Genomic DNA, 57,671 nt, shown 5'->3' on the forward strand with positions numbered 1-57,671 from the left:
TTGGGATCTAATTATGAATTTGTATTACATGTTTTAAATCCTAATGGGGGTTCTCAAATCGGTCACATAGTCAATGGAGACTTAAGTGGAAGATCTTTAAATGGCCCTTTAACTGACTATGCAAAAAAATTAATCAACGAAAAGGTATATTTAAAAAAGGATTATGTTGTAGATTATGTTGGAGAAGGACCCAGAGGTAAAAAATTCCGTTCATCAACTTTATTTATAAAAGATCGTGAAGGTCAATTACAAGGTCTTTTATGTATAAATTTTGATGCGGATGTCTATAGGAAAGTCGCAAAGGATATATTAAAATTGGCCAATCTAAGTTCAGCTATAGATCTTATCGAACAAGAAACTGACCAGGAACAACCTATTGAAAAACTTACCGATAATATTCGTAATATCATTTATTCAGTAATAGATAAAGATATATTAGAATCCGGTGCTCAGTTATCACCTGAACAAAAGAGACTTGCTATTTTCAAATTAAAGGAATATGGGGTATTTGAAGTTAAAGGTACAATAAATGAAGTTGCTGAAATAATGGGAATGTCGGAATCAAGTGTTTATCGTTATCATCAAATGATATCTCGCAACGACAAGTAGCCCCAATCGAATCAGAACAATAAATCGAGCAATACAACCTTGGATCAATCCGAGGCCGTAGAGCGAAACAAAAGACGACTATTATTCTATTTATGGGATAATAGTCGTCTTTTTCACTGTATACACAAGCCTGTACCACTGGCTTCTCACTTCGGTAGCTTTACTATTCTCTTCACGTTAAGAGCGAAGATTGCCAAAACTCTAGTATCAAGTTTCAAAACAATAAGCGTAAAATGATTATGGAGATAATACCGCCCAGTACGGTTCCCAATAAACTTCTTGTTTTTATCGCAATTAAAAAAGTCGGTATGGCTGCAAAAAATTCAATGTTGTTGGTAAGAGATGTAAGCTTTCCGTCATGGATAAATATCTCTTGACCTATCAGAGCAGCTATTACAGAAATGGGGACATAATTTAACCAACGCATTGCCCATTCTGGTAATTCAAACCGACTAAGCACCATAAGAGGAACGACCCTTGGAATGAACGTGACAAAAGCTGAGCCTAGAATAATCAAAAAAATGTCCCATCTTACTTCCATTTTTCTACCACCATTCCTATTGTTGAAGCAATAATTGTAGCCACAATAACGCCCATACTGCTGGACAAAAAGAAAGAACTTCCCACAGCAATGACCACTGCAATAATTGCGACAACGATATCAAGTTTGATTCTATTTCGCCCTACCATAGAGAGTACGAGAATTCCAATAAACATAGCTGGCAAGGCAAATGCTAGTCCGAATTTCTCAGGATTCGAAATCCATTGCGCCAAAAATGCTCCTGCTAGATTCGCTGCAAGCCAATTTACATAAGCGGTTATGTTGAGGCCATGCATCCATTTCTCACTGATTCGCTTTTTCTTGGCCGCCTCGGTAATCGCGACACCGAATGTCTCATCGGTGAGTAGAGAACCTACTAGCATGTTGCGAAGTGGAGTAAGATGCCGGAAATAAGGTGCTAGTGCGGCACTAAGTAAAATATGACGAAGATTTACAAAGAAAATCGTAATAATAATGGCAGTAATCGAACTACTTGCTGCTATCATACCCGCAGCAATAAACTGAGCTGAGCCAGCATAGAGAATCATAGACATCAGAGCGATCTCAGCGATGCTAAGTCCCGCAGTCTTTTGGATCACACCTGCAGCTAATCCGATACTTAAATAACCCAGCAGCGTGGGGACACAATCTTTTACTCCTTGGATAAAGCTATCTTCAGCTCTCGGAGACGAATTCATTTGGACGTTCGACAGACTCATTTCATTCCCTCTTTATTTTCAAGTATTAGAAGCTAACTTACTAACTACTACGAAAAAGTGAAAGAAAATACGGTTCAATTTATTTGAACCGTTTTCCAGTAACAACATGAAATAGATTAGGAGCGTTTTTCCAAAGCGCTTCTGCTTTCTCTGGGCCCACTTCTTTCACTAATTCTGAGAACATAATGTCATGCCTGATGTATTCCATCGCGATTAACACAAGTGCCGGGTCTTCCGTTTTTACCGCCCATGCAGGTGTATTTTGCGCGAAATTTGCAATTAATACTTCTTCATTATCCCGTGCAACAATCGTTAAGCGGCCGTTCATACGTTCCTCAGCTACTTCTGGAGCCATGTAGTTGTGATGAGTCGTTGCCCCAAGCTGAATCTCAGGTGCTCCAAAAAGAATAGAAAAGACGTGGGTATCATCCTTTATCCGCTCATCTATAGCACCTTTTATCGAAGCGACTTGTGGTTCCCAAATCGACAACCATATTTCTTTTTTAGCTTTATCGATTATGTCAATCATTTCGGCCACAACGCGCTCATCACTGCTGATGCGTCGAATGACATCTACTTCTTGTTCACTTTCTAACGCAGATAAATTCTTTTCAAGATAATCCATAGAATTGTCAAAGTCATTACGCAATCGACGGATTAATTCTTTTGCTGGTAATGGCGCATAGGTTACAGGATCAGTAGGTACTGTATACACCGCACCTTTATCCATTAATTTTGCCAGTACTTCATATATCGTTGAACGAGGTACACCTGACCTTTTGCTTATTTCATATCCGGTTATAGGAGAATTTTTCAATAGCCCTATGTACGCTTTACATTCATATTGTGAAAAGCCCCACTTCTGAAGCTCTTTAAAAAGTTCTTCCATGGCATCTCCTTTAGTAGTTAGTGTGTTACTTACTATAAAATAAAATGGATTACCTGTCAAAGCAATCCTGGTTCCGTTTCGAAAAATGATCGTCAGACCACTGTTTTGTTCCTGATTCTTCAACTTTTGGATGAGGTATAATTGCCCAGAAAAGGAGGATCAGCCCTTTTTAATCCAGTCCAAGTACTATATAGTTGCATGAATTTTACTGATAAGGAAAGTTATATTCCGTTATCATTGTGTGAACTCTGGCTCGTTCATCCACACTACAATATATCTCCCCTCCTACCTAAGACCTACTGCCCAAACCTTGTCGGACATATGGAATATGTAAAAAAGCATAACAAGGAATAACAAGGGATCGGTGCAGTTACTAGGCTGATGTCCAGTATCAAACCATATGGAATTAACATACATCCTCTTATTCCATCCGGATTTCAACATGATATATTTCTAGTGAATAATAATATCGAACTATGTTCATATATTCACAAATAATCCGTATGACCCATTAAATAAACGTGAAACTGCTGTATATTTAACGGTGTAAACATGTATCGTTATGCAAGAGTATGCATGTTTGCAGGTATTACTAGGCAAAGCTAGGGAAATCTAGTGACGCAAAACTAAAGGGGCTAAGGAAGAAATTCTATGCCAGCCAGTTGCCGATTAATAGACCCCCATCTCTATTAGTCGTATGGTTGTTTTTGTATGATCCATGGCGAGATGCCCCACCCTAGCTGCCTATTAATAAAATCTATTGATAGGAAGTGAATAACGGATGAAGACTGGGAAAAAGCAGAGTGCACGGAGATTGTTCGCAATGACGGTAGTGACCATCATGATGTTCGTGTCTTCGTTGGCACCGGCTTATGCAGGGTCGGCTGTTTCCGCAGCACAGGAACCTGTGGTCAAAAACGCGACAAAGGAAATAAGGAATGTTATGTACTATGGCGATTGGTCGATTTGGGGAGGACAAGGGAACTTTTATCCTAAGGATATACCGGCCGATCAATTAACCCACCTGAACTATGCGTTTCTCGATTTTGATGCCCAAGGCAACCTTGTCTTTACGGATAAGGATGCGGCAGTAGAAGCGCCTGTCGGCCAGGAAGGCGTACAATGGCAAGCGGCCAATGCGGGCATCCTTATCGCCCTGCAGCAATTGCGCGCAGAAAACCCGAATCTGAAGATCGGCATTTCTCTTGGCGGATGGTCGAAATCAGGCGACTTCGCTGTCGTTGCAGCCGATGCTTCCAAACGGGCGAATCTGATCCAAAATGTCATGACATTCATCAAGTACACGAACATGGACTTCGTGGATGTCGATTGGGAGTTCCCGGCTGAAGTTCGACAGCCTGATCTGGTCGATAACAAGAACGATGAAGGCACGAAATACGCCACGCCGGAGGATAAAAACAATTATATTTTGCTCCTGCAAGATCTCAAAAACGCATTGAATAAGCAAGGAGCCCAGCTTGGGAAAGCATATGAACTGTCTGTTGCGCTTCCGGCGCCGAAGAGCAAGATCGATATCGGCATTGATGTGCCAAGACTATTCAACATTGTAGACTTCGCCAACATTATGAACTATGACATGCGCGGCGCATGGGATGAAGTAAGCGGCCACCATACTGGCTTGTATACGAATCCGAACGACCCGCTCACGGGCAACAACCTGTCGGTCGACGAAAGCGTAAAATATTTGATTGAGCAAGGTGCCGAGCCGAACAAGATTGTGATTGGGGCGGCGTACTATACTCGCGGCTGGGATAAAGTGTCGCAAGGAACCGATCCGAATCATCCGGGACTATTCGGCGAAGCTGCACTATCCGCCAAAGACGCGGATCAGTCTCCATCCCGCGGCGCCGTTGGCGAAGCAGCGCTCACCATTGGGGACGCCGGACGCCGAACGGGGATTTGGTCTTATCGCAACCTCGACAAGCTGAAGGCCACTTACCCGAATCTCAAGGAATATTGGGATGATGCAGCCAAAGCTCCCTATCTGTATGATGGGACAACTGGCGTATTCTACACCTATGACAATGAAAGATCCATTCAAGAGAAAACGAAATATGTGCTTGAGAATGGTCTGGGCGGCGTCATTGCTTGGATGGCTTCCAACGATGCACCTACTGCGAATCCTTCCAAGCGTGACAAATTAACAAAGACAACGAAAGAAGGCCTCTTCGGAAGCCAGCCGTTGACAACACATGAAATTAAATATACCAAGCTGGACGTTACGGCAGATGTGAAACCGTATACAGAAGCTTGGGGCAACAATAAAGGGGTAGAAATCACCCTTTTCAATAATGAGTCCTTGACCGAATCGAATTCTGTGTTGAGAGCCGTGGAAAGAAGCGCAAAAACGGTTAAGCTGCCGAAGCTTTACATCCAAGCCGATGGGCCGCTGACTTCCGGCGATTATTTGGCAGGTACCGTAACCAATGAGAACGGTTACACGGTCGTCGATTTGAAATCGGTCTATGATGCAAAAACGATTGAAACTGGCAGATCCTATACATTCAAACTGAAGGGAGATGCCAAGATTACAAGCATGGAGCTGGTTCAGCGGGTATCGGATAACAGCCCGGAGATGAACAGACAGCTCATTCTGGGTGATGAAGCTCCAAGCAAGAATCAACCGCCTGTATTGCATGGCATAGCAGACCTGACGCTGAAAGTCGGCGACAACTTTGACAAGCTGGCCGGTGTAACGGCTACCGACGCTGAAGACGGAGATCTGACATCACGTATTAACGTAACGGGAGAAGTCAATACGAATGCAGCCGGCAAGTATGAGCTGATTTACTCCGTTACGGACTCGCAAGGACTAACGGTCGAGAAAAAACGTACCATTACCGTTATCGAAGCTCCAAGCAAGAATCAACCGCCTGTATTGCATGGCATTGCGAATCTGACGCTTACAGTCGGCGACAGCTTTGACAAGTTGGCTGGCGTAACGGCTACGGACGCAGAAGACGGAGATCTCACATTCCACATTGCCGTGACGGGAGAAGTCGATACGAATGCAGCCGGCAAGTATGAGCTAGTGTACTCCGTTACGGATTCGCAAGGATTAACGGGCGAGAAAAAACGTACCATTACCGTTATCGAAGCGACAGCTCCGGGGTATGACTTTGGGGTTGGCCAAGGAATCGAGTGGCCGAAGCAAGTCAATTCCCCATTCATCGATATGGTTGCATGGGTTACCAAGCCGGGCTATTCCAACAACGGCGCTCCTAACCTTGCCAGAATTTCCGAGGATACCGGCGTGAAATTCTTCAATCTCGGCTTTGTTCAGCCCGTTGGGCATCAAGTAGCGGACGGCAGAGTGCAATGGGGCTGGGGAGGACATTCCTTACTAAGCGAAAAGAATCCGCAAGACACCCAATATCAAGGAATTAAGCAGTCCATCCGGGAAATTCGCGAGTTGGGCGGAGATGTCGCGATCTCGCTAGGCGGTGCGAACGGAGCTGCATTCTGGGAAGTTACTCAAGACACCGATACGCTCTTTAATACGTATATGGAGCTGGTTCAAGGCTATGGACTGACCCGATTTGACCTTGACATTGAGGGCGGCGCTCAGAACAAAGACATGAATATCGCCAACGCAAAGGCGATTAAGAAGCTGCAGGATGCAACGGGCGTAGATATCGTATTAACACTCCCTGTACTGCCAAGCGGTCTGACTTCTGTTCAACTGGATGTGTTGGAAGCTTACTTGTCTGCTGGCGTGGATGTCCACGTCGTGAACATCATGACGATGAACTACGGCAATGGTACGCTCCAGCCTGGCGAAAACTATGGCTCCGCTTCGCTGAGAGCCGTTGATTCAACGAAAAATCAAGTGAAGCAATACTACAAGCAATTCGCCAACATCGATCTAACCGATCAAGAGGCTTACGGAATCATTGGTACGACACCATCTATCGGGTTCGAAAGCAACCTTCATCCGATCTTTACGACAGAGTGGTCGCAGTTGGTTGTGGATCATGCGATCGAGAAAGGGCTGGCGATGACCTCCTTCTGGTCGATGAACCGGGATGCGATGTTGGAAAACAACAGCGGCGTAACGGCGCAATATCAATTTACCGATATTTTTAAGACATTCGGAAATGGAAGCATTCCGCCGGTAATTTCAAAACCTGTGATTCATGGTGCAGCAGATAAAACGATCTTCGTGGGCGAGCAATTTGATCCGAGAGACGGAGTTACCGCTACGGACAAACAGGATGGCGACCTGACCGATCGCATCGTGATCGAAGGAGCGGTTGACTCCTCTACCCCAGGAGCCTATAAGCTGGTATACACCGTAGAGAACAGCCAAGGACAGCAAGCAGTTGCTGAACGTACGATCACTGTGGCAGAAAAGATCAATCACAAGCCAGTGATTCATGGCGCTACGGATAAAACAATTCTCGTGGGCGATCACTTCGATCCGAAAGAAGGAGTTACCGCTGCGGATGAAGAGGACGGCGACCTGACCGATCGCATCGCGATCGAAGGAACGGTTGACTCCTCTACTCCGGGAACCTACAAACTGGTGTACACTGTAGAAGACAATCAAGGCCTGCAAGCCTTGGCAGAGAGGAATATTACCGTTACCGACGGGCTTGCGGATACGTATGATCCGAACAAGATCTACTATGAGGGTGATACGGTTATCTACAAAGGAGAGAAATACACAGCAAATTGGTGGGTACGAGGCGAAGCGCCGGATAACTCCATAGCATGGCATAAAGAAGTGAATCCAAACGAAGACGGCAGTGTAGATTACGTGCCGGGCAATGTATATGTGAAAGGCGATTTGGTTCGCTATGAGGGCAAGCTCTACCTAGCCGAGTGGTGGACGAAGAGCATTCCGGGCAGCGATGAATCCTGGAAGCTTGTAGAATAATAGCAAGACGCAACGGGACTGACCCTTCACGGGTTAGTCCCTTTTGATAATCAAGTCAAATCTTACATATTCCGGCTAAGGGCCAACGTCCTTCCGATTACACGAAAATATGAAAAAAACAGCTAGATCAATTAGATCTAACTGGTCATATGAATTCCTACCCCTATTATTTTAAAAGTACCAACTTCCACTTTTGAGCAGCGCTCCCATTATCCGTCCAGATTTGCACGTTCGTACCGTCGTTCGTGCCTGATGCGGATACATCCAGAGCCTTATTGCTGTTACTATTAATTAGTTTATACGAGCCATCTGTATTACGCATTAAGCTCCATTTCTGTGCACCTGAACCGTTGTCATCCCAAATCTGTACGTTTGTACCGTCTGCTGTCCCCGAACTTGTCACATCCAGTGCTTTGGCACTAACCGCGTTAATCAGTTTATATGTGCCGTCTTGGTTTCGATACACGGTCCAACGTTGAGCTGCTGATCCGTTATCTGAATAAATCTGAACATTTGTGCCATTCGCTGCCCCTGCTCCTTGAACATCCAATGCTTTTCCACTGTTTACATTAATTAATTTATAGGGTCTTCCCACAAGCACATCGTTGCTAGTCAAGTTTGGATCCTTTGAATATTGCTGCCATAACTGATCGACAGTCTGGCCAGTTAACTTCACCCATAATTGTTCACTATAAGTCCGATTACGAAGATTGGAGTCCATCTCATTGACGATCGACGGACGGATCCGATTTTCCAGCCATACGAAAAAGCGAGCTGTAACTTGGTAACTATCCGTATATTTATGATTAGGGCTATAATTAGGCAGAACCCATCCTGCCGGCCCATTATTTACGCCATATTTGTAACGGGCATAGTCCGCGATCCCTTCGGTTAACCATCCCGGGCTCCCCCCAGGATAGGCTTGAACGATATGCATTAACTCATGGGTCACCGTATCAATATCTTCCGGATTCTTTCGCAGCCAATTAGAGCTGAATCTAACATTGCCCCCTCCTGCTTCCGCAACACCAGAGTATGTCGGATCAATTGTAAAATGTACTTTGCGAACTGCCTGACCATTGAAACGTGCAACCATCTGAGGATATACGATAAAGAAGGTATCAATCATTCGTTGTTTCACTGTCGAATCAAAAGAAGGATCCTCGTTATTCACTTCTAATGTGTAGGTTCCGTCTGTGTAGGAAGCAGTCTCGGCAGAGACCACCATTACTTCAGAACTGAATAGTACCAGCATCATCAAAATCATTGACAATTTTCGAATCAAATCCTATTCCTCCTTGTTTGAACCTTACTAGCTCTGTTTTGGCCACATAACACCAGGGGCATGCGATATCGCTGATAATTTCCACCTTCGAAACGTTCCTCCTTCCCACCCTATAATCCACAGCTGTTCCGTTACTTTCGCGATAATGGTTCCTCCAAAAGCCGTCGCCCACCAGGGAATATTATGCAGATTATTCTTTTTTATGTAGTCTACTACTGATTTTGTGATCTCTTCATGGGTTACTTTAGGATCGATCTTGGCTCCACTCAGGAGTGTAGACCGTAGACCCCACATCGTATCCGTTCAAACCCCTTCGAAAGTAGTAAATCTAGATCACTTTTTATGATTTTCGTTAATTATTATCAAGCAAAATATATCTGTTGACAGCTATTACAAGAGAGCGTATGATTCTATCATGAATTAAAAAATAAATTTATTCATAATAAAATAAGGCGGTGTAATGGATGACAAGAGGACCGAAAGGCTTTTCTGATGAAGAAAAAGTTGAGCTAAGAACAAGGCTTTGTACGGAATGTGAGCGGAGTTGGGCATTGCATGGATACAAGAAAACAAGTATTGGTGAATTAACAGCAAAAATAGGAATATCAACAGGAGCATTTTATTTATTGTATTCGGCTAAAGAGGATTTGTTTTGCGACACCTTAGAGCGCGTGCAAAATAGGTTAAAAAGCAAATTGCTAGAAATTATTAATAGTAAAAGGGGCAAAGCTGGTTTTATTAGTTCCATGAAATGGCATTTCGAAGAATTTGATAAATTACCATTTCTATATGATCTGGGAACTCCAGATTTCTTGGCCTTTTTAAACAAATTACCTAAAGACCGTATCGAAAAACTACACTTTGATAGCGAAACTTTTTTCTACGATACCATTGATCTTGCAGGACTCAGACTGAAAATTGAAAAAGAAAAAGCATATGCTGTAATAGGTTCGATGCTATTTATGGTGACATTGAAAGATAAACTTGCTTATGACCGTTTTGAAGTATTTGAATTTCTATTAAATAGTACGATAGATCAAATTTTTGAATAAAGAGAGAAATATAGCACCAGTATTCATTATTTTAAATATTGCTGTCGGCATTTCTAACTGGGGTGCTTCTTATTTCATATGTTAGGAGTGAAAGATATGATGATTGATAAAGTGTTTAGCAGCATAAATAGCGCGTGTAAAAAGGCTGGGGAACGGGCAGGAATTTCTATCAGCTTTCCCAAACCCAGCAAACGGTCATTCCTAATAAGTTCACTTACAAATGGGATAACGGGGATTGTTTTTATGCTAGTTGGAATTTTCTTATCATATAAATGGATGCTAGCGCTAGGTGTATTAGGCATTGCAGGCAGTGTAGTAACAGGTATACAAGCAAGGAGATAAAACTGGTGTTTCTAAAAATATATGAAGATTACATAATGGAAATAAGGAGACTTGTAATGAAAAAAATAAATAGGCTGGTTGCTTTTGTAACTATCGTAATTTCAATTTTCAGTTACTTTTTCTACTCTCCCATGTCAGCATTTGCAAGTACTGAAATAACTCCATCAGGTGTGGATATTTCAAAAATCGAAACAATAGTTGATGATATTATGGAAGGTAAAATAGGGGTTACCGTACCGGGAGCGGCAGTTTCTATAGTTAAAGAGGGAAAGCTAATTTTCAGCAAAGGGTATGGGGTAGCAAACATAGAGAAGAATATTCCTGTTGATCCCACATCTACTGTATTTGAAATTGGATCGGTCAGCAAAATTTTTACATGGACAGCAGTAATGCAACTAGTTGAACAAGGAAAGATCGATCTACATACAGATATACGAGAATATATCGGGTATGATCGCCTTAATTTGGTTTATGATAAACCAATTACGATATTAGATTTAATGAACCATACCGCAGGGTTTGAAGAAAATGCAAGCGAAATGCTTACTTTTGATAAAGAAAAAGTTATTCCTCTTGAAAAATGGGTGAGTGCAAAACATCAGCCCAAACAAATATATGAACCGGGAACGGTTATCGCATATTCTAACTTCGGTACAGACATTGCCGGATATATAGTGGAAATTAAGTCTGGGGAACTCTTTGAAGAATATGTAAAAAACCATATCTTTGATCCTTTGCATATGCAAAGAAGTACTGCCTATGCAAATTATTATCACCTGCCTGGGTTTGCAGAAAATAAAAGCAAGGGTTATGGCAGTGCGTCAGAAGGATTCGAGCTGCTACCAGAAAACTTTTTAAATGAAGCACCTGCCGGCGCGATTACCTCAACCGCAGAAGACATGGCAAAGTTTATGATCGCACAAATGGATTATGAGGGTGCTTTAGATAACTCATTATTTAACTCGCCTCAAACGCTTAAAGAAATGCATGCCGATTCCCTTTCTGTTTCTGCCGGTATGCCTTCTAATGCCCATGGGTTTTGGCAGCGTCAGGAAAACGGAGCTCGCTTGCTGGAACATGGAGGGAATACAACCAATTTTTCTGCATTTTTAAGTCTCCTCCCGGAAGAGAATTTCGGTGTTAGTGTGCTTACCAACGTAGCTGGAGAATCGGGTGGTGTGCGGACTGAAATTGTAGATAAGCTTTCTGCCCAATTTTCTCATCAAGCAAAGGTTACTGTGCCAAATCTCCATACCCAAGATCTCAGTGGAACTTATTATTCGGGCCGAATGATTCATAGCAACTTCCTGTCAAGTTTATATTTGCTTTCTGGTGATAGTATTGTGGTAAAGGACATGGGGAACGGGGAAATTGAAGTACGGCCTTCCATCGATCCAAATCGAGAAACACTTCACTTTGCAGAGGTCGCCCCCTTGGTTTTTGAACGAATGGATTCCAATCCATCTATATTGGAACGAAGCGGTGGGTCTCTTGCATTTTTATCCTTTGAGTTAGATGAAAACGGTCAGGTTGAAAAAGTTCGCACAGGAAATATTAGGGACTATCTAAAAATGCCGTTATACAAAAACATCCAAATTAATCAGATTGCTTTTGTTTTTTGTATAATAATTTTTATTACAGGCTCCATCGCTGCACTCGTATCCGTCATTTTATTGAGAAAACGCAAAAAGCAGGGAATCTCTCTTCATATACCGGCATATAAACAAACAAATCTATTACCGGTTATCGGTCTATTATGTATGGTTAACATGATAGTAACTATAACGAGGTTTATGTCGGCTATGTCCTCTCCAATTGGAGATTTTAGGATACACCTAATAATCAATGCTGTTTTTTCTATTGGCATGGTAATTGCAGCTATCCCTATTTTACGATCATTTAGGGATAAGCAAGTTAGCAGAAAAAGAAAAATATGGAATGCTATATTGGTAGCAACTATCTGTATGTTCATTTTATTGATGATTCAGTACCGCTTTCTGTTGTTTTGGACTATATAAATAGTCGCCAAAAGAAACGGTTCGAAAGAATCAGAAAGGATAATTGCGTAAAGACTTTTCCTATAATCATAGGGTACTTCGTACCCGAAACGAACGCGAACATTTTCAAGAAGCCAACTATTGTAGCTGGCTTCTTTTTTCATCATATCCTCACCTCGAGTACATCTCTTTTAATCCTTGATTTCCAAGCCTCGTGCTACCTTCCAATTATGAGGGAGAACTTACAAGCTACAAGTTTCTGTTCCTGTGAGTTCATTACACAGCTCAACTACCGGGTACATCAAGGGAAAGAGAATTTCCTTGATTATCGATTTCTAAATAAACATCCACACTGTTCACCCCTTTCCTGGTCTTATGAACGTAGATTGAATCTTTTCGCTTGCCTGTACCTTATCTATGTCATCATTTCTTTTTTCTGTTTTTAATAATATATCTCTTGATCACGTATTCAAAACCAACGCATATTTGACCAAGAACCAAAAGAAGAACGGAGATATAAAAAGCGGTGTCCAATCCCGAAATAGATACATACGGAAAAATGTTAAAAACAAAGTAAATAACTAACGTATCTCCAATCACATTGACAATGTGACTAATCACTCGAGTAGGCTTTTTTTTCAAGAGGGCCAATAATAACGCATAAATGAACGGATGTATAAATGATTCTACTAGCAGAAACAAGAGAATTATGTACATCGAAACTGTGAACGCGGCATAATGATTTGGGAATGTGAGTGTGTGGTTTAATGCTCCGATTCCGGTTAACAATAGTGCGAATAATCCAGCCAACAACGAAACGATTGTGAGTAATAAAAGCGCCAACACTGGTATGAGCCACAACTTTACTTTAAATGGCGGCTTGGGTTCATTATCCTCACGATTGACTATATAATTCATAAGATGTAAAAAACCAATAAAAATAATGATCACAAACAGTAAATAGGTCATACCATCTCCCCCTCCAATTAACATAAGTAAAAGGACACAATAGAGCTTTTTATTTGCTCTACTGTGCCCTGCCCATCTGAATTCTTCTGATGTAAAATGTTTTGGGTGGACTTTATCATTACTCTGCTTGATGTAGCAAGAGGTTTTGATAAAATGCTGAGTCTGGATCGCCGTTTTCGCCTTTTTCGGTAAACTGCTCATACGTTCCTTGAAATCTTATACTCCCTTTATGCAATAAATGAATTTTACAATGTATATTTCGAAATTCATGTAAAGTGTGAGTAGAAAGAATGACTGTAGAACTTGTACCAAGAGTAAGCCTTTCTATTCTTTTTAAAATTTGCAATCTTGCTTCGGGATCAACTCCGGAAGTCGGTTCATCGAATACATACAGCTTCCTTTGCATAAGCGTTACCGCCAAAATACTTAAGTATCGGCGCTCTCCTATAGATAACTGACCAAATTGGGTGTCCCAAACTCTTTCCATTAACTCAATTTCCGAAGTTTCCATGTATTTATCGGTATAAGGAGTATTCGAAACTTCTATACTATTATTGTGATCCGTGTACAAAAAAAACCGAAACAAATCCTTCCCTTTCAAAGTCGAAGGAAACGATAACCCCTGTAACTGATAAATAATTTCAGAATGGTTAGGTACACCGTTGATTTCTCCGGGTCTTGGGATAACATTTGTAATCAAATCAAAAAGCGTCGTCTTGCCGGAACCGTTTTTTCCTATAATGACGTTTACTATACCCGGTTTAAAATCTACATTTAAATTCTCCAAATTACTCTTATTACAATTCTTATGCCTATAATTTAAATTCTCAATTGTAATCATATACCTGCCCCAATTCATGTTCGATTTGTCGGGGATACGATTCTTGTATATCTCATCCCCAAAAGTCCGATAGCCGTATATAAAATCAAGCCGAATACGATATGAGCCGCGCCAAAATTCATATATTCCCTACCCGTTATGAATTCTGCTATTAATAGATTCAAAGCTCTAACCAGTTCTAATGGATTAATATATAGCAGCAGGATTCCCCACGACAATGAATGCGACAAATTATTAGCGGTTACTAACAAAAATACAAGTAGGAGCATATTCAATACAGTAACTAGTGATTCTTGCTTCATCGGGAAAATCATAAGTATCAAAAAGAAGAACATTACCGGTATTGCCCCGCATAAGCCCGCTACAACGGAACTAAACATAAACAATATAATATCTATAGGGTTATGTAGACTACATAAGCTGGTCACTAGAGAAAAGATGAGGATCGAAAGAAGCAGAAAGGATAATTGCGTAAAGACTTTTCCTATAATCATAGGGTACTTCGTGCCCGAAACGAATGCGAACATTTTCAAGAAGCCATCTTCTCTCATACGGATCAAACTTGTCGTAACCTCAATAGACATGACGAATGTAATATAGGCTAAGAACATGCTGGCTTGGTATTGAAAAAAAGATGCTTCTGGACTATTCATGATCCAATTGTAATGATATACGAAGAAAAGAATTAAGGGTAAAAGCAAGTACCACAAAAAACTCACTTTCTGATTCAACGTTATTTTTGCATACAATCGAATATACTCTCGAACAACTGACAATGTAACGTTCACTCCCCATTAGCCGAATGGAATCACTTGTTTTGCAAACTCATTATTTTGCTTCTTCTCTTATCAACGATCATGGTCTTTTTTCTGAAAAAGTAAAATATCAATCAAATAGATAATAAGAACAAAACCAATCTTAGAAAAAATAGAAAAATGAACGGACGTCATCCATTCATCAATCAGATGAACAGCAACAAAATCGAGGAGTATTCGGAAAATAGCGTCATGATACTGCTTAAATTGCTGACCAGTAGAGAGGAAATACCTTGTCTTCATAAAAATAAATAATACTTTGGCAACCGCATCAGCAACGAACGATAAACCGATAAACAGAAATACCGATGCCCACGATTCGTATTGAATCCCTAATACCTCGAAAATACCAATATGGAAGAATAGGAAAAAGGCAGCCACACCAAGCAGAATAATGAGCAATAGTATACTTACTATCACATTAGGAATTATCTTTCTCATGATCTCTTTATTCCTTTTCGTTTTTACATTCACCATCATTTATTTGTAAACGGCCGAGAAGTCGAAAATAACGCCCCGGTTATTTAATTCAAGATCTGCTTCTTGTCTTATTGCTTTTATTCTACTTGCACTTATTTTTCTCTCCCACTAATTGGAGCCGGTTCAGTATGTCCGAGGTATCAATATAGGTCAATATAGGTCAATATAGTGTTATCTGCTGTTACACTACTTAGATTCTGCATTAAATTCCCCAATCATGTTTACATCTTGGAGCCCTAGTCTCCTTATGCGTTCATCAATAAGATTCTGTCCTTCAGTTGATTTAAAAAATTCGCTTACTTCATTTCTTGTAAACATAGTTTTATTAGATAAAGACTTTCTAGTCCTCTCTGTTTTAAAACCGATTAACGTTATTGCAAGTCCTAAGCTAATTAATGAAATTGCGTCACTCCATGCATTAACAGTCTTAACGGGAATGTCAATTTTTAAATTTGGCAAAACTATTATTGCGATTACTGCACATCCTAGAGAAGTTGAGCGTAGAACTGTTAAATTATTGACCTTGATACCTCTCTTTTCTTTTATTCCTTCTAAAACGTATTCAATTACGTCCAATAGTATTAAAAAGAAAGCTGCAATGGATACATATAATAACCACTTCCCAGTTGCATTAATTATTGGTGTTAGCCTTAATACTGATAAAATAATAAAACCAATGCCAACTACTTTCGTGAACGTGGTAGTCAAGAGGTTCCCTCCTTACATTTTATTTGGGCTTTGGGGAATTGTAGATAAAGTTCTTGTACTACCGATCCAGAGAACCTTAAGGCGCTTCAGCGCCGGTCGCGATGCGGTTAGTCGGTGCAGGTTGTTCACTGAAGCCCCTATTATGCTTCCTGGAACAACTTTTGCAACGCTTGGCTCAATCCGGTATTCGGCAGATTCCAATAATTTTTCTCTTATATGTTCTTTATCTTCATTTTGCAGGGTCTTCACCTCTTAGTAATGATTTCGCCTAACGTTCTCGTATGTACGACACGACCCGGCCTTTAGATAACTCTTATCTTAGGTCGGGTCGGTGTTGTTTTAATATTCTGTTTTTTAGCATCTGGCAACCAAGGGGCTAAAAGCCCTGCAGCGTAGATGCATTGTTATACGACGGGGTACTTCTTTGAACCACAAATCTTTGCACTTTTATTTTAGGTTCTTTCACTTCATTCGTTCAGGAATATGCTCCAACAAATCACCAGGTTGACAATTTAGTGCTGAGCAAATTTTATCAATTACTTCTAATGAAACATATTCATTCGTATTTAACTTGGCCATTGTTGCAGAAGAAATCCCTGTCATTTTCAATAAATCTTGCTTCTTTATTTCCCTATCTATCAGCAATTTTTGTAATGGTTTATAACTGATCATCGTGAACTCCTCACAAAGTAGTTAAATATTTCTTTAATTATATTGAACAATCTTTACTTAATCAAAATTATATTTGTGTTCTCTTGACTATATTCTTCAATATGTTAAACTTTTACTCATGAAAACAAACTTTACTTTGTAATCTTAAATGATACTAGGAGGACTTATTCTTGCAAAATTCATTGGAGATAAATATTGATCCACTAGTTCGTGCTCGATTAAAATCATTGCACAGCAACCTTACAAATACAGATACTGATTTTTTACGATTTTCAAATGAAGCCATACAACACTATAAAGCAATCCGAGAAGCCCTGCCTGACAACCTCCAACATACCTTTTTCCTCTATGAAAATGCCCAAAGCTCTAAACAAACATTACTCGAAAGTAAAATTTATCTACATGGTTTCAAAGATGCCATATATCTCTTTGAAGAACTACATAGTTCTAGATTTTAAAAGCTTTTAAACGAAGTGGGTTAATAGAACAGCGATTTTATGAGGAGAGGCAGGTATATATAAGCTAACTAGCATCAAGAAGTCCTTATGTCGAGCTCAAATAATTATGCCTCCTTGCTAGTTCCCATTTCATAAATAAATTTATATCACTTATAGCATCTAATATTGTACCTTTATGTTCTATATTATTTTTTAGTTCTTTCAAAATGATTGGTTTTACTAGTCTTTTATCCAACTGTTTTTTAGTTCTTGCTATATGTGCTAACCCCAATATAGAATTCGCTCTTACATGTGGATTATCATGTTGCGCTAATTTAAGACATATATCTTGAGCAAACTTCCAATTGTGATGATACATTCCAACTGAAAGTGCTAAATACATTAGTTCTTCTACTTCTTGACGAGTTAGAATATCTTTTATTTCCTGATCTGTATATTCTTCGATATGCTTATAGATTCGCTTCATAGTACTTGCTCCTAGATATAATCTTATCATTCCTAGCTGATTTTACAAACATCGCTCATACCCATGGCGCCCCGCCACCTTCAGGTCACAAAGTGACCAGCCGCGATCCGTTTAAATGACATGGGTGTGTCCAGATGGAAATTTTTTAAACAACGCTGATGTACCTCACCGAAAATGCATCGATATCCTACCGGATCAAGAACCGATTACTCGATGTGTGAATGATGCTATGTGAGATAGACGCCTTCTTGAAAATCAATCACCAAGGTTCTGTAATCCATGTTTCTTTCCGAGCTATTAATAATTCATTGTCCTGAAGATTCGAGAAAAATATTGACTCGTCGATAGCCTCATAATATTTCATAATGTCTTTATTTATTATTGCAGCATCAAACATCCATATATTTTCCAAGTCGTTCTGTACAAATGCTTCCCAAGGACGGCCATCCGTTGCTTCATTAGTAAAATACACACCAGATTGATTAGAGAAATGTGAGAATGCATTCATTAACTTCCAAATCACTGATCTATGTTCTTCTCTTAATACGTAATCTGAATGACATTGTACAATCTCCTCTGTCCAAAGGAGAAGGCTAACTTCAAGCCAAGACTGCTGCAATTCTTTGAATACTTTTGAAGTCCATCCCATAACAAAAGGACGAATGTGTATAAGTTGTCCAGCGATCATAAGTTCTTTTGTTACTTCTCCTCCGCTCACATACTTAGAGCCATCCTCATCTATCACCCATTCTAGTCCATTAAAAGAAGAAATCACTTCAGCGTCTTGAATTCCGCAGTCATTTAATGTGCTTATAAAGTCAAGCATAATCTCTTTTATATTGCTTTGATCGCACTTTATATAGGTTTGAACTTGAGAATATTCAGGCATCTTATCCCTCACTTCATCATTTCGTTTATTTCACCTAACGTTCTTGTATCTACGAACCTAGGAAACAAAAGGCGCGTATGCATCGGGTCCGACGGACTTAGCCAGTCCAGGGTTGCGAGCTGAGTCCGCTTCGCTCCTTGCCACATCTGGCGAACCAATGGCGTAGTTATGATGTTATAGGATGTCAGCGCCTTCTTTGAGTTACTTACACTTTCTTATTCTTGATCACCAAACTCAAATTTTTAATTACTAGCAAACTTCTCCAACTCATAAAAATCTTCTTCTGTTATTATGGATTCTCTTTCCCCTATTCGTTCTATTAAAATGTAGTTCCTCCCAAATTTCTGCGTACATCGATAGTTCATCCAGTTATAAACAAGATCCCTCAAATGTTTTATAACTTCATTAATTGTAGGCATTTTATTAGGTGGAGGTGTATTGCTTGTACCATGTCTTGAAAGTAATCCTGATGCTGTTTTTGAATTAATGAATTGGGCGAGATTATAAATCTGAGAGAAAGAATCAACTAGCTCCTGAGGATACTCCGTATCGTTTCTAAATACTACTTTCCCATTATTAGTTTTAACCTGAAGATCAGCTTTTACATTTTCATATATCTTATAGGTATTAACCAATAAATTTAAATTGTTCTCATAAGCTAAGGTAAATAACAGTATATTTTCCCTTGCAAGTGGTTCATCAATCAGAATTTGAATGAAATCTAAATTCATATTTGGTTCCATCTTTGCGTCTCTTGGAATGTATCCTTCAATTCCGTTTGTATCAAATGGATTAGATAGTTCATCTAAAAGCAACTCCAAACCTATTTCTGGAGAAGATTCAACTCGAAATTTTCTGTCTCCTGTGACGTAATACAACTGAGAATCGGGATATATGTACTCTGAATTTGTTATTAATTGCAAACCACTAAAATATCTTAACAAAGTTTTAAGTCTAATAGCTGCCCTAGCTTTTTCTGAATGACCTAAACTAGTGACATGTTTAGATGAAAATCGAACTTTGAAATCAGCCATATCTACGTCACCGTGATAAAAAATAAAGTGCGGATACAAATTATAATGCGAGAGCCCTGCATTCCCTTGCACATGTAATTCCCAATGATTGTCGTTTGTGTTCATAAAAATCATCCTTTAGTGATTTTATTGTTTGTTTGTTTTTTATTTGCAGATAAATTTATTATAGCGCTGATTTCCTATAACGTTCTTGGATCTACGACCTGAGTAACTTAAGGTGCGATTACGCCGGGGCCAATTGGCTTAGCCTCGCAGGATTGTTGGCCGATTCATCTTCTCTTCACTTCTCGCGAACCAAGGACGTAGTCCACACGTAGATACGGTGTTATCTAGGGATGCCATCTTCGAGATTCTTTCAATTGTGAATAACTACGTCTTTTTGGTTTCAACATTTTTTCAATCCTTTGATACATCTTTTCTGATATGGTACTATATATGTAATAAAGACCAAGTGCGCTAACACTTGGTCCATACAATTGGCTTGGATGGGTAATCCCTTCTTAGTCATTCATGAATGGAAACCCACCTTTGGCGTCCAACCTTGGGGTGGGTTTTTACTTTCTCTTGTTGTTATGATTAATGTATGTTAAAAGAGCAAGAATGAATGTTCCAAAGAGGAGCATGATCGTTATTGCGTCTTTTACTTCCATGGCTTCACCTCCTTTCGAAGGGAAACCATGCCCACCCAAGATTCAATTGTAGTTATATTTTACCTTTTATCACATCCGCGTACAAGTGTTCTTATAGTTTTGAACTTACAGTTTGAACATGGTTTTAATGCAATTCGCATACCTTCCAAATAACGTTCCCGCATTTCACGACACGAGCCAGCCTTAGATAGCTCTCATCTTAGGCTGGCTCGTCTGTTGTCTAACCTTCATCCATTATTATACATCTGGCTACCAAAGGGCGAAAGCCCCCAGCGTGAATACTTTGTTATAGGATCTCTACGGCATCATAAAATCACTTCAAATTAACGCTCTTCTGAATGTAATATCTGATCGTTTACAAACGCTTTAATGAAGAATAGTTCGTCTCCAATAGGCTTCCTTTTATTTTCTTTTTCAAAACTCTCTAATGATTCCTCTAATGAAGTTGAATTTGTGGCTTTACTGGCCGATCTTAGCTGTTTCCAGAACGAATCCATTTCTTCAATATCGCAAATCGATTCATGACCAACTATGAAATGACTCGCATCGAATTTCTGAATATCTTCTATCATTGGCTCTAAATGAGACTTTTTATAGTGAAATAAAGAGTTTTTGGTTGTACTATAAATACTATCTCCAAGGAAAATTGCTTTTTCATCGGGAACATAAACGACTGTTGAATCATCAGTATGAGTGCTTCTGATTCTCTCAATAACACAAATCTTATTTCCTAAGTCAAGAACAAGAGACCCATCAAAAACAATATCTGAAGAATTTAATTTGAACACATCCCTATTAGGCACTTCACTCTTGATAATTTCCACACACAGTGAATCCATCTTTTTAGCATCTACATATTCTTGAAGAGAGTGATCGTCAAAAGAATAGCTTCGCCACGTATTCAATAATTGATCGGTAAGGCTATTCACAATGATCGTTGCATTATACTCATTCATCCCCAAAAAATGATCCCAGTGTGCATGTGTGATCACCAGATACTTAACCGGAGGTACGTTTACCTTTTCGATTTCACTCAAAAAATCCCTAGCATGTTGAACAGAATTTCCAGCGTCGATGACTAGACTATATTTGTCTCCACAAACCAACCCTAATGTCGGTCTTTCTTTCTCGTTTTGGTTAGATAAATAATAAATGGAATCACTCAATTTATTTAACATACAATATCCCCTCTTTTAAGAACTTTCGTTTCTCACGAGTCTCTTCATCACAATTTTTCATTGGTACCAACTCCCCACCCATTTAGTTATATTTTACAATTATAGCATCTCACAAATGATATAGAAGGTAGTAAACAATTATAACTAAACAGTACGTAAGGATTGTGCTGGCATATAAGGTTGCGAAAAAAATATATTGAGTGAATTTAAATGTGGCTTCAGCAACGGCGTTGTCGTAAGGATAACCTTTCATGCTTAAAGAACAAACGATTTGGAACGTAATCAACGTTTCGTCGATCAACTTGTTCTTAAACTTAATAAACATACTGACAACTTTCTTTGCGAATCTTAAACCCTCTATTGGATTTTCTTCAAAAAACTTAGATAGGGTTTACTGGGACTGAACCTTTTGAACGAATGAAAGCCTCCGGCTGGAATTATTGAACTTCTACCGAACGGGTGAAGTCATGCATTTTGGACAGAAGAGCAGCACGATGGCCATGCAAGGCTGGCTGGATACCGCCTATCATCGTGACATTATTTTAGGTTCTGCCTATAACGAGATCGGTTCTCGCTTGTTGATGGAACAGCTGTTGTGAATCTAGGCGGTTCATACCAGTCCTCCATTCTAACCGTATCTCTTTGTCTATCCTTATCAAGGGATAACCAATGTGCCAGTAGGATTCTACGGGAATGAAGTGCCGAATCCATTGGATCAGTTCAATGTCGAGCATTCAAGCTATATTATTTCTGCGTCAGTCCCTGGCAAGCTGGATTGGCATGAAGCAAGTATCACGTAAGAGAAGGAAAATAACGTTCCTTTTATGAAGAAGTCTCGAGCGGACGTACCCTGTCCCTTTATCCAAGTCCATATTGCAGGGTTATCATACATATCGCGTCAATCTGGCATACCGTACCGATAGCTCATCCGAGACGCAGCATCTATCCTGATTCTTCAAGACTGGCAAGGGCCATCAGTTAGTAAGCATATCAGGAGCTGCGAAAGAGATTCTGATTAATGAAGGCGAAGAGGCCTCCATTCGGATTACAGGACGATATGACGATAATGTCACGGAACCCCTAACAAATCAAGTGCGTTATGTCAGCAGTGATGCAGCAGGGCTAAAGCTCGTGTCCCCTGCTACCTTCAAGGGAATAAAGGCGGGCAATTATTACTCGTGCTGCCTTCTCGGATGAAAAGGTGCATTTCTCCATAAGTCACAAAGGATTCGTCTTCTTCATTATCGAACTCGAACCAAACCCCTGCGTCCTCGATCTCCTTCACCAGCACGGACTTTAAAGGCATCTGCAGATACATATCTGATAATCATCAGAGTCTACATGATCAAGTAGGAAAGTAAATCGCAAATAATAAAGAGCTCCCAAAGGGAGCTCTTCAGCCTGTTGAGAAACCTCACTATTTTATAGAACTATCAAAATTCGTGAAGTTCTTATCAAAAAGTCGGTTCTCAGAGCGTTTTAAATCGATTTTTATTTTATGAGATGAGAGCCACCACATAAAAATCAAAGTGTCGAAAAGTCCAAGGGACTTTCTCGACACTCTGAAGAGCTCCCAAAGGGAGCTCTTCATGTTCCTAGAGATCCTTTCGGAGTCCAAGAACGACAGATATACAAAAATAACTCGCGTGGGTTCTCCAAACAATAAAAAGGACTGCCAGCAGCAGCCCTTTTAGATACGCGCCTTAATCTTCTACTAAATGCAACCTGGGATTCCTGCTTGTGCAGTAGTCCATTCCTTTGTTGTATTAACTGTTGTTGTCGTTACCTTAATAAGTCCTATATTTCCAACTGATAACCACGAATCTACTTTAACTTTAGCCTTCAGTTCAACTTTTTTGCCGTCATCAATAACTTGAGCTCCAACATCTCTACTAGCTATTGTGAAAGTTGTTAATAAATTATCATCGTTATCTATTACTTGAACGGTCGCATTATTGACAGAAGTAAATTTGTTCCACGAGTAATTGGAACTTGCTTCATAAGATAATTCAAACGATCCACCAAGATTAGTTGTATAATATAACATTTTCATGCCAGTACAAAACTCAGCTCGAGGAGCTATTGCATTAGGGTTTTCTGTTGATGTAACTTCTCTAGGAAGTTGTTTTAATTGATTAAGAGCTTGTTCCAATTCCCCGACAGTAACAGTAACAGAATCATCTGAAAAAGCAACAGCATCAGCTTTTTTCAGAGCTCTAGGATCTAATCCTAGATATTCAATAACTTGGTTTACATTCTCTTCAGTTACAATTGTGTCCGTTGATAGTGCTCCACTTGCGCTCGCCTGTCCACCAAAAATTAGAGCGATAGAAAGACATAGAGCGATACATAAACTAATAGATTTTCTTACCATCGGACTATCCTCCTCCTTTTTTTTCCACTTTAACATACTATGTACATATTTACCAGTATATTTTTCGGTTAATTGAAATAAATTGTAATTAGACTTTTGGAAATGACTATATTCCTTTCACTTCAAATGCGCCTCCAACACGATTCCATTTCAGCGATTTGTGTTAACTCATCCAACAAGTATATAATCAAAAATGAAAAGGAGGTGCTGTATCTAATGGAATTTATAGAAATAGGACTAAAACTATTTGTTTTTATAATAGGTATTTCACTATTCTTTGCTCTGGTAGGTTTTCTAGTTAAAAAATATCTAAGTAACTTCTTTGATAAAATATTTTCTTCAATTAAAAATATTTTCAAAAAAAAGGACTGACCATATTGTACGAATTCAGACGGTTGTAAAGTCTGTGCACAAAATCCCGGATTTTGTGAAATAGTCTAGCCTCTCGAACGCCGTATTCGGGCAAATTCAGCCTTGAGCGGGGATTTTGCTTCCGTGGAACATCACAAAAAAAACGGGCAAATCGCAACACTTACAATCCCCCGTTTTCTTCGTTTTTCTTTGATTTTCTGCACGATTAAAAACCTCGTTCAATGAATGAAATAACTTCTTCGGTCGATGATACATAATCCATCTTCAAGCAAATCATGAGTGCATACTTCCCAACTTTATATTCTCCTTCGGTCACTCTATGTACTTCGTACCGATCATCCATACCAGCTGCGACTCCGCCGAACTTCACGTTATCTCCTACATCCATCTGGCGGATTGTCTCTTTCTGCACATTGTTTAATATCATGTTCTCATCTCCTTACTTTTCAGGGTAATAACTTTTATGCCGCTTACGCAGCTGCAGGTGATGGCCGTGTTGCCGTAAATGAGTTGGCTTTCTTTATTTTGCCTATTCAAGAGACTCGATTAATGTTACCGCTCATGTGGGGAATCTGTCCTCTGAACGAATTCGGGTCAAGGTTCTGCCACCCAAGTCTACAAGAAACCTGAAGTGATCAAAGATTATACCTTCCTTGCCACATATCATCCTGATCGTACCTTAACGGTTGAAGGCAAATTCACCATTCTTGCTGGTCAACAGACGACGATGATGGTACAGACGGGCGGGAAGAAGCCAAATCAAATTGAAGATGTAACGGTATCCGTTGATCGTGAAGGTAACTTCAAAGTCACATCTGGCCCGTACACAGAAGACTCCTTAAACCTATACTTGAAGACACCTGGAGCGTATTGGATCTCTGTCGAAGCCAATGCGATGAATGTCAGCGAATATACCCCCAAGCCATAATGCTAATAGTGGTTTCGTATGAACCTTTTTAGGGTGAACATATCTCGAATGTAATAAAACGAACTCCTTGTACTTTAGAAAAGGTGCAGGGGGTTCCTTTTTTTTTCATCCACAGTACGAGTAAGGATATTTTGTTTACCAATGATATGTGTATTCAGATCCGATAAGTTTCTTTATATCGCTATCTGATCTATCACCCCATCCCCAATAGAAGAAGGACGAACCTATAGCGGCCGTCCTCCTTCAACACAAAATAGATTTCATTAAGCTTATACAGCCTCTCTTTCAATTATAACTAAACAGTACTTAAGCTTAATAAAATGAGCAGGCTGCGGTAGCCTGCTCAACAAGATGTGTTATTAAATTATTGTTGCTTACCTTATCAACCGAAAAAGAAATCAAGAACATTCGAGCCAGCCGAAGATTTTTTATTGTAAAATTCGGAATACCCGCAATTTGCGCAGTACACGACTATAAATTGATTGTGCTGAATATCGAACATTTTGGATAATCCTGTGCCGGTCATCGCTACTTCTTTCGTCCTTGCGTCTTTGCTTCCGCATTTAATGCATCCTTTTTCACTCATACATCTGTCACTCCCCAACATGTTATGTTTCTTCGTACGTTTCCAATGCATATAAGGTTGCGAAAACAGAATGAATCTAATTTTCAATTAGGCTGGGTCGTTAGTTATGTGCTGTATCTTCCTCGATCGATTATACATCTGACAATAAGGAGGCGAAAGCCCTGATGCGTGAATATAACGTGGTACTTTGTAAAAACCAATGAAAAAAAGCTCCCGTCATGAGAGCTTTCCGTTCCATTCATCGGAGGCGGGAGTACAATGAACGTCCGAGGAGAAGGCCTCCAATAGCAAAAACAATTGATACCCAGGTTCCATTCTCACTCGTAGCTAAATACGATGGAAATGAAATATTTATCGTGACTTTCAGAGCAACAAACACGATGAGTGTTCCAACTATCCAAAGTTTCATCTTGCCTGATCCCATTTGCCCTCGCTTATTGAGAAATAGTACCCATCCTTGAATCATCCCGGCTACGATGCCCAATACAGTCCCTGACAGTAGCAAAATCCACTCTTTCGCTCCAATGCTATTCATCGTAAACGCCCACACAACTCCGGCAATCAGCAGCAACAATCCGACGAGAAATATGCTATCTAACCTTTTTATGACACTACAACCCCTTTATGAAATTTGTAATAAACCACACCTGCCAGCTATTAATAAATCTTCTTCAACAGCTCAATAACTTCATCTAGGGTGAGGCCAAAGGATTTGTAGTATGAAGTGTCGTTAACCATTTGCTTCAAAACCATTTCGTTGCGTATTTTCTGTATTTCGTCGGATGTGAATTCGGCTACGAAACACCCTTTACCTGTTACTGTATTTATCAAACCACTTCGTTCGAGTTCTTCCCAAGCTTTCTTTACGGTAATGACACTAACACGAAGCTCCAGGGCTGCTTGTCGAATTGGTGGCAAACAATAACCGCTCTCTAATTCGCCTTTCAAAATTTGGGCGCTGATTTGTTCGAAAAGCTGCTGATAAATCGGCTTTTCAGATGTATTCGAAATAGATACGTTCATTGGATCTCCACTTTTAGGAACCGTCTAACCGCAATTTGATAAGCAATCATAGTGAATGCAATAAATATCACGATTCCTGCAATCAAGATGGAAATTTGAAGCGTCATATTGTGGGCACCGGCCCCATTGAAAATGTCATACAAATAAGGACTCTCGATTCCCACCCATTGGGCAACACCGGCAAAAACCATTGCAGCTGTTATAGATATAAACTGCGCCGTACCATATTTATACGCCGTCTTATAAAACATAGGGAACAAGAAAATGTTATAGATCGCAAGCATAACAAAGTTTAGTCCCCAGAAACCCATGTACGGCGCGAAGAAGTGGTACGTCACATTCGGGTATAGGTGAACCGTGAACAAACTGTAGATCATGGCAATCACAAGATGCAGTAATTCCAAGATAACAAAAACGGACACCCTTGCCTTCACCATGTCTTTCTTGGTCACAGGCATCATCGCGGTAAAGAGTAAATCGTTCGCGCCTCTAAATTGGGCGAACAAATTCGGTGCCGATACCCAGAAAAAATACATAACCACAAGAAAATACAGCCAACCTGGAATGAGCATCAAAGCGCCCATCACAAAAGGAAACACAAAAAACATCGGATTTACGCCTAACTTCAAATCTTTCATCAATAAGTTAAACATACGCATCCTCCTTTTTCGCGAAATAAATCATGATTTCCTCAAGACTCGGCGTAGCTGCTTTAATATCGGAGGATGGATCGAAGTCTTTGGAGTGGATCAATCCTGTGAAGCCGAATGAATTTATTTTGTAGGAAATTAACTTTTCCTTCACTTGGTTTAGCTGGCTTTCGTCACCACTCAACAGGCGGTAAGACGCAACAAATTCATCTTTCTCAGAACTGCTGATAATTTGTCCGTTTTCGATAAAGGTAATGAAATCCGCGCATTTTTCTAAATCTGATGTGATGTGAGTAGAAAATAGAATGCTGATTTCGCCATCTACTACGAGCTCTTGAAAAATATCGAGAAGATCGTCTCTTGCTACCGGATCGAGTCCACTTGTTGGTTCATCGAGGATGAGGAGCTTCGCACCATGAGATAAGGCAAGGGCCAAACTGTACTTTACTTTCATTCCCGTTGACAATTCGACGATTTTCTTGTTCTCATCCAATTTGAATCTTCTCAGATATTTGTAATAGGTTTCATCATCCCAATTCGTATAGAATTTCTTAATCACATCGGTCAACTTCTTCATTTTGCTTCGCGTATAGAAATCGATGCCGCCGAATGCGAATCCGATCTCCTGCTTCAATCCCAGTTCGTGCTCGGCCATGTCCCTACCCAGAATGTGTACCTCGCCGCTGTCAATTTGGATCATATTCAGGATCGATTTTATTGTGGTTGTTTTACCTGCGCCATTGGCACCGATAAATCCCATAATATAACCCTTTTCCAATTGAAACGACACATCTTTTAACTGAAAATTTTGAAACTTCTTGTTTACGTTTCGAATGTCTAATGCCAGCATACAGGACCTCCTCATCAAATTGTGCATGTCGTGTATGCACAATATAACACAGGAAATTTCTAGAAGTCAATTCCTTCATGGCCTAATTTCCGGAATTTATTTCAAGCAATTTTTCAACTATCCTGAGAATCCCTTCCCGGATCAAAACAGTATTGTTATTTTGCTCGCTCTACCTTTGGCGAGAGCAATCACCTCGGTCATCGATGCTCCTCCCCACATACAAAAAAGCCTGCAATATTAATTGCAGACTCCTTAACTCTAGTAGATTCAGTTCAATGTGAAACATCAAATCACTTGATCTTTAGAGGTATGGTTAACAAAGGTATTACTTGCTCCTAAATAATTCAACAAATGTTCCTGGATGACACTATCTCAACTAGTATTCCTTCATTTTTATAATTCTCTAGTTTCTCAATGTTAACCCATAAGGGCTCATTATTCCTTAACTTATGAAAGCGGACTATACTATCATCTCCATGAAAAGTCAGGATGATTAGAAAACGATAATTAGGAAAATCTAATTTCAACTTCGCCGCCCACATACTGACAACTTTCTTTGCGAATCTTAAACCCTCTATTGGATTTTCTTCAAAAAATTTAGATACATCCCTCATATGAACATGACTCTCTGCAGCTTCAAAACCTGTTCTATCTCCGAATTGACTAAGTATGAAATCCAAATTTAATTTTCTTTCAGACTCACTATCTTTTTGAATTATGACACAACCATCTACTTCAATAAAAGTAGGCCAAATAAGCTCAATCAGTTCTGTATGTTCCTGAAAACGATTAACTTGTATTCTACTTAGTGCCTCATGCATTTTTTGATTTGTCTTTTTCATTTTTACCCCTTTGATACTATGGATTATCGTATAAAGACGATTGATATAAATGAGACAGAGATAATGTTTTGTATATTGCGCTCTGATACTTTAATGAAAAATCCCACAACCAAATAACTTATCCATCCAATCATATCAACCCATAAAGTATTTGATAAAAATTGATCATGTAAGTAAAGGAACAAAACCCAAAATCCAAATGGGAAAAATAAATGTAATCCCAATGAGATTAGGATATTTTTCTTTGTTTGTTCATCGATCTTAATAATATTCACTACGTCCTTTCACTTAACGTTTTTGCATTCATGTCGCCGATTTCCTTTAGATATCTTTTTTCAATGGGGTGTCGGTGTGTGCAATATGTCTCTGCTTCCTGTTCCCACATCTTGCAGAGCGAGGGAGGCATGTCTCCTGATGTGCGAGAGCAGTGTTGGCTGAAATAGCTAACAACCTTGAGAACAAATCAGATATTAGATAATTCTCTTAATGCTTCTTGGGCAACTCCTCTCACATTTGAATTTTCGTGATCCTCATATTTATTAAATACTGGAACATACTTGATATTGTATGTCATAGCTAGAGCATATAACGCATCAGCCTGGTACTCTAAGTCAACTCCATCTATTTTTTCTGCTAAAAAGTCTAATTGTTCTTTTGAGTAATCAGTAAGTAATTGAAGAATATCCTCTATTATTTCTTTATCACTATCCAAGAACATTCGTTCTTGCAACAAGTGAATAATTTCATCAACGAAAGAGAGATTATAACCATAGTAAGGATCTAGATATCGATCTAAACAAAAAAGAAGACTTCTCTTCTCATCATCACTAGATTCACTGAGGTATTTATTAATTGCTGCTACACCACTCATGACAATATCATTCTGATTCTGAGTATAAGTAACAAATCTAACTTTGTTATCTTCCATATTGACCACCACCAAGTTTATGTGATTATTATTTCCCTAATTCTTATAACGTTCTTGTATTTACGAAACGCCCAAGCCTTAGATAGCTCTTATCTTGGCTTGGGCGTTTGTTGTTTAAGGTTTCTTCCACGATTATACATCTAGCAACCAAGGGGCGGAAGCCCGGCTGAGTGAATATGTTGTTAGACGAAGGGATGTGTCTTCCTTTTCATATTCACTTAATGTGTAAAATATTGTACCAGTAATCATCTTATCTTTATGACTAATGATTGATTGTAAAATTACTTCTTCATATTTTCTATGGTGATTCTAAGTATATCTTTTAAATATCTTTTAACATACTTAACCTCACTGATTGGCATACAATTGGACCCTACACTATCTTATCAATTTCCGTTACTCTGTAACTGGAATACAATTGATTTTAGTTCATTTAAGTCCTCTATAACGATATCAGCCTGAGCAAGTTCATCTTCTTGTGCAAAATCAAAATTACATCCGATTGCAACCAAACCATTATCCTTAGCTGCATTTATATCCGATATTCGATCCCCTACTACTGCACCATGAGTAATGCCATACTTATCTATAATCGTCGTCACCAAATCTGATTTATTCAATGATTCTATCTGCTGGATACTACATGTTTCAGTAACCCAGTTATCCAAATGATAAAAATCTACAATCGCAGCTAAATACGCTATTAAACCATTACTTGCTATGTAAATGGAACAATTATTCTCTGTTAAAAAACGGAATATTTCCATTACATTAGGATATAAATCCCCTTTTCCACTTCTTATATTCTCAATTAATCTCTCTAAAAAATATGCATCAGTTTCTTCTCTAACTTCTTGCGAATGATTGGGTAATAAAGTTTCCCATACTTCTGGTAGTGGAGCACCCATAATTTCACGATATTTATCAATAGGAGTTTCTTTTTCCCATTTATTTAGTGACTTCAGATGATTAAAGGTATCTTCGAGTGAACTTTCTAAAATCTTATCGGTTTGAAAAAGTGTGCCATCCATATCAAAGATGAAGGATCGAATCATTGACTTCTACTCCTTTTCTTGTCCCCTACAAAAAAATTTTCCCACGATGCCATCTGATTTTAGCTGATGTCATGTGCCTTCTTTGAGATACCCATTCAAGATCTTTCAAGTTGCTTTAAATAATAAATGATCCCGGCTCGATCAACATTTGAAAATTGTAATGGGTTGCTATTGATTAGATCTGATAGCTCCTTTATGGTAATCCATTTAATATCTGTCGTTTCATCCCCGCTCTTTACTATCTCTCCTTCGGCTTTACATTTAAAATAATACCCTACTGAATCAATTGGTCCTCTTATTGTTTGATATGCTCCAAAGGGTTTTATACATTCAACTTCAAATTCTGGATCTATTCCGGCCGTATCAATTCTTGTGTCTTCTCCTTCAATTTCTGTTACTTCCAGTCCGGTCTCTTCCCTTACTTCTCTTCTCAATGCTTGTATTAATGATTCATATGGTTCAATTCGTCCTCCCGGTAATTCAATCTTCAATGGTTCGTTGGCTTTGTTTCTTGTCTGAATTACAATTTGTCTTTCATTATTAAAGTCTCTTTCAATTATCGCTCTGGAATTAACAAAGAACATATAATCAGTCCCTTCCAACAATTTGTATTAAAAAAAGAAAGAGAGAATTTCCTCTCTCCTTCCTTACTTAGTAAGATAACTAAGCCTTATTAAATTGGTTCAATTTTACAACAAATTAACGTTTTTTGTAACCATGAATTAGATCTATCAATTCCATTGTCGGTACCATACCAAGACTTCCGAATTGGGAAGTCTTCTTTTATACGATAATTCCACACCCCCACCTTCTAACATCAACCTTCACAACTCCGTAAATTATTTTCTGTATATTCGGATATTTAGAAAATTATTTTCTAAAAGCGTTTACAAAGTATTTTTTATTTGTTAGCCTAAAGGCATCAGAGGAATTCATCCTACGAGTAAAGGAGCGAAGCGTACATGAAGCAATATGATGTAGTTGTAATGGGCGGCGGCATCGCCGGTGCTATGGCGGCCATCGCCTCATCCAAGACCGGGGCAAAGACGCTTATTGTCGAGTCTCATGGTTTTCTTGGCGGCACACTGACCGCTAACGGCGTCGGCCCGATGATGACTTTCCATGCCGGCGAGAAGCAGGTCATTCAGGGCTTCACCGGGGAACTGATCGAGCGGCTGAAGCGGTTGGGCAAATCCCCGGGACATATTTTCGACACGGTCGGATTTACCTATTCTGTTACCCCGTTTGACGCCGAAGCGATGAAGCATGAGCTGGAGCTGATGGTCACGGAAGCATCCGGCGATATTTTGTACCATACGATGCTGGCAGGCGTTTATATGGAAAATGGCCGCATCACGGGCATACAGGTCTGCAATAAATCCGGGCTCAGCGACATCCATGCCTCTGTCTTCATCGACGCAACAGGTGATGGCGACCTCTCTGCCCTTGCCGGGGTCGAATACTCCAAAGGACGCGAATCCGACGGAGCAACGCAGCCGATGACCCTGAAAATGAAAATGTACAACGTCGATATCTCAAGGGTCAAGGAATATATTCACAGTCATCCGGAAGACTTCCCACTGTATAACGGGGATACCTCCATTATTGAGAAGTCCCCACGTCTGTCTGTTGGCGGCTTTGACAGCCTGTTCAGAATAGCCAAGGAGCGGGGTGAAATCTCCATTCCGCGTGAAAATATTTTATTCTTTGAGACTAATAACCCGGGCGAAGTCATCCTCAACACAACACGGATTATCGGCTATGACGCAACCGACGCGCACAGTCTCAGTCAGGCTGAAATAGAAGGTCGCAAGCAGTGCCGTGAATTGGAGTTGTTCGTCCGCAAATACATACCGGGATTCGAGCATGCGGTTGTCGAGTCCACCGGACCAAGCATCGGTGTTCGCGGCTCGCGTCAAATCAAAGGCATCTATACGCTGACCGCCGAGGATATTTTGCAACAGCGCCTGTTCGACGATACGATCGCCCATTCTGGTTATCCGATCGACATCCATAGCCCGGACGGCGAGGGCACCAAGCATCAAAAACTGGAATGGGGCGGCGTATATAGCATTCCTTATTCCTGCATGATTACCGCCTCCGTACATAACCTGATCGTCATCGGCCGCTGCATCTCGGCAACTTTTGAAGCGCAAGCGGCGATGAGAACTACTCCGACGACCGGAGCCATCGGTCATGGTGGCGGGATTGCCGCTGCACTCGCGGCGCTAGAGTGCAAGAACGTACAAGACATCGACATCAAGAAAGTGCAGACGATTCTCAAAGAGCAAGGGGCTTATCTGGAAATTTAGTTCAACTTATTTCACCCATTTGGAGAGGGGAAATTCAGATGACAACTACAATGTGGTTCCAAGCAATCGGTATTCTGCTCGTATTTCTGGTGTTTGTAGGGCTGATGATGACGCGCAAGCTGCCAACCATACTGGCGCTGCCCTGCATGGCGATTCTGTTCGCCCTTATCGCTGGCGTACCGCTGTTATCAAGTGATCCAGAGACTGCATCAATCGCCAAGACGATTCTGGCCGGAGGCTCGATGAAACTATCTGGCGCCATTGCTGGACTCATCTTCGGTGCCTGGTTCGGCCAAATTCTGAACAAAGTCGGCATCACCAAATCCATTATTCGCAAGGCGGCCGAGTTGGCCGGAGATAAACCTGTACTTATAGCTATTCTATTTTTCATTACCGCATCCATTATTTTTTCCGCTGCAGGAGGACTGGGCATGGTCATCCTCGTCGGCACGATCGTCATTCCGATTATGCTGACGGCAGGCATTTCCCAATTCGTTGCTTCCATCGTTGTTCTACTTGCCGTTGGCGTCGGATCCCTGTTCAACGTGTCCAACTGGGCTGTATATGTCGATGTACTTGGTCTTTCCGTTGACCAAATCGCCAACTACACATTGGTTGTGGCTTCCCCATTGATCCTCATTGCCCTGGCCATGATCGTGTTCTATATCCGGAAAGATGGCAAAGGCCGCAAAGCTTGGACAATGCCAGCTGCAACACCTGGCGGCGGTGACAAAAAGGTGCCTGCGATTGCCCTAATTAGCCCGCTCGTACCGGTATTGCTCGTCTTTATCTTCAAGATCGATATCGTTCCGGCCGTTATTGCCGGTGCGATCGTCACGATCCTGCTCACCTGGCCGAAGCGTCCAGTCCATATTCTCTCCAGTGCACTAGTGGAAGGAATTCAAGACATTGCTGGCGCAATGGGACTCATGATCGGTATCGGCATTCTGCTCAGTTCCGTTATGTCGCCGCAAGTATCGGCGGTCATCTCACCGCTGATCGAGTCCGTGCTGCCGAATACACCATTAATGTTTATCCTGTTCTTCACGATTCTGTCGCCGCTGGCCATCTACCGCGGGCCGCTGAACGTATGGGGCCTTGGCAGCGGCATCGCCGCCCTGTTCGTATCCGCGGGTATGACTCCAGTAGCTGCAATGCTTGCTCTGCGCGCTGTCAGCAACGTGCAATCCGTCTCCGACCCTACGAACTCGCATAACGTATGGGTAGCTGACTTCACGAAGAGCGACATCAACGAAATTCTGAAGAAGACACTGCCATGGACAATGGTATCCGTCTTGATCGCCGTCATCATTGGATCATTTATGGTGTTTTAAGCCCGGGTGAATTCAAGATTCGATGTCGAATAGCTACATGATTAACTTCGTGATCAAAAGTGGACTTTTTGAATTACCTTTATAAATAAAACCGGGTACAAGGGCCCTGCGAAGAACCTCCACAAGCCTCAAGCAAAAGGCCCTTGACCCGCCAACTGGAGGAGAACATGATGGGGAGAACGAAAGTAAGGGTCGGCATTGACGTCGGCGGTACGTTTACCGATGCGGCACTGATTGACAATGAAACATTTGAAGTCATTGAGAAAATGAAAATCCCAACCACCCACCATGACCCGGACGGTGTGGCCAAAGGGATTGTACAAATACTGAAGCGAATTCTGGACAGCAGAGGAATTCAGCCCGAAGACGTTACCTTCATCGCCCACGGAACAACACAGGCTACCAATGCCCTGCTCGAAGGAGACGTAGCGCGTATCGGCATCATCGGTATGGGCTCGGGCATCGACGGGCTCAGCGCCCGCTCCGAATCCAATCCGGGCGATATCGAGCTGGCTCCGGGCAAATTCCTGCACACATTTCATACGTATCTGGATTCTAAGAATATGACAGATGAGCAGATCAACAATGCCATCGACGAGTTGGCGGCCCAGGGCGCCGAGGTGATCGTCGCCTCCGAAGCGTATAGCGTAGATGATCCAACCAATGAGCTGCGTGTCGTTGATCTTGCCAACCGCAAGGGTCTCTACGCAACGGGCGGACATGAGATCAGCCAGCTCTACGGTTTGAAGACACGGACACGAACGGCCGTCATTAATGCCTCCCTCATTCCGAAAATGATGGAGACCGCCAATATGACCGAGAAGTCCGTCAAGGATGCCAACATCCAGTCCCAACTCATGATTATGCGCTGCGATGGCGGTGTCATGAGCATTGACGAGGTGCGCAAGCGCCCGATTCTGACGATGCTATCCGGTCTTGCCGCAGGTGTTGCCGGGGCGTTGATGTACGAGAAGATTTCCGATGGAATCTTCTTCGAGGTCGGTGGAACCAGTGTCGACATCTCCGTGATCAAGAACGGCAAGGTAATGATCAAGAATGCCGAGGTCGGCGGCCATCGCACCTACCTGCAATCCTTAGATGTGCGTACGCTCGGCATCGCGGGCGGCAGCATGATCAAGGTGGCAGGTGGAAGAATTACAGATGTCGGGCCGCGCAGCGCGCATATCGCCGGTAAAGAGTACGAAGCCTTCACCCCGACAGAGAACATCGTCAATCCGAAGGCGAATTTCATTAGCCCCCGCGAGGGCGACCCTGCCGAATACGTCATCTGCGAATGCGCCGGAGGCAAAGAATTCTCGTATACACTAGCCGGAGCGGCCAACATTCTGAATTATATTCCCGAGGGCGATTATGCCAGAGGAAACAAGGAAGCAGCGCTGAAATCATGGAAGGCGCTGGCCGATCATGTTGGACTAAGCGTAGAGGAAGCCGCTAGACAGGTTATGAATATTGCCATCGATAAGACGATGAAGACCGTCAACGAGATGATCGAGGACTATGAGCTCGACCGCAGCTTCGTCACGTTGGTTGGCGGCGGCGGCAGCGGTGCGGTGCTCGTCCCGGCAATGGCAGAGCGAGAGGGATTCAAGTCGCAAATCGCCAACAACGCACCTTATGTCTCCACGATCGGTGTAGCGCTGGCCATGGTCAAAGAACAACTAGAACGGACGGTCGTCAATCCGACCGAAGAGGATATCAAGCGCATTCGCGCCGACATCATCGAGCGTATCGTACAGTCCGGTGCTTCTGAGGAGACGGTCGAAGTCAGCATCGAGATCGACAGCCTGAAGAATATTCTCCGTGCCATTGCGACTGGCTCCACCGAGCTGCGCTCCAAGGATCTGACACAGGAGGCAATGTCAGTGGAAGATATGAGGGCCGTTGCTGCCAGCTCCATCGACCAGCCGCTAGAGTCGACGACACTCGTAGCACAGACCGGGCGATGGAGCCTATTCGTCAGCGAGAACGTGAAGAAATCTTTTTTTGGCTTGTTCAAAAAGAAATCCGACTCTGTCAGCGTACTCGACCGCGAAGGCGTCGTCCGCTTCAAGAAGAGCAATGTGCACTATACAAAGCTGAGGAAATCCGCGCCGGAAGCACTAAGCTCATTCTTGGACGATAACACCATTTATTCCGATGCCAATGCCACGATACCGAAGGTGTTCGTCTTTTATAAGGAGAAGATGCTGGACTTAACCGGCATGCAGACCAAAGAGCAGCTGCTGTCCATCCTTGAAATTGAAACCGAGATGCTCGCAACAGAGGATGAATTGCTGGTTGTGGCTTATCAGTAATAGGAACCCGTCTTGTATTTCTAATGAAACTGCAGAGCGTTAAGGAGGCGTCCGAATGCCGGTTCAACCCCTTTTGCCGAACTCACTGTCCGGTCTGACCGATGAAATCTTAGGTTGCATGGAGCTGTGCCAGGATCCATTGTTTCATAAAATACCGCTAGAGAAAATTCCGTATTACGTTCATGAGTCGCTTCAAGCCGGACGCTTGGCGGCTACGACATACAAAGGCCTCTGCATTCGCGGCATGTGCAGGGACGCCGGACTTCGTTATGAGATCACAGAGGCTTCTGGCAAATTTCATAACGTCTCCTTCCGCGCACAGATCGATTTCTCCAAGACAACGCCGGAAATTATTCTGTACGCCTCCTCACTCAAGGGAATGCGGACGGTATGCCAAGAGATCCTAGGCGAAAGGTTATGTGGCAGCGCAGCGAATCTCGACCTTCTAGTCGATATTCATCTGGCTCATGAGTTCTATCACTGGCTGGAGTATCGGGAGCAGATTTTTACGAATGAAAAGCTTGAGCGGATTGAAGTTTTTAAGTTAGGGCCATATACGAGGAAATCAAGCGTAGTGCAGTGCTGTGAGATTGCTGCGCATGCCTTCTGCAAAGAGCTGCTGGGACTTCCCTTCCTCCCCAATTTACTGGACTATGCCTATTTGATCGGGGAGCAACAGCTTGCGAAGGGAGATTTTATGGAACAGATCGAAACTTGCAAATTATGGATAGAGCAAACTCTCAATACCTCACTCAGTATGATATAATGGGAAAAGCTATTGCCGACACGCCGGAGTAGTCATTTCCAGCGTTAGATCAGGAGGAGGTATCATGTCTTCACAAGTTCCGGCCGTCATCGCCAAAATCGTATCCCAATCGCAAAAATTAACATATGGTGAGAATCAGATCGCCAATTTCGTCATACACAATCCGGATTTTATTACGCGCAACACGATTACGGCCATTGCCAATGAAATCGGCGTATCGGAGACAAGTATCAACCGCTTCTGTAAAAAGGTCGGATTCAAGGGCTTCAACGATTTCAAAATCGCCTTCGCCCAAGACGCCTTCTATCGAGATATGCAGGCTAAGAAAAAAGAGAGACGAGAAATCAATCCGATCGATGCGCTTGCACTCGATTATAATGAACTGATTGTCAATACATCAGCGCTTGTCACCGAGGAACAGCTCCGCCAAGTGGTAGACATTCTGAAGGGAGCACGGCGCATCTATATTATCGGCATGTTCGATTCTTATCTGGCCGCTATCGCCTTGAAGAATCGCTTGTCCATCATCGGCATCATGGCCGAAGCGATCAATGACAGCCGCGCTATGAAAATCGCCGCCGCACAATGCGACAAAGAGGACGCTGTTGTGGCATTCTCCCGCTCCGGCTCGACGAAGGAAATCGTGGAGACGGCTGCGATCGCACAGGTGCACCAGGTCAAGACGATTGCGATCACCTGTTACGATTCGTCACCCATTACGGAGAATGCGGACTTGAACATCATCGTGCCGGATAAGATATCGGTCAATAACAGCGCGCTGATGTCCAACCACATCACGTTCCTGTTCGTCGTCGATTTGATCATGAGCATCTTCATTTCATCGGACAAGGCTTACCTGAAGAAGAAGCTTGACAGTGAGGCCGTTCTGGCCAGCGATCAGGCGATGACCAACTATTATTTATAACATTACAAAATTCCTAAAGCGTTCTTTCCATCACGGATGGGGCGCTTTTTTCATGACCACACTTGCGGGCAAAAACCTTTTTGGTCAAATCCATATATATGTGAAAGTTCCCCCGTTAACGCTCACTTCCACTCATCCGGCATCAATGCCGCATAATGCGGGTGCAGATAACGGTCATCGATCAGCAGTAATTGTCCCTGATCCGTCTCTGTACGGATCAGCCGCCCGCCGGCCTGTAGTACCTTGTTCATACCCGGATATACGTAGGCATAGTCAAAACCGTTCTTGCCCTGCGAGTTGAAGTAGTCGCGGATGATATCACGCTCCAGGCAGATCTGCGGCAGTCCTACACCAACGATGGCAACACCGGTCAAGCGATCTCCCACTAGATCGATCCCCTCGGAGAAAACTCCGCCCATTACCGCAAAACCGATCAATGTCCCTTCATTTCCAGCATCGAAGGCTGACAGGAAACTCTCCCGCTCCTCTTCAGCCATATCTCCACGCTGGAGCAACAGCCGCAAATTTGCATCTTCTGCATAAGCAGCAGCAAAAGCTTCATAGACGAGATTCATATAAGCATAGGAAGGAAAAAAGAATAAATAGTTTCCGGGACTATCGATAATCATCTGCCCCAGTACTCTCGCCAGCTCAAGCTTGGTTCCCTCGCGATCGTGATAACGCGTCGACAACGGCTCGATCTGAACCGCGAGCTGCTCGCGGTAGAAAGGAGACGGCAGCGATAATGTATAATCCTCCTCTGGACTTGTCCCCAGCATGTCCCGAAAATAGGACATTGGCGTAAGGGTAGCCGAGAAGAAAATATGCGAGCGGAAGCCCTTGCCCATTTCCCGCAGCAGATGAGAAGGATCGAGACAGAACAGTTTCATGGATACCTCTCTCGAAGAAATCTCGGCATAGGTTACATATCTTTCGTCATATAGTTTGCTGATCCTCACAAAATTCTGGGTCGCAAAATAAGCCTGCAGCAACAACTGCGACTGCTCTGTATCCTGACGGGAGCCAAGCTCCTCTTCTGCTGCGAGGATAAATGCCGCGGCCCGCTCAACCAGTTGTACAGGAACTTCCTGCGTAATTTGTGCGTTTGCGTCCGATTCTTTGCGCAGTTGTATAAAGAAGGCGTTCACTGCCTTGGCCGCCTTGTGCACCTCAGCGTTAAGCTCTTTATATTCCCGCTGCAAGCTGAGAAAATCCCCTTTATTCAATGTGGCCGAATACATCTCTCGTGCCCGATCCACCAGATTATGCGCCTCATCAATCAGAAGCGCCGTCCGGCTCTTCCGCTCGGCGAACATTCTTTTCAAAGAAATTCTAGGGTCGAAAATATAATTATAGTCGCAAATAACCGCATCCGCCGCATAAGCGAGATCAAGCGAAAATTCAAACGGACAAACTCGGTGCTTGCGTGCATATTGCTCAATGATTTGCCGGCTGATAAGCAACTCATTAGTCAATATATCAAGTACCGCCCCATTAATTCGATCATAGTAGCCATCCGCGAATGGACAATCTTCCTTGCGGCAGCTCACCTGATCCTGAAAACAAATTTTCTCCTTGGCGGTAATGGTTACGGTATGCATCTGCAATCCTTGCGACTGCATCAGTGCGAACGTCTCCTCCGCTGCTGTACGGGTAGTCGTCTTGGCGGTCAAATAGAACATCTGCTCAAGATGTCCCGTCCCCATTGCCTTAATGGCGGGAAACGTAGTCGAGATCGTCTTTCCGATCCCTGTAGGAGCTTTGGCAAAACATTTTACTCCCTCTTCGATCACTTTATAGACCGCTCCTGCCAATTTACGCTGTCCAGCCCGATAAGAAGTGAAAGGGAATTCCAGCCCGCTGATGCTTCTGTCTCGCGTAATCCGGTGATCGCGAAGCATCCGCGCATAAGGAGCGTAATTCTCCACCACGTCCCGTACAAATAACTCCAATTCCGCAAAAACTGCCTCCTGCTGAAACCGTCTTTGTTCGCCTGTTGCGACTTGTACGTAGGTCAATTGGATTTTCATTCGAGCAGCTCCATGCTCTCTGACGTACATATAGGCATAGCATTTAGCTTGAGCCCAATGAACCGGATAGGTATCCTCCACTGTCTGTGGGATCTCGCCAGAAGTCGACTTAATCTCATCAATGATTACAGATCCATCTTCTTCTGCCAACAACCCGTCGCAACGCCCCTCTATGACAAACAACAGATCTCCGCAAGGAATCTCTGCCGATAAATATACTTCTTTCTGATCCGCCTCACCGTAAGTTCGCTGCACCTGCTGATGCGCTTTGGTTCCCTCCGTCAGGGCCGTTCCCGTCCTGAAACCGCTATCCAAATCCCCGCTGCGGTACACGTACTCAACCAAAGGCCTCACCGCAATTTTCACTTGATCCTTCATCGCTTCACCCGCTGACTTTCGCTATAGAACATTTGTTCCATAGTATACCATAAAACTGCTAGATCTCCTTACTTTTAATGAACCTTTTTCAACATATCCTTTCTTCACAAAAACAACAGCGCCCTTGCATTCATTATGAACGCAAGGACGCTGTCTCGTTAATCACGAAGTCCGATTTTCATTAAAGCGGGGGCCCAAACGACTTAGTCAGTACTGTTACATGAAAATATATAGTGTGCCAGGAATTTTTCAAGGCAAGCATAATTCCAACAGTCTATTGCTTCGCCTTTTGAGACATTCCCTTAGAGGCTTTTGCATCTGCACCAGCGCCTGTTTCTGCCCCAAATTCCGTATCAAGATTTGGAACACCTAATTTCTTTTTTACTTGCTTGGAATTATGCTTTGCATCATTCTTCTTGCTCATCACATTACACCTCCTCATGGCATGAAAACTGGCAATTATCTGAGCGGTTTGAGAAAATCACTGTTTCCTCAAGTAGTATTATGTGATGAGCAGCTTCACCCTATGCGCTGTTCAAGCGAGCAGCACGTCTAAAGCATAGTTTTTGGTATACGACGGTGCTTGATTACCGCTTGGTTCCAGCTCCAAGAGTCAGTCATCGAAAGTTCATTTCATCAAAGAATTTAAGCGTTGTTCAGACGGACGCGACTGGGTTCGACGGACTTATTTTGGGGGATTTCCTATAACGTTGTTGTGCTCACAAAACGACCAGCCTTAGATAGCTCTTATCTTTTATTTAAATGGCCTTGTCAAGAAATTGTTCTTTAGCTAATTCTCTATATAATGGTACTTTATCCAGTAACTCGTTATGATTACCTGAACCAACAATTCTTCCATGTTCAAGAACATAGATTATATCTGAATCAACTATTGTCGAGAGACGATGTGCTACAACAATGACCGTTTTAGACTCTCTCATCTTGTCAATAGCTTTTTTCAACCCAATTTCATTTAAACTATCTAAATTGGATGTCAATTCATCAAGAAGAACAATCTTTGCCTTTGATAAAAGAGATCGAGCCATAGCTAACCGCTGGCGTTCTCCACCAGATAAAGTAGTACCAGATTCTCCAATTTTCATGTCTAGTTTTTCAGAAGAACGTTCTATCAAATAGCTAAGGTTTACCTCTTTTAAAACATCGTAACATTCTTGATCAGATACATTAGAATTTCCTAAAAGTAGATTATCTCGTAAAGTCCCGGCTACAACAGGTGCATTTTGTTCAACATAAGTGATACGTTTCCGAAGCTCTTCACGAGAATAGTTTCGATAATCCTTTCCGTCTACATAAATATGCCCGCTGATAGGATCATAAAATCTTTCTATTAATTGTAAAATAGTACTTTTCCCTGCACCAGAAGGCCCGACAATAGCTGTGCGCTTCCCATATTCTGCACGTAAAGTAACTTCTTTAAGTATCATTTCCTCTTCTTTTTGAGCAATATCAGCTCTAAACTCTAATTTGTTATATCCAAAACTAACTTTTTCAAAAAGTACCATCCCTTTTTGTGCAGAAGAATTGAGTGAAAATATTATTGCAGGATTTGTATCATTATCAGTTTCTAAAGCAAGATCTAATAATTCTTTAATTCTTGCAAAAGCTCCAAGTGATTCTCCTATTCCAGAAAAAGCACCAAAAATTTGCCCCACTGGTCCAATCATAATAAATAGTAGTAAAGCAAAAGCAATTAAATCTGCAATCGTCATATATCCCATAGAAACACGATACCCGCCAAAACCAAGGACAATCAGACCACATACTTGTAAACTCATATTTGAAATTGGCATCATAAATGACTGTATTTTTGCTAAACGTATTCCTAACTTTCGTAAATGCTCTGCCTGTAGCTTAGCTTTATCTTCCTCTATTGAAGTAGAATTTGTAGAACGAATGGTTCTAATCGCATGTAAATCACGTTCAACAAGTCCACTAAGTTTTCCGAGTTCTTGTTGAACACGAAAACTTGCCTTTTGTATAATATTACTCATAAAAACGATTCCGATAAATGCCAGACAAACGGTTACTAAAGCTGTTAAGAATAAAAGGATATCTTTTAAAGCTAGACCTATTGCTGCACCAACTACAATAAAAGATCCACTAGTTAATGCAACTGTCCCTTGAATAAGAGCCATTCTTAGTCTCGAAGAATCACCGCTCACTCTACTAAGCAAATCCCCTACACTTCTTTTGTCATACTCAAAAATTGGGAGTCTTAACAAATGGCTAATCAGATTGCTTCGTGCTTCAAAAACAACACCTTCGCCTATTTTCTGTAACAAATAATATTGTATAGTAGTTAAAATCATAGAAACGGATAAAACCAAAATAAGAAGTATTAAAGTACTATTGACTGTAAATCCTGAGCTTGATTGCTTTACTAAATCTGCCACTAAGTTTGGTTGAATAAGTGTTAAAATTGCACTTGAAATACCAAGCATTAATACCAAGAAGAATTCTAATTTATGTCCTGTAGTTAAAGCAAACAATTGTCGTAAACTAGCTCTTGGAATCGGTTCATATCGCTCATCTTGTTCAAGTTCTTTAGGTTTGGGATTATTATTCTCCATATTTTTCTGCAATTTCCTCACCAAAATTAGGTACACTTATAACTTTGGAATATAAACTTATTTCTTCCGGCTCTCCAACTGGAATACCGTTTAATTCAACCCATGCATGTGCCCTAAATGGCTCTAGGGCGTATCCAGTACACCAACTAACAGATCTTCGTTTTAACCACGTTGCTACTACAACCGCAAGTGAACGTCTCAGACAACCCTCTTGACTTCGACATCTCTTACTTACGGTACATACTGCATCACGAATAACCTGAACTTGTTCCTTAGAAGCCGATGGATAACTTCTCGTTAGACGAGATAATATCTTTTCTATCATACTTGGAGGGAGCCAATTCAGAGGTGCTGATAGAAGTATAGCTAGCCTAGCATGCCATCTTGCCCCATTTGATACTTGTCCTGGCTGTTCTGGAAAAAGCGGTATATCCATTATGCTAGTCCCACCTCTCTAAGCATTGAAAGAAATTCATTAACATCATTTTCTGCAATAGCACTCTCTAAACCAAAAGTCTTTTCTAATTCAGCCACTAATTCATTCCTAGTTTTTCCTTCATCTAATCCTTGAATTAAAAGTTTTCCAACGTGATTTACTTGAAAATAAATTCCTCTACTTTTGTCAAATATCATTGCCCCAGTATCTTGTTCAATTATTTTAAGTTCTCTTTTTATCTTTTTCATAAAATTTCCCCATTCTGAAATAATATTTCCACATTATGACGGACAACTCATTGCATTATGAAGCCATCGCTCAACAGCAGATAGTCTTTCAAAGGCTTCTATTCGATTGTGTAAAGCAGTTGGCATAGACAATTCAGAGACTAGTATGTCAGGGTCAACAATTCCTAGCTCAACAACTTTGAAATCTCTAACTGCATGAATATTTTTTTTTACAGATTCCTTATATCCTTGGTATAAAAATGTTGAATAATCTCCTTTAAAGCCTCGAGTAAATACTTCACGGGGAACAATTCCTTTTGTAGCTTGATACAACATGGGTTTAGTCATCCCAGATTTTATGTGATACCGCATTGGTATAGATAATGCAGACTCAATAATTTTTGGATCTAAAAACGGAGCTAGCCAAGTGAATCTATTTCCATAAATAGCATTAAGTTGGCTTAGTACCCGCCTTTGAAACAGCAATGACTCTAGTGCTTGATGTTTAGAACGGTCAGAATCAAGACCTCCAGAAATTTCATTTACAGTTTTCATAGCAATCTGATAACACGGAGCATGATATTCTTTTGCAAGCCATGCAGGAATCGCAATTTTCCCAGACCAATCCACATCAGACTCTTTCCTTCGGGATTTAGCGTAGCCAAATCCAATATCTATTTCCGTTTTCAGTGCTTCTTTAAATGATGTATTGTTCATAAGATTGGATACATTTTTTAGGAATGATGTTCTCGTAAGTAAACAATATTGGAAGCCAGACGATAAACCACGCATTCTGTTCTGCCTTACAATGGACCACGCATATGCTGGCATAGGTGTAAACAATTCATCACCACCCACACCTATGAAATGAACTGAATCTCCATAGTTCTCATTTAAATTAACTATTTTTTCAATATAGCCCTCTGTATCTGCCCAAAATACTGGGAAATCCGGAAGAGTTAATCCTGAGTATGGCATGTCTGTTTCATATCTCCGACCAGACACACCGATTGATGGCAATGAATGTAGCGGTTCATTCATATCATTTGCAAACATAGCGGCGTACTTAGAATCACTATTCCATTTACTATCTGTTTTTGCATGATATAGCTTAATGTCTGCACTTTGAGCTTTTAAAGTATATGCAATTGCGGCTGAATCAACACCTCCAGAGAGGTCAGCAGATATATTAGCATAGCTGCTAGTATGATTCCTTAGTAATTCAAAAAACCGCTCTCTTATATTTTGCAGCGTCAATTCTACATCATTACTTAGTTCTGGCGGCATCCAAACTTTGAATTCTTCAAATAGTTTCTTTTTCCCATATCTCAAAACGCAAAATGGGTGGATTTTATTCACACCTTCCCATAAAGGCATATTTTGAAAAGGATAATAGGGTAGACTACTTATCAAGTTCAATGCAACTGCTGATTTGGATATATGTAAATCACAATATCGCGCAATATCACTAGCCGAATCACTAATAATTAAAATATCATTTAACATTTTCCATGATAGAGAAACATCAAATAATGCTCCTCCTACAATAACTTCGTGATTATCAACTAGAACAAAGATCCCTTTAGAAACAATCTTTTGAAAAGTTCCCGCTAATTTTGTAATCTCAAAATTCATAGTTCCCTGTATCTGGTCTGAAACTTTTGGATATTCACATGGTATGCAATATATCTCTAGGTCACCTATAGAATGCTTAACATACTTATGTTGAGAAATAAGCAAAATGCTTGCCGAAGCTGTTTTTATAAGTACTTGGAATGGTACTTTATCAGAACTTAATTTTGTTAACTTTTCTTTTAACTGAATGCTAATAACAGTCTCCCCTCTCGCAATCCCTAATATTTTGAACAAAATTTATCATACGAGCCTCTAAAACAATCAATTTTTCACAAAAAGTGGCCACTGGACATCTCAAAATTGTCCAATGACCACTTTTCTCTCTTAATTAATTGTCGATTATATTCTAGTTAAAGCACGACCACCAAGAACATCTCTGTATCTACCAAACCAAATCCCTTTAGTAGACTCTTTAAAACTAGCAACTTTCTCAATTGTTGGTTTAGAGTAAACAACGTTTGTCATTGAATTCCACCCCCTTTACCTATATGCTCACATCACCCACATTACATTCCAAATAGAAATTAATATCCTATTTGTTTTAGATAGTAATCTATTTTCAACTCAATTTTTCTTTTGTGTAATAAACTGCAATTTAAATGTAATAATTGACATCATTTCAATTCTAGTATAATAATTGGTTATAGAGAAAAGGATCTTTTATCCTTTTTTCAATTCCTTTTGTGTTTGATTCTGAGGTCGTAAGTTACCGCTACCAACAAAAGCCTCATCTTTAAATTGCCGGCATTGCCCTACCATTTTTAAAAAGTACCAATAGGAATGTTAAGCTCCTTAGCAATATCAGTGAGTGAATTTCGACTTGCCTGTACATACTTCCCAGTCTCTTTTTTACATTTTTTATAGTAACGTTGACGCTGTTCGCTCAAATTGTTATTTATGACATGATGGTGCATCATAGCTACACTTACCATTATCAAAGGAGTGAAACGATGGCAATAAAAGTTGCTATTTGCGATGATGTCCCTGTTTTTGCAAAAGATATCGAAGATTTAATGTTAGAATATGACTCCTCTTTATTTGAAATTGATATATTTTATAATCCGTTTCGTTTAATTGAATTACTTAAAAGAAATAGATATGATTTGTTTATTTTAGATATTGAGTTTCCTAATGTATCAGGAATAGAGATTGCCGAGATCATTAGAAAGAATAATTATACTTGTCCAATTATCTTTATTACACGTTTCAAAGAATATATGGAAAAGGCTTTTAAGGTTAACACTTTTGATTACATTTTAAAACCAGCAACGAAAGACAAACTATATCCTGCCTTGAATCGCGCTATAAAATATTTAGATTTAGATGATTCAAAATTTATGTTTACATTTAATAAAGTTTTTTACAGTCTTTCTTTTAGTGAAATTATTTACTTTGAAAAAAATAAAAGGAGCGTACTTATTCACACTCCCTCTGATACATATGAAACGCTTCTTCAAACAAGAGCCCTTTTATCCAAAGTTAATCATAATTTTGTGCAAATCCACACCTCGTTTATTGTTAATGTTAGATATGTAAAACAAATTAGAAATAATTGTGTTGTCTCCAATTTAAATGATAAGCAAACTGTTGAAATACCAATTAGTCGTAAATTTATAGATAGTGCCAGAAAACAAATTTTGATGAAGCTAAGAGAATGTCCTTTAAAAGCCTAAATTAAAGAGACCTTTTGAACGCCACAACGTGGTCGGACGCGATGCGCTTAGTCGTTGCGGGTGTGATTTGCTCATGAATCATGTTCCAAGCCTCGAATCCTTACCGGGTTCGGGGCTTTGTTTGTGTGAATCATCAAGGACTCGTTACATTACTGTCAGCTATTGAGCCTGCTCGCTCTGTTGCAGCATTTCTGTCAAGTAAGGGTTCAAGAATACGCTCGAAGGATCAAGCTCTTGACGAAGGCGAAGAAATGCATCCCACTTCGGATATATCGAACGCAGCTGCTCTGCACGCATCGTGTGCATTTTGCCCCAGTGCGGTCTCCCGCCATTCCGTCTGCAGATCTCCTCTACTTTGGCAAAATAGTCGGCATACTCCATCCCACGGTACATATGTACAGCGATATAGCCAGAATCACGTCCATTCGCCGGACTGAGCCATATATCGTCTCCCTGAACATAACGGCATTCGATTGGAAAATGAACAGCAAATTGGTGCCGATCTACTGCATCGCGTATTTCCTCAAGCACAGTTCGCATGCGGTCTGCGGGGACGCTGTACTCCATTTCATTAAATCGAACCAGCCGCGGCGTCGCGAAAATAAGGTGACTATGCCCCACTTCCTGCACATCCGGTACGCTTGTTGCTGATAATCGGCTTATTGGCTTGCAAAGGCGCGGAATGAAACGACAGCACTCCGACAATAACCAGAATAGCGCATTCTCCAGCAGCATGACTTTCCAGTAACTCCAGCGGCTTGGCGTTCCGGGGATCTCATCCGTCTTATTGGTCAGTTTTACTTGAGCGATATCCGTATAAGGGAACCAAAAAAATTCGAAATGACGGTTTTCCTTTTTGAATAGATCAAGCTGTTCAAGGCATTGAGAGAATGGCATTTTGCTGCTTGTATAGCGGAGAGCGTACGAAGGTACAACACGAAGCTTTACCTTAACGATAATCCCGAACATCCCTAGTGACACCTGCATCGCCCGAAAAAGTTCTTCATCCTGCTGGGCTGAACATTCGAGGATTTCCCCTGCTGCTGTCACTACCGTCAAACCTACCGCTTGCGTTGCGAGGCTCCCGAGCCGCTCCCCTGTCCCATGTGTTCCTGTACTGATCGCTCCTGCAATGGATTGCGCATTAATATCGCCCAGATTCTCTTGCGCGACCCCATAGGCATGCAATTCTTTCCCGAGACGGTCCAACTTGGTTCCACCCCACACCTCGGCAATCCCCTTCTCCGAATCAACAGCAATCACACCCTGCAATTGATCCAGGGAGACCAGTACATCATCGGTCTGGACGAGTCGGGTAAATGAATGTCCGGAGCCGACGACACGCAGCTTCCGTCCTTCGGCGGCACATTCCTTAACAATCCCGACCACCTCTTCTATGCTGGCCGGATATGCAATGCTTCTTGGCAATCCGCGTACAAGTCCTGACCAATTGTGCCATACTTTCGTATTGCGCTCCTTCAAATTTACAGAAAGCATAGTCCGTCCCCCCGATATGTCGTTGTCTTGCCAACGATACTGCCGTTCGAAATGTAGTAGAGATGTGCGAATCGCTCACATAACTCTCCAGCTTTGCTATGACGCATAAAGATCGGATCGCCGAGTTTCAGCTCCTCTAGCCCGTTGTAGTGGATCGGCGTCTGGACTTCGCCCGCCCCTTCCATCGTAAGAAGTGCCGTACCTTGCGGCAGGTATGGACGCGGCAGTTTGTCGCTGCCTGCAGAGCCCGAAGCCGTGTATCCGCCACCTAAGCAAGTGTAGAGATCGCCGCGCGGCTGACGCACGATCTCGATCGCATACCCTGCGGCGGGCAGCAAGGTGAAGTCCCGGTAGTGGTCGAACAGACCGGGCGAATAGAACCCCGAGCCAGCTGTAACCTCGGTGACGGCCGGCTCACTGCTGCTTGTATGCAGGCTGCCCGTGCCGCCTGCATTGACGAACCGCAGCCGTGGAATGCCCATGCGCTCGATCGCCGCGACCAGCTCAGCTCTCCGGGCAGCGGCTTCACGGATTGAGCGGCGCTTGAGCAGCCGCACGATCGCGTTCTTCAGCGCCTGCCCAGGCACACGGTCGCCTAAGCCTGCGACCTGCGCTTCGTAGCCCATGAGCCCGTCGAGCACGACGTGCTTCGACTGCGCGATGCGCTCAATGAGAATGAGCGCCGCAGCTGTAGTGCGTATAGGCGAGCGCCATACGCCGAAATGCAGCCCCGGGACATCGATCGACATATCGATGTCCACACAGAGCGGCAGCCTCACACCATATTTGGCGGCTGCCGCTTCCGCCTGCTCGACATGCGTCTCGCAGTCGACCATCAGCGTGATGCTGCGCCCTTCACGCTGATGCATGGCGACGGACTCAAGTAGTCGTCCGTCCGCCGCAGGGTATCCTAGCAGCAAGTCTGTGAATCCTTGCTGCGCGAGATAGAGTGCTTCGGGCACCGTGAAGCACATGATCCCTTGAAACTGCGCATTTGCCTGTAGAATGCGCCGAAGCACATCAACAGAGCGGATCGATTTGCTCGCAATGCGGACTTTTTTTCCATTCGCCCTATGAAGAACGCTCTGAATATTCTGCTGCAACAGATCCAGATCAACGAAGGCAAAGGGCATCGGAAGCCCCGTGCAGACTTCTTTATAGTAACGATAATCACGCACTCTACTCGACCTCCTTTGTCTGGAAGATACACGATTTCTTATATTATTATTTAAGATCCTTTGAATTTATTATTTCTAGATTCTAAGGCCATTTCTTATACGAAAAGACCCAGCCTTAGATAGCTCGTATCTTAGGCTGGGTCTGAATTTTTCTACATCATATAAAATGAACACATAATGGGCTCCCTTTTTATGGATTAAAGAACACGTTGGATTATACTACCCTTTTCTTAACCCCATTACTCAGTCTGCATCATTTTTTTTAGGCATAGTTCCCTGTCCACCTAAAGTTATTACCATAAGGTCCAGTTTTGTCTCAACCGAAAATGTGAAATTGAAAACCGTCTTCATTTACGTGAAACAATATATGTTCTTATCATTGGTTTTTGACAAAAACATATATCGTGAGAATAAAAAAAAGCCGCAACTATGCGACTTTTAAGCATATACGTTATTCTCACCCGACAATAGTTAGTAATGTGGTTTTAAATAGTTGCAAAGGCGATCTGCATTTTGATAGTCATCAACAATGATGATTACTTAGCCATACGACCAAGATAATGTGTGTAGTCACTACTTCAAAGTGCTCCTATTTTATTACCGAAGGAGATTGGTTTTCGCCAGTTCGATGATTTCGTTGCCTTGCCCGTTCAAAACGGCTTTCAGCATCCACATCGTAAATCCGCGTGCCTGCTCGAAGTTGATCTTCGGCGGCATAGCCAGCTCCTGACGATTGACGACGACGTCCAGCACTACCGGACCGCTGTGTTCGAACGCTCGGCGAACGGCGCTTTCCAAGTCGTTCGGATCCTCGACCCGGATTCCTTCGATTCCCATAGCTTGAGCCATTACCGCAAAGTTTGGATTGTCGAGTTCCGTTCCGAATTCTAAAAAGCCGGCTGCTTTCATTTCCAATTCCACGAATCCAAGCGCACCATTATTAAAGACAACAATCTTGATCGGGAGCTTATGTTGACGAAGGGTCAATAGATCTCCGAGCAGCATGGTGAGTCCCCCGTCCCCCGACAGTGATACGACCTGGCGTCCCGGCTGTGCAACCTGCGCCCCAATTGCCTGCGGCATGGCGTTCGCCATTGTCCCGTGGTTAAATGAGCCAATAAGCCTTCTTTTTCCATTCATCCTCAAGTATCGGGCTGCCCACACAGTCGGCGTCCCAACATCGCAAGTCAAAACGGCATCCTCATCTGCGAGATCACTGATTACCTTCATGAGGAATTGCGGATGAATAGGAGCTCGGCCGGGATCTGCAAGTTTGTCCAGTTCCTCGCGGACTTTGGCATAATCTTCCGCAAAGTGCTGCAGATGATCAGGGGAGTGCGGTTCCTCTAACAGGGGTAACAGCATTTCGACCGTCGTCTTCACGTCTCCGCACACCCCGTATGCGAGTGTCGTTCGCCGGCCTAGTCGGGAGGAATCCAAATCAACCTGAAGGATGGTCGCTTCCTGTGGATAAAATTGCCGGTATGGAAAATCGGTACCCAGCATGAGTAAGACATCGCATTCCATTATGGCATGGTAGCCGGAAGAATAACCAATGAGGCCGGTTAATCCGACGGAATACGGGTTGTCGTATTCCAGATATTCTTTTCCTCGCAGCGCTATGACCATCGGGGATTGCAGCTTCTCGCACAGCTTCATGAGCGAAGCATGAGCTCCCGCGCAGCCGGCACCGCACAGCAAGGTGATCCTCTTGCCTTTGTTTAAGTAGTCAGCAAGCGTCATCAATTCGTCTGTAGAAGGGCAGACAATCGGCTGGGTTGAATGGATGACGCGTTCTGGAACGGGGCTTTCGTCGTATTCGAAAGCGGCTACATCTCCTGGAAGAACTAAGACAGACACTCCCGACCTTGCCGTCGCGGTTTGCATCGCCATCGTAACCGCTCGGGGCATTTGCTTCGGTCCGGTTACGACTTCACAAAAGAAGCTGCATTCCTGAAACAACATGTCCGGACGGGTCTCTTGAAAGAAGCCGCTGCCGATTTCACTGCTCGGAATATGAGCGGCAATCGCAAGTACTGGCACCCGGTTTCGATGGCAATCGTACAAACCGTTAATGAGATGCAAATTACCTGGCCCGCTGCTACCCGCACATACGGCGATTCCTCCGCTGAGGGCGGCATCCGCGCCCGCTGCGAACGCTGCAACCTCTTCATGGCGGACATGGATCCATTCTATTTCTCCAGAACGACGGATCGCATCGAGCAAGGCATTGAGCGAATCGCCGATAATGCCGTAAATTCGCTTCACGCCAGAGTTCAGAAGGGACTCCACGATGGAATCCGCTATCGTTCTTCTCATGGGAATCTCTCCTTTTTGTTTTTATTATATTGCCATAATACGAGCAGTCTATTCTTGATTTCACAACGATATAAGCCCGAACCAAGAAGAAAGCCCGACAATCCACATCTCGGGTTTTTTGGGCTTCAATCTTCGATTAAGTAGTCAAATTTCGGTCATTTCATTCCTTATTATTGGAATGCTCCCATTAGTACAATAAAAAAAGAGCTGCATTTGCAACTCAATGATTTTAAGCGTTTATTTTCACTTACTGTGATACGAACCTTGGCAAGTGAAGTTAGACTAGCATATATTGCTGGAAAAAGGAGGTTATACCATGCATTCTAATAACCGTAAAACCGCTAAAACACGCAAAGCTAGTGCGATTATTTCGCAGCGCAGACCACCGTTTTGTTTAGACTGTTCCCAGTATGCCCAGACCGCAATTAATGGCGCGATAAAGGATCTACGAGCAGCAAAGCGATTTCTTTCTCGTGGGAGATTGGAACGGGCTGAAACTGCTCTAGCTAATAGCCTCCCAGACATTGCCAAGGCAATTCGTAATATTAATCGTATAGAACGCCATTAAAAAGGAAGGTATTGATAATCTCACCCTTATTAAGAATAATCCTCCCATTCAGTAGAGCCCCTCTCCCTTGGGGCGTATTTCCATGTCCTAAGCAGTAAAGGTCAAATATTTCGCTTCACTTATGGTACGGTTCCCACGCTGTCGGTAACGGCATGTTTAAAGGCCATCCTTTGCCGGATGGCCCTTTCTTTTTAGAACATACACCTTATTGAGCTAGAAAGCCAGCTGCCGATACAATCAGTAACTGGCCATCCGGTTAATTGCTCGAATTGCTCGGGCGATGTCTTGAAGGCTGTTAACCAACGCATTTTCAGCACGCTCAAATTTCCCACGAGCAACAAATCGCTTCGCTGCTTTCAAATCCCGAATTGCTCCATTGATCGTTAACGTGCAGCTATTGCAAGATGGGGCAGGTGCCGTCGCTTTCATTTAGAGTGCGCCTCCTTTTGATTTGAACTTCCCCTTTCCGATCACCGTACTCTCGATGCACGCTCAGCTTGATTGATGCCACAGTGCAGCTGGCAGATTTCTTCATAAGTTTCTTTCGTCATAGACAAGATTAGCAGATTGCGGATACAGGATACCCACAATATATTCCTCTGCAGCTGGCCAGGTATAGTTAATTACCCAATTGGCTCCTATTTTTCCGAGAGCTGAAGGTCGAAGAAGCTCAACAACTGAAATAGCACGGGTGGGAAAGGATTCCGTCCTTATGAGAAGATGATATTAAAAGTCGCTCAAGAACTTGGGAATCAGTTCCCCCAGGACGGTTATATAGGCTCATCGATTCACTTAATAAAAGTATTATGTACACGTTCTGATTTCATAAAATAGGGAATCCAAATTGCACATGTTATTACAGATTTCACTATATCCCTTAATGAGCTTCCATCTTCCAGTTCACTCGCTAAGGGAATTTGAATTACTAATAGATAATCAATTACCCCAATGATTAAACTAACACTATAAAAAATTATCATTAGCCGAGGTAATGTGGACTTCTTTCTATAAAAATTAATGAGAATAAATATACAGAAGAATAAAAATAGCACATTATATATCGCCTCGAAAATAAGTACAGGTTCCCATAAAGGATGGTAATATTGTGATGTTGATGACGTTAGTACTTCCCATGTATCGGATCTGAATGCAGGTAATGAATGCTAAAATAATAGTTGCACCGTTAATAGAATCATCGTTAAGTAAAGACCGATTTGTACTAGAATCAACCAGCCTCCTAGCCCAGATATACCTAATGGCAGATGGTCATATTTCTGTTCTTGAACATTTGTCTCCATTGAGAAAAACTCCCTTTTATCTCAGTTTTTCTATCTAAATTCTTTAATTCCATTTTCAAAAGCTTCATGGTCATTATGATCTAACCCATGTAGAGCTTCCTGCAAAGCAAAGGTACTTCTATAAAAATGAACTCGTTCTGAAATTTGCCTTCCATTCGGGTACAAATTCGTGCATATTTCGAAAAACTCTTCTCCATAGCTGGAGAGAATTCCCGCAAAATCATATGCTGGATCCCCAAGTCCGGAACCTCCGAAGTCAATAACTCCTGCAATCCTGTTTTCTTTTGGAGCCCATAAGATATTACTTGCTCCAAAGTCTCCATGGATAAAGGTTTGCTCCAAATTCTGATTATATGTATTATTCAAAAATCCAGTAAAGTTCTCTGCTACTTTTTCTTGTGCTTCTACTCGCATAAAAGGAAAGAGTTTCTCTTTAATTCTTACATATAGATGTTCTATAGTTCTATGTACACTTTCATGTTGTTTTTGAGAAACAAAAGCTTTCGGTATATCCATAGAGTGAAGTTCAATTAGAAAAGTAACAAGTTGTGAGGCAATTGTATTCGTAAGGTGTTGACTTTTGATATTACTCAGTTCTTCCTTCCAAAAAGGAGAACCCTCAATTAGCTTATAGCCCATGAAAGCCTTACCTACCTCCATCTCATCAAAAGATTTATAGGCTGGATAGGGAATCGGCATCGCTACAGTTTTACTGATAGATTCCAACAACTCCGTTTCACGCTTTAATTTCTCTAATCCTTGCTTATACTTAGGAAACCTAAAGACGAGAGATTGATTAAGAATAAATACGTCATTGTTCTGTCCAATCTCATTTTGTTTAACATCTTCAATATGTAAATTTGGGTAAACTTCTTGAATGCGTTTAACGTAGGTAGAGATCATATTCAAGCTCCTTCATTATAAATGTTTTGCTTTCTTGAGTTGAGGCTGATTTCCTATAATGTTCTAGTATTTACGAAACTCCTCAACCTCAGATAGCTCAATGTGATATAACTTACTTGCCTTCCTGAATCACCACTAAAGCTTTACATATTCATGCTTAAAAATACTCATTATTATACGATCGACATATTGACCATTTTTATAGACTTCGTCTCTTAGTATACCATCCTTCTTGAAACCTGACTTTTCATAACTTCGAATAATCACACCAGGATTATCAGCATCTGCCGTCAAATACACTTTATGATTGTTGCTTATCGATTCAACTACGGTCACCGTTGGGCACCGTATCACGGAGAACGAGCTGAGATCAAGCTGCACGTCGCCTTCCACGCTGCAGTAGTCAGCCACAGAACGTGATAGAGAAAGTTGGCTCCCGCCATGACGGGCCTGTTGGCGAGGAACTTGCACATTCGTCGTATATTCACGTGGAAGATCGCGCGGAAGAAATGGCAAAACGGGGAGTCATTCGATGAGAGGAAAAGCAACGGGCCAAATCCACTGAAAGGGCGTACTCGGACGTCGTTTGGAAGCGTTGAAGAAGAACGAGATTACCTGAAAGTGCAGGTGGATTACATAAAAAAGCGGTATCCAAATCTAGTAAAGGAGAAGCCCTCAGTCAGCAAGCGGTGGAAGATTACATTTATCATTATAACTACCTCCGCTTTCAAGCCAAATTGAAACAACGCGCACCGATTGAGTATCGGTGCGCGCTAGCAGCTTAGCTTTTTTCATCTGTCTACTTGACAGGAGTATGTCCAGAATAGAGTTCTGTAAAATGGTTTTGTGTGAACTCAAAAGCCAATTAAATTAGAAGTCATAGAAAGGGACAATGATCAATTTTGATACACCTATTCGCTCTAGATGATAGTTAACATTTAAGAGGGGGGGCGAAAGCCCCTTTTTACGGAAACATTTCACATGTTAAGATCGTATACTTATAAACGAAGTAAGTACAGAACATCGATTAAGGGCAATAATAGCTCTGTAAACTATATATATAGTAAAAAACCACGTTGGGATATCGTATAAAATTGCTTTGAGCAAACATATGGTATAGATAATTCCAATTAACCGCTTCCTGGTTGAGTTGAGCTTCTATCCTTCTTGACCACTTTTATGCTGAAACTGCAAAAAGCTTGCTATTGTCGGATACTTATACAAATCCATAGTATTGATAGAATAGCCGGCATGCTGCAACTCTTCAGCTAGTATAATTAATTTTAACGAATGACCGCCCAATTCAAAAAAGTTATGATGCACGCTAATCTGCTGTATACCCAGTATTTCTGTCCAGATCGCTGCAACTTTTTGTTCCTCTGGGGTTTGTGGAAGGATTATAGTTTGCTGCCCGCGTAATTGTTGCCTATCGGGAACCGGTAGCCGGTCAGTGTCTACTTTTCCGTTAGTTTTTAACGGAATCCTCTCAATAATAATACAATCAGCTGGAATCATATAGTCCGGAAGCGATTTCCGTAAATGCAGTATCAGTTGGCTCTCCAGTTCATCAGTACAGATTTCAGGCACAATATAAGCACACAGCGACAACTCGTCAGAAGTATTTTTAATAGGAACGACCACTGCTTCAAGTACTTGATCATGTTTTAATAATGTATTCTCAATTTCACCCAATTCCATTCGGTATCCCCGCAGTTTTAACTGCCGATCCTTGCGTCCCATAAATTCGATAGTTCCATCTTCGCGCCAATAGGCTAAATCTCCTGTTCTGTACATGATTTGATCTGTTCGGCCAGGTATCCGCACATAGCGATCCGCCATCAGTTCCGGCTGATTCAGATAACCTCTGCCTACGCCGACACCACTAATACATAATTCCCCGGGTACACCAATAGGTTGAATCTGATCATCCACACCTAAAATCGACACATTGGTTCCCGAGATCGGCTTTCCGATGGAAATACTGGTTCTTTCAGCCGAGCGAATATCATAATATGTTGTTAATACCGTGCATTCCGTAGGTCCGTAGCCGTTGACTAACCGTAAATCCGGGTATAATTCTAATATACGATTGGTTAAAACGGACGATAACACTTCTCCCCCCGTCAACAGTTGGCCAATACCGGAAAAAATATCAGAGTGATGACTCGCGAGATGGTGAAAAAG

At 41.8% G+C, this 57,671-nt stretch carries 54 protein-coding genes, 3 pseudogenes and 1 riboswitch (2 of these 58 cut by a window edge); of the genes and pseudogenes, 18 read left to right on the plus strand and 39 right to left on the minus strand.

The window, feature by feature from the left end:
* Positions 1 to 609, plus strand: partial view of a helix-turn-helix transcriptional regulator gene (locus BP95_RS0109990; protein WP_021255846.1) — the 3' portion only. Its footprint begins 57 nt before the window's first position; the window shows 609 of its 666 coding nt (coding positions 58-666); the start codon falls outside the window, past its left edge; its stop codon occupies positions 607 to 609.
* A 214-nt stretch (positions 610 to 823) separates the two neighbouring features.
* Here BP95_RS0109990 and BP95_RS0109995 read toward each other — a convergent pair whose 3' ends face one another.
* The 3 genes from BP95_RS0109995 to BP95_RS0110005 form a co-directional block, all read right to left on the minus strand.
* Positions 824 to 1,150 (minus strand): AzlD domain-containing protein, encoded by a 327-nt coding sequence (locus tag BP95_RS0109995; protein WP_021255845.1) that lies wholly within the window; start codon positions 1,148 to 1,150, stop codon positions 824 to 826.
* On the minus strand, positions 1,141 to 1,869 hold the full coding sequence (locus BP95_RS0110000) for an AzlC family ABC transporter permease (protein WP_021255844.1): 729 nt from the start codon (positions 1,867 to 1,869) through the stop codon (positions 1,141 to 1,143). Before BP95_RS0110000 ends, BP95_RS0109995 begins: the two co-directional genes overlap by 10 nt.
* 79 nt (positions 1,870 to 1,948) lie before the next feature.
* A complete protein-coding gene (locus BP95_RS0110005) occupies positions 1,949 to 2,758 on the minus strand; it encodes a TrmB family transcriptional regulator (RefSeq protein WP_021255843.1) in 810 nt (269 codons plus the stop codon).
* Between the two features lie 585 nt (positions 2,759 to 3,343).
* A riboswitch (cyclic di-GMP riboswitch) is annotated at positions 3,344 to 3,428 on the plus strand.
* A gap of 111 nt (positions 3,429 to 3,539) precedes the next feature.
* Between BP95_RS0110005 and BP95_RS34215 the strand changes: the two genes are divergently transcribed.
* A complete protein-coding gene (locus BP95_RS34215) occupies positions 3,540 to 7,658 on the plus strand; it encodes a glycosyl hydrolase family 18 protein (protein WP_081819850.1) in 4,119 nt (1,372 codons plus the stop codon).
* A 166-nt stretch (positions 7,659 to 7,824) separates the two neighbouring features.
* On the opposite strand, the gene BP95_RS32360 is transcribed toward BP95_RS34215, so the two are convergent.
* On the minus strand, positions 7,825 to 8,943 hold the full coding sequence (locus BP95_RS32360; RefSeq protein ID WP_231515081.1) for an RICIN domain-containing protein: 1,119 nt from the start codon (positions 8,941 to 8,943) through the stop codon (positions 7,825 to 7,827).
* Between the two features lie 464 nt (positions 8,944 to 9,407).
* Between BP95_RS32360 and BP95_RS0110025 the strand changes: the two genes are divergently transcribed.
* The 3 genes from BP95_RS0110025 (at position 9,408) to BP95_RS31850 (ending at position 12,355) form a co-directional block, all read left to right on the plus strand.
* Positions 9,408 to 9,995 carry a TetR/AcrR family transcriptional regulator gene (locus tag BP95_RS0110025; RefSeq protein ID WP_028532056.1) on the plus strand — a complete coding sequence of 196 codons (588 nt, stop codon included), beginning with the start codon at positions 9,408 to 9,410 and terminating at the stop codon, positions 9,993 to 9,995.
* 96 nt (positions 9,996 to 10,091) lie between these two features.
* A complete protein-coding gene (locus BP95_RS33520; protein WP_051614044.1) occupies positions 10,092 to 10,337 on the plus strand; it encodes a hypothetical protein in 246 nt (81 codons plus the stop codon).
* Positions 10,338 to 10,393: 56 nt separating this feature from the next.
* Positions 10,394 to 12,355, plus strand: coding sequence for a serine hydrolase domain-containing protein (locus tag BP95_RS31850; RefSeq protein WP_175460850.1), 1,962 nt, complete (start codon positions 10,394 to 10,396; stop codon positions 12,353 to 12,355).
* Positions 12,356 to 12,757: 402 nt separating this feature from the next.
* Here BP95_RS31850 and BP95_RS0110040 read toward each other — a convergent pair whose 3' ends face one another.
* The 5 genes from BP95_RS0110040 to BP95_RS0110065 form a co-directional block, all read right to left on the minus strand.
* On the minus strand, positions 12,758 to 13,303 hold the full coding sequence (locus tag BP95_RS0110040; RefSeq protein ID WP_028532058.1) for a hypothetical protein: 546 nt from the start codon (positions 13,301 to 13,303) through the stop codon (positions 12,758 to 12,760).
* A gap of 118 nt (positions 13,304 to 13,421) precedes the next feature.
* Positions 13,422 to 14,144 (minus strand): ATP-binding cassette domain-containing protein, encoded by a 723-nt coding sequence (locus BP95_RS0110045; RefSeq protein ID WP_197035282.1) that lies wholly within the window; start codon positions 14,142 to 14,144, stop codon positions 13,422 to 13,424.
* An 848-nt stretch (positions 14,145 to 14,992) separates the two neighbouring features.
* Positions 14,993 to 15,400, minus strand: a complete 408-nt coding sequence (locus BP95_RS0110055) for a YrvL family regulatory protein (RefSeq protein ID WP_028532061.1) — start codon at positions 15,398 to 15,400, stop codon at positions 14,993 to 14,995.
* Positions 15,401 to 15,625: 225 nt separating this feature from the next.
* Positions 15,626 to 16,147, minus strand: coding sequence for a hypothetical protein (locus tag BP95_RS0110060; RefSeq protein WP_028532062.1), 522 nt, complete (start codon positions 16,145 to 16,147; stop codon positions 15,626 to 15,628).
* Positions 16,148 to 16,609: 462 nt separating this feature from the next.
* Positions 16,610 to 16,819, minus strand: coding sequence for a helix-turn-helix domain-containing protein (locus BP95_RS0110065; RefSeq protein WP_021255836.1), 210 nt, complete (start codon positions 16,817 to 16,819; stop codon positions 16,610 to 16,612).
* Positions 16,820 to 16,989: 170 nt separating this feature from the next.
* On the opposite strand from BP95_RS0110065, the gene BP95_RS0110070 reads away from it, so the two are divergent.
* Positions 16,990 to 17,277, plus strand: coding sequence for a hypothetical protein (locus BP95_RS0110070; protein WP_028532063.1), 288 nt, complete (start codon positions 16,990 to 16,992; stop codon positions 17,275 to 17,277).
* Positions 17,278 to 17,362: 85 nt separating this feature from the next.
* Here BP95_RS0110070 and BP95_RS0110075 read toward each other — a convergent pair whose 3' ends face one another.
* The 6 genes and pseudogenes from BP95_RS0110075 to BP95_RS33015 form a co-directional block, all read right to left on the minus strand.
* Positions 17,363 to 17,743 (minus strand): hypothetical protein, encoded by a 381-nt coding sequence (locus BP95_RS0110075; RefSeq protein WP_028532064.1) that lies wholly within the window; start codon positions 17,741 to 17,743, stop codon positions 17,363 to 17,365.
* A gap of 259 nt (positions 17,744 to 18,002) precedes the next feature.
* Positions 18,003 to 18,632 carry a hypothetical protein gene (locus tag BP95_RS0110080; RefSeq protein ID WP_028532065.1) on the minus strand — a complete coding sequence of 210 codons (630 nt, stop codon included), beginning with the start codon at positions 18,630 to 18,632 and terminating at the stop codon, positions 18,003 to 18,005.
* A 242-nt stretch (positions 18,633 to 18,874) separates the two neighbouring features.
* A complete protein-coding gene (locus tag BP95_RS0110085) occupies positions 18,875 to 19,771 on the minus strand; it encodes a hypothetical protein (RefSeq protein WP_028532066.1) in 897 nt (298 codons plus the stop codon).
* A 449-nt stretch (positions 19,772 to 20,220) separates the two neighbouring features.
* Complete coding sequence (gene comI / locus BP95_RS33010; protein ID WP_021255831.1) at positions 20,221 to 20,316, minus strand: competence inhibitor ComI; 96 nt, start codon at positions 20,314 to 20,316, stop codon at positions 20,221 to 20,223.
* A 323-nt stretch (positions 20,317 to 20,639) separates the two neighbouring features.
* Positions 20,640 to 21,494: an MBL fold metallo-hydrolase gene (locus tag BP95_RS0110095; RefSeq protein WP_028532067.1), complete on the minus strand. Its 855-nt coding sequence runs from the start codon at positions 21,492 to 21,494 to the stop codon at positions 20,640 to 20,642.
* 175 nt (positions 21,495 to 21,669) lie between these two features.
* Positions 21,670 to 21,810: pseudogene (locus BP95_RS33015) on the minus strand (IS3 family transposase); the annotation flags it as partial.
* Between the two features lie 151 nt (positions 21,811 to 21,961).
* Between BP95_RS33015 and BP95_RS34220 the strand changes: the two are divergent.
* Together BP95_RS34220 and BP95_RS34225 are read left to right on the plus strand one after the other, a co-directional pair.
* On the plus strand, positions 21,962 to 22,093 hold the full coding sequence (locus BP95_RS34220; RefSeq protein WP_161627149.1) for a CAP domain-containing protein: 132 nt from the start codon (positions 21,962 to 21,964) through the stop codon (positions 22,091 to 22,093).
* 72 nt (positions 22,094 to 22,165) lie between these two features.
* Positions 22,166 to 22,294 carry a hypothetical protein gene (locus tag BP95_RS34225; protein ID WP_268632027.1) on the plus strand — a complete coding sequence of 43 codons (129 nt, stop codon included), beginning with the start codon at positions 22,166 to 22,168 and terminating at the stop codon, positions 22,292 to 22,294.
* Positions 22,295 to 23,208: 914 nt separating this feature from the next.
* Here the strand turns inward: BP95_RS34225 and BP95_RS0110120 are convergent.
* Positions 23,209 to 23,868: a hypothetical protein gene (locus BP95_RS0110120; RefSeq protein WP_028532068.1), complete on the minus strand. Its 660-nt coding sequence runs from the start codon at positions 23,866 to 23,868 to the stop codon at positions 23,209 to 23,211.
* Positions 23,869 to 24,084: 216 nt separating this feature from the next.
* Between BP95_RS0110120 and BP95_RS33525 the strand changes: the two genes are divergently transcribed.
* The gene (locus tag BP95_RS33525) at positions 24,085 to 24,240 is read left to right on the plus strand and encodes a hypothetical protein (RefSeq protein ID WP_185929608.1); all 156 of its coding nucleotides are present in this window, start codon (positions 24,085 to 24,087) and stop codon (positions 24,238 to 24,240) included.
* Between the two features lie 205 nt (positions 24,241 to 24,445).
* Here the strand turns inward: BP95_RS33525 and BP95_RS0110130 are convergent, their stop codons facing one another.
* Positions 24,446 to 24,667, minus strand: a complete 222-nt coding sequence (locus BP95_RS0110130; protein ID WP_028532069.1) for a hypothetical protein — start codon at positions 24,665 to 24,667, stop codon at positions 24,446 to 24,448.
* Positions 24,668 to 24,871: 204 nt separating this feature from the next.
* On the opposite strand from BP95_RS0110130, the gene BP95_RS0110135 reads away from it, so the two are divergent.
* The gene (locus BP95_RS0110135; protein WP_028532070.1) at positions 24,872 to 25,168 is read left to right on the plus strand and encodes a hypothetical protein; all 297 of its coding nucleotides are present in this window, start codon (positions 24,872 to 24,874) and stop codon (positions 25,166 to 25,168) included.
* Between the two features lie 382 nt (positions 25,169 to 25,550).
* Here the strand turns inward: BP95_RS0110135 and BP95_RS0110140 are convergent, their stop codons facing one another.
* The 8 genes from BP95_RS0110140 to BP95_RS0110180 form a co-directional block, all read right to left on the minus strand.
* On the minus strand, positions 25,551 to 25,754 hold the full coding sequence (locus BP95_RS0110140; protein WP_021255818.1) for a zinc ribbon domain-containing protein: 204 nt from the start codon (positions 25,752 to 25,754) through the stop codon (positions 25,551 to 25,553).
* A 657-nt stretch (positions 25,755 to 26,411) separates the two neighbouring features.
* The gene (locus BP95_RS0110150) at positions 26,412 to 26,777 is read right to left on the minus strand and encodes a GntR family transcriptional regulator (protein ID WP_021255816.1); all 366 of its coding nucleotides are present in this window, start codon (positions 26,775 to 26,777) and stop codon (positions 26,412 to 26,414) included.
* Complete coding sequence (locus tag BP95_RS0110155; RefSeq protein WP_028532072.1) at positions 26,774 to 27,430, minus strand: ABC-2 transporter permease; 657 nt, start codon at positions 27,428 to 27,430, stop codon at positions 26,774 to 26,776. The genes BP95_RS0110150 and BP95_RS0110155 overlap by 4 nt, the downstream gene beginning before the upstream one ends.
* On the minus strand, positions 27,423 to 28,277 hold the full coding sequence (locus tag BP95_RS0110160; RefSeq protein ID WP_028532073.1) for an ABC transporter ATP-binding protein: 855 nt from the start codon (positions 28,275 to 28,277) through the stop codon (positions 27,423 to 27,425). The genes BP95_RS0110155 and BP95_RS0110160 overlap by 8 nt, the downstream gene beginning before the upstream one ends.
* 344 nt (positions 28,278 to 28,621) lie before the next feature.
* Positions 28,622 to 29,119 carry a hypothetical protein gene (locus BP95_RS0110165; protein WP_028532074.1) on the minus strand — a complete coding sequence of 166 codons (498 nt, stop codon included), beginning with the start codon at positions 29,117 to 29,119 and terminating at the stop codon, positions 28,622 to 28,624.
* 463 nt (positions 29,120 to 29,582) lie between these two features.
* Complete coding sequence (locus BP95_RS31855) at positions 29,583 to 30,047, minus strand: hypothetical protein (RefSeq protein WP_051614047.1); 465 nt, start codon at positions 30,045 to 30,047, stop codon at positions 29,583 to 29,585.
* A gap of 386 nt (positions 30,048 to 30,433) precedes the next feature.
* Complete coding sequence (locus BP95_RS0110175) at positions 30,434 to 31,102, minus strand: HAD family hydrolase (protein WP_028532075.1); 669 nt, start codon at positions 31,100 to 31,102, stop codon at positions 30,434 to 30,436.
* Between the two features lie 95 nt (positions 31,103 to 31,197).
* Positions 31,198 to 31,686, minus strand: coding sequence for an NUDIX hydrolase (locus tag BP95_RS0110180; RefSeq protein ID WP_028532076.1), 489 nt, complete (start codon positions 31,684 to 31,686; stop codon positions 31,198 to 31,200).
* A gap of 378 nt (positions 31,687 to 32,064) precedes the next feature.
* Here BP95_RS0110180 and BP95_RS0110185 point away from each other — a divergent pair, with 378 nt between their 5' ends.
* The 5 genes from BP95_RS0110185 (at position 32,065) to BP95_RS0110205 (ending at position 38,754) form a co-directional block, all read left to right on the plus strand.
* Positions 32,065 to 33,414 carry an FAD-dependent oxidoreductase gene (locus tag BP95_RS0110185; protein ID WP_028532077.1) on the plus strand — a complete coding sequence of 450 codons (1,350 nt, stop codon included), beginning with the start codon at positions 32,065 to 32,067 and terminating at the stop codon, positions 33,412 to 33,414.
* Positions 33,415 to 33,452: 38 nt separating this feature from the next.
* Entirely contained in the window at positions 33,453 to 34,748 is a 1,296-nt protein-coding gene (locus BP95_RS0110190; protein ID WP_028532078.1) for a citrate transporter, read from the plus strand.
* Positions 34,749 to 34,915: 167 nt separating this feature from the next.
* Entirely contained in the window at positions 34,916 to 37,063 is a 2,148-nt protein-coding gene (locus BP95_RS0110195; RefSeq protein WP_231515082.1) for a hydantoinase/oxoprolinase family protein, read from the plus strand.
* Positions 37,064 to 37,118: 55 nt separating this feature from the next.
* A complete protein-coding gene (locus BP95_RS30065) occupies positions 37,119 to 37,829 on the plus strand; it encodes a hypothetical protein (RefSeq protein WP_051614048.1) in 711 nt (236 codons plus the stop codon).
* Between the two features lie 64 nt (positions 37,830 to 37,893).
* Positions 37,894 to 38,754 (plus strand): MurR/RpiR family transcriptional regulator, encoded by an 861-nt coding sequence (locus BP95_RS0110205; protein WP_028532080.1) that lies wholly within the window; start codon positions 37,894 to 37,896, stop codon positions 38,752 to 38,754.
* 122 nt (positions 38,755 to 38,876) lie between these two features.
* On the opposite strand, the gene BP95_RS0110210 is transcribed toward BP95_RS0110205, so the two are convergent.
* From BP95_RS0110210 to BP95_RS33025, 7 genes are all read right to left on the minus strand, one after another.
* Positions 38,877 to 41,162 (minus strand): ATP-dependent DNA helicase, encoded by a 2,286-nt coding sequence (locus BP95_RS0110210; RefSeq protein WP_028532081.1) that lies wholly within the window; start codon positions 41,160 to 41,162, stop codon positions 38,877 to 38,879.
* 274 nt (positions 41,163 to 41,436) lie between these two features.
* The gene (locus BP95_RS33020; protein WP_155987222.1) at positions 41,437 to 41,586 is read right to left on the minus strand and encodes a hypothetical protein; all 150 of its coding nucleotides are present in this window, start codon (positions 41,584 to 41,586) and stop codon (positions 41,437 to 41,439) included.
* 334 nt (positions 41,587 to 41,920) lie between these two features.
* A complete protein-coding gene (locus BP95_RS30070; RefSeq protein WP_197035283.1) occupies positions 41,921 to 43,753 on the minus strand; it encodes an ABC transporter ATP-binding protein in 1,833 nt (610 codons plus the stop codon).
* Positions 43,743 to 44,189 carry a lasso peptide biosynthesis B2 protein gene (locus BP95_RS33530; protein ID WP_021255803.1) on the minus strand — a complete coding sequence of 149 codons (447 nt, stop codon included), beginning with the start codon at positions 44,187 to 44,189 and terminating at the stop codon, positions 43,743 to 43,745. The genes BP95_RS30070 and BP95_RS33530 overlap by 11 nt, the downstream gene beginning before the upstream one ends.
* Positions 44,189 to 44,437 carry a PqqD family protein gene (locus BP95_RS0110225; RefSeq protein WP_021255802.1) on the minus strand — a complete coding sequence of 83 codons (249 nt, stop codon included), beginning with the start codon at positions 44,435 to 44,437 and terminating at the stop codon, positions 44,189 to 44,191. The genes BP95_RS33530 and BP95_RS0110225 overlap by 1 nt, the downstream gene beginning before the upstream one ends.
* 33 nt (positions 44,438 to 44,470) lie before the next feature.
* Positions 44,471 to 46,285, minus strand: a complete 1,815-nt coding sequence (locus BP95_RS0110230) for an asparagine synthase-related protein (RefSeq protein ID WP_197035284.1) — start codon at positions 46,283 to 46,285, stop codon at positions 44,471 to 44,473.
* Between the two features lie 105 nt (positions 46,286 to 46,390).
* Entirely contained in the window at positions 46,391 to 46,516 is a 126-nt protein-coding gene (locus BP95_RS33025) for a lasso RiPP family leader peptide-containing protein (protein ID WP_021255800.1), read from the minus strand.
* Positions 46,517 to 47,001: 485 nt separating this feature from the next.
* Here BP95_RS33025 and BP95_RS0110240 point away from each other — a divergent pair, with 485 nt between their 5' ends.
* Positions 47,002 to 47,724 (plus strand): LytR/AlgR family response regulator transcription factor, encoded by a 723-nt coding sequence (locus BP95_RS0110240; RefSeq protein WP_028532083.1) that lies wholly within the window; start codon positions 47,002 to 47,004, stop codon positions 47,722 to 47,724.
* 159 nt (positions 47,725 to 47,883) lie between these two features.
* Here BP95_RS0110240 and BP95_RS0110245 read toward each other — a convergent pair whose 3' ends face one another.
* The 6 genes and pseudogenes from BP95_RS0110245 to BP95_RS0110275 form a co-directional block, all read right to left on the minus strand.
* Positions 47,884 to 49,221 carry a D-arabinono-1,4-lactone oxidase gene (locus BP95_RS0110245; protein ID WP_028532084.1) on the minus strand — a complete coding sequence of 446 codons (1,338 nt, stop codon included), beginning with the start codon at positions 49,219 to 49,221 and terminating at the stop codon, positions 47,884 to 47,886.
* Positions 49,209 to 50,399 carry an amino acid deaminase/aldolase gene (locus BP95_RS0110250; RefSeq protein ID WP_028532085.1) on the minus strand — a complete coding sequence of 397 codons (1,191 nt, stop codon included), beginning with the start codon at positions 50,397 to 50,399 and terminating at the stop codon, positions 49,209 to 49,211. The genes BP95_RS0110245 and BP95_RS0110250 overlap by 13 nt, the downstream gene beginning before the upstream one ends.
* Positions 50,400 to 50,996: 597 nt before the next feature.
* The gene (gene poxB, locus BP95_RS0110255) at positions 50,997 to 52,718 is read right to left on the minus strand and encodes a ubiquinone-dependent pyruvate dehydrogenase (protein ID WP_028532086.1); all 1,722 of its coding nucleotides are present in this window, start codon (positions 52,716 to 52,718) and stop codon (positions 50,997 to 50,999) included.
* Between the two features lie 805 nt (positions 52,719 to 53,523).
* The gene (locus BP95_RS0110265; RefSeq protein WP_028532088.1) at positions 53,524 to 53,715 is read right to left on the minus strand and encodes a hypothetical protein; all 192 of its coding nucleotides are present in this window, start codon (positions 53,713 to 53,715) and stop codon (positions 53,524 to 53,526) included.
* Positions 53,716 to 54,074: 359 nt separating this feature from the next.
* Positions 54,075 to 54,425, minus strand: a pseudogene (locus tag BP95_RS34505) (DUF2569 domain-containing protein); the annotation flags it as partial.
* Between the two features lie 189 nt (positions 54,426 to 54,614).
* Positions 54,615 to 55,487 carry a phosphotransferase family protein gene (locus BP95_RS0110275; RefSeq protein ID WP_028532089.1) on the minus strand — a complete coding sequence of 291 codons (873 nt, stop codon included), beginning with the start codon at positions 55,485 to 55,487 and terminating at the stop codon, positions 54,615 to 54,617.
* A gap of 339 nt (positions 55,488 to 55,826) precedes the next feature.
* Here BP95_RS0110275 and BP95_RS34510 point away from each other — a divergent pair.
* A pseudogene (locus tag BP95_RS34510) lies at positions 55,827 to 55,990 on the plus strand (IS4 family transposase); the annotation flags it as partial.
* A gap of 186 nt (positions 55,991 to 56,176) precedes the next feature.
* Positions 56,177 to 56,272, plus strand: coding sequence for an IS3 family transposase (locus BP95_RS34515; protein ID WP_081819854.1), 96 nt, complete (start codon positions 56,177 to 56,179; stop codon positions 56,270 to 56,272).
* 373 nt (positions 56,273 to 56,645) lie between these two features.
* Here the strand turns inward: BP95_RS34515 and BP95_RS0110290 are convergent, their stop codons facing one another.
* Positions 56,646 to 57,671: the final stretch of a non-ribosomal peptide synthetase gene (locus tag BP95_RS0110290; protein ID WP_028532091.1), read on the minus strand. The gene runs 1,458 nt beyond the window's last position; only the last 1,026 of its 2,484 coding nucleotides appear in the window; the start codon falls outside the window, past its right edge; it ends in the stop codon at positions 56,646 to 56,648.

The sequence above is a fragment of the Paenibacillus sp. UNC217MF genome (assembly GCF_000686865.1).
Lineage (GTDB): Bacteria > Bacillota > Bacilli > Paenibacillales > Paenibacillaceae > Paenibacillus_B > Paenibacillus_B suaedae.

Bases quoted from the DNA above. Each gene is read 5' to 3' on its own strand.
- BP95_RS0110165 (WP_028532074.1), bottom strand. From the start codon at position 29,119: ATGAAAAAGACAAATCAAAAAATGCATGAGGCACTAAGTAGAATACAA.
- BP95_RS0110195 (WP_231515082.1), top strand. From the start codon at position 34,916: ATGATGGGGAGAACGAAAGTAAGGGTCGGCATTGACGTCGGCGGTACG.
- BP95_RS0110055 (WP_028532061.1), bottom strand. From the start codon at position 15,400: ATGAGAAAGATAATTCCTAATGTGATAGTAAGTATACTATTGCTCATT.
- BP95_RS0110085 (WP_028532066.1), bottom strand. From the start codon at position 19,771: ATGAACACAAACGACAATCATTGGGAATTACATGTGCAAGGGAATGCA.
- BP95_RS0110040 (WP_028532058.1), bottom strand. From the start codon at position 13,303: ATGACCTATTTACTGTTTGTGATCATTATTTTTATTGGTTTTTTACAT.
- BP95_RS0110185 (WP_028532077.1), top strand. From the start codon at position 32,065: ATGAAGCAATATGATGTAGTTGTAATGGGCGGCGGCATCGCCGGTGCT.
- BP95_RS31850 (WP_175460850.1), top strand. From the start codon at position 10,394: ATGAAAAAAATAAATAGGCTGGTTGCTTTTGTAACTATCGTAATTTCA.
- BP95_RS34220 (WP_161627149.1), top strand. From the start codon at position 21,962: ATGCATTTTGGACAGAAGAGCAGCACGATGGCCATGCAAGGCTGGCTG.
- BP95_RS0110000 (WP_021255844.1), bottom strand. From the start codon at position 1,869: ATGAGTCTGTCGAACGTCCAAATGAATTCGTCTCCGAGAGCTGAAGAT.
- BP95_RS0110265 (WP_028532088.1), bottom strand. From the start codon at position 53,715: ATGAAAGCGACGGCACCTGCCCCATCTTGCAATAGCTGCACGTTAACG.
- BP95_RS0110120 (WP_028532068.1), bottom strand. From the start codon at position 23,868: ATGGTAAGAAAATCTATTAGTTTATGTATCGCTCTATGTCTTTCTATC.
- BP95_RS0110150 (WP_021255816.1), bottom strand. From the start codon at position 26,777: ATGAACGTATCTATTTCGAATACATCTGAAAAGCCGATTTATCAGCAG.
- BP95_RS0110005 (WP_021255843.1), bottom strand. From the start codon at position 2,758: ATGGAAGAACTTTTTAAAGAGCTTCAGAAGTGGGGCTTTTCACAATAT.
- BP95_RS0110275 (WP_028532089.1), bottom strand. From the start codon at position 55,487: ATGATCTCTACCTACGTTAAACGCATTCAAGAAGTTTACCCAAATTTA.
- BP95_RS33520 (WP_051614044.1), top strand. From the start codon at position 10,092: ATGATGATTGATAAAGTGTTTAGCAGCATAAATAGCGCGTGTAAAAAG.
- BP95_RS0110080 (WP_028532065.1), bottom strand. From the start codon at position 18,632: ATGCCTGAATATTCTCAAGTTCAAACCTATATAAAGTGCGATCAAAGC.
- BP95_RS0110065 (WP_021255836.1), bottom strand. From the start codon at position 16,819: ATGATCAGTTATAAACCATTACAAAAATTGCTGATAGATAGGGAAATA.
- poxB (WP_028532086.1), bottom strand. From the start codon at position 52,718: ATGAGAAGAACGATAGCGGATTCCATCGTGGAGTCCCTTCTGAACTCT.
- BP95_RS0110225 (WP_021255802.1), bottom strand. From the start codon at position 44,437: ATGAAAAAGATAAAAAGAGAACTTAAAATAATTGAACAAGATACTGGG.
- BP95_RS0110095 (WP_028532067.1), bottom strand. From the start codon at position 21,494: ATGTTAAATAAATTGAGTGATTCCATTTATTATTTATCTAACCAAAAC.
- BP95_RS33025 (WP_021255800.1), bottom strand. From the start codon at position 46,516: ATGACAAACGTTGTTTACTCTAAACCAACAATTGAGAAAGTTGCTAGT.
- BP95_RS0110155 (WP_028532072.1), bottom strand. From the start codon at position 27,430: ATGTTTAACTTATTGATGAAAGATTTGAAGTTAGGCGTAAATCCGATG.
- BP95_RS30070 (WP_197035283.1), bottom strand. From the start codon at position 43,753: ATGGAGAATAATAATCCCAAACCTAAAGAACTTGAACAAGATGAGCGA.
- BP95_RS31855 (WP_051614047.1), bottom strand. From the start codon at position 30,047: ATGGAAGATAACAAAGTTAGATTTGTTACTTATACTCAGAATCAGAAT.
- BP95_RS0110160 (WP_028532073.1), bottom strand. From the start codon at position 28,277: ATGCTGGCATTAGACATTCGAAACGTAAACAAGAAGTTTCAAAATTTT.
- BP95_RS0110025 (WP_028532056.1), top strand. From the start codon at position 9,408: ATGACAAGAGGACCGAAAGGCTTTTCTGATGAAGAAAAAGTTGAGCTA.
- BP95_RS0110210 (WP_028532081.1), bottom strand. From the start codon at position 41,162: ATGAAGGATCAAGTGAAAATTGCGGTGAGGCCTTTGGTTGAGTACGTG.
- BP95_RS0110140 (WP_021255818.1), bottom strand. From the start codon at position 25,754: ATGAGTGAAAAAGGATGCATTAAATGCGGAAGCAAAGACGCAAGGACG.
- BP95_RS0110205 (WP_028532080.1), top strand. From the start codon at position 37,894: ATGTCTTCACAAGTTCCGGCCGTCATCGCCAAAATCGTATCCCAATCG.
- BP95_RS0110190 (WP_028532078.1), top strand. From the start codon at position 33,453: ATGACAACTACAATGTGGTTCCAAGCAATCGGTATTCTGCTCGTATTT.
- BP95_RS0110240 (WP_028532083.1), top strand. From the start codon at position 47,002: ATGGCAATAAAAGTTGCTATTTGCGATGATGTCCCTGTTTTTGCAAAA.
- BP95_RS34215 (WP_081819850.1), top strand. From the start codon at position 3,540: ATGAAGACTGGGAAAAAGCAGAGTGCACGGAGATTGTTCGCAATGACG.
- BP95_RS30065 (WP_051614048.1), top strand. From the start codon at position 37,119: ATGCCGGTTCAACCCCTTTTGCCGAACTCACTGTCCGGTCTGACCGAT.
- BP95_RS33020 (WP_155987222.1), bottom strand. From the start codon at position 41,586: ATGAGCAAGAAGAATGATGCAAAGCATAATTCCAAGCAAGTAAAAAAG.
- BP95_RS0110175 (WP_028532075.1), bottom strand. From the start codon at position 31,102: ATGATTCGATCCTTCATCTTTGATATGGATGGCACACTTTTTCAAACC.
- BP95_RS33530 (WP_021255803.1), bottom strand. From the start codon at position 44,189: ATGGATATACCGCTTTTTCCAGAACAGCCAGGACAAGTATCAAATGGG.
- BP95_RS33525 (WP_185929608.1), top strand. From the start codon at position 24,085: ATGGAATTTATAGAAATAGGACTAAAACTATTTGTTTTTATAATAGGT.
- BP95_RS0109995 (WP_021255845.1), bottom strand. From the start codon at position 1,150: ATGGAAGTAAGATGGGACATTTTTTTGATTATTCTAGGCTCAGCTTTT.
- BP95_RS0110045 (WP_197035282.1), bottom strand. From the start codon at position 14,144: ATGATTACAATTGAGAATTTAAATTATAGGCATAAGAATTGTAATAAG.
- BP95_RS0110130 (WP_028532069.1), bottom strand. From the start codon at position 24,667: ATGATATTAAACAATGTGCAGAAAGAGACAATCCGCCAGATGGATGTA.
- BP95_RS0110180 (WP_028532076.1), bottom strand. From the start codon at position 31,686: ATGTTCTTTGTTAATTCCAGAGCGATAATTGAAAGAGACTTTAATAAT.
- BP95_RS0110245 (WP_028532084.1), bottom strand. From the start codon at position 49,221: ATGCTTTCTGTAAATTTGAAGGAGCGCAATACGAAAGTATGGCACAAT.
- BP95_RS0110075 (WP_028532064.1), bottom strand. From the start codon at position 17,743: ATGAAGCGAATCTATAAGCATATCGAAGAATATACAGATCAGGAAATA.
- comI (WP_021255831.1), bottom strand. From the start codon at position 20,316: ATGGAAGTAAAAGACGCAATAACGATCATGCTCCTCTTTGGAACATTC.